Below are 42,920 nucleotides of genomic sequence, written 5' to 3'. Positions count from 1 at the left end.
TCGTCGAACCGGTCCCATCAGCGGCGGAGAGATCCACGTCAAAACGCGAAACCACCTCCGAGGCCGAGGGCACCAAAAACACATCAGCATAGGTCAGGTCGGTGGACGGATCATTGATGAATCGCATTATTTCTCCCGCAATCGAGTACCTACCGAGTTTAGTCGCCCGTGCGGACGCCACCGATTCGACCGCCGGTCAGTGATTCGCCTGTTCCTCGTTCGTGTTACTAGACTGGAAGAAGGTCTAACCACCGTCCAGGACGTCCGCACAGACGGACTTTCCCGCGCTCAGGGCTACTTACGGAAGAGGCGTATACCAAGTGCCAGAACAAACCAGCCACCGTCTACCTGAAGAGTTCGGCGGAAATGAGTGGCTTGTTGACGAACTGTACGAACAGTTTCAGAAAGACCGGAACTCGGTCGACCCGAAGTGGTGGGATCTCTTCGACTCCTTCGATGCGGAAAATCAGCCGAAAGAGAACGGCCAGGGCAATGGCGCCGCTGCCGGTGAAACCAAGGCACCCGCCGCAGCCGCGGCGCCTGCCACCAGCGAAGCGCCGGTCGTGAAGACCGAAGCCGCCGCACCCAAGGCCTCGGGCGAATCGCCCGCCTCGACACAGGAGTCGGGAAAGCCGCCCGTGGCAAAGGAGCCGGCGAAGGAGCCGGCCCCGAAGCCCGCAGCGGAGAAGAAGCCCGAACCCGCCAAGCCAGCCGGCCCGCCCATCCCGGCCCAGCTGCCGGAGACAGCGCGAAACACCCAGATGGACGAGGACACGGTCAGTGTCCTGCGTGGACCGGCGAAAGCCATCGCGACGAACATGGACGCGAGCCTCTCGGTTCCCACCGCCACGAGCGTGCGCACCATCCCAGCGAAGCTTCTGATTGACAACCGCGTCGTAATTAACAACCACCTCGCCCGCGCCCGTGGCGGAAAGGTGTCGTTCACCCACATCATCGGCTACGCCATCGTGCGCGCCCTGGCCCAGTTCCCCTCCCAAAACGTCTACTACGACATCATCGACGGCAAGCCCTCGGCGGTGCAGCCGGCGCACGTGAACTTCGGCCTCGCGATCGACATGCCCAAGCCCGACGGCACGCGGCTGCTTGTCGTGCCGAACATCAAGAAGGCCGAGAACATGAACTTTTCGGAGTTCTGGCGCGCCTACGAAGACCTCGTGAAGAAGGCCCGCGGCGGCAAGCTCGGCGCCGACGACTACGCCGGAACCACCGTGTCGCTCACCAACCCTGGCGGCATCGGCACCGTCCACTCGGTGCCCCGCCTCTCAAAGGGCCAGGCATGCATCATCGGTGCCGGCGCGCTCGAGTACCCGGCCGCGTTCCAGGGCGCCAGCGAGAAGACGCTGGCCCAGCATGCGATCTCCAAGACCATCACGCTGACCTCCACCTACGACCACCGGGTCATCCAGGGTGCCGGCAGCGGCGAGTTCCTGCGCATCATCCACCAGCTCCTGCTGGGCGAGCAGGGCTTCTACGACGAGATCTTCGAATCCCTGCGCATCCCGTACGAGCCGGTGCGCTGGAGCGCCGACATCCAGGTCGACCCAATGGACGAGATCAACAAGGTCGCCCGGATCCAGCAGCTCATCCACGCCTACCGGGTGCGCGGCCACCTCATGGCCGACACCAACCCGCTGGAATACGTCCAGCGCAAGCACGCGGACCTCGATGTGCGCACCCACGGACTGACCCTGTGGGACCTCGACCGCGAATGGCCGACGGGCGGCTTCGGCGGCAAGCCGATGCTCAAGTTCCGCGACATGCTCGGAGTGCTGCGCGACGCCTACTGCCGCACCACGGGCATCGAGTACATGCACATCCAGGACCCGGAAGAGCGCCAGTGGTTCCAGGACGAGCTGGAACACCCCTACTCCAAGCCGAGCCGCGAGGAACAGCTGCGCATCCTGCACAAGCTGAACTCCGCCGAGGCCTTCGAGACCTTCCTGCAGACCAAGTTCGTCGGCCAGAAGCGCTTCTCGCTCGAGGGCGGTGAATCCCTCATCCCACTGCTGGACGCCATCATCTCCGGTGCCGCCGACGACGGGCTCGACGAGGTGGCCGTCGGCATGGCCCACCGCGGCCGGCTGAACGTGCTGACGAACATCGCCGGCAAGACCTACGCCCAGGTGTTCCGCGAGTTCGAAGGAACCCAGGACCCGCGTTCGGTCCAGGGCTCCGGGGACGTGAAGTACCACCTTGGCACCGAGGGGACCTTCACCTCCGACGCCGGCAACACCACCCGGGTCTATCTTGCGGCGAACCCCTCGCACCTTGAGGCGGTCGACCCGGTGCTCGAGGGCATCGTGCGGGCCAAGCAGGACCGCCTCGACCAGGGCGGGGCGTTCCCCGTGCTGCCGATTCTGATCCACGGCGACGCGGCCTTCGCCGGCCAGGGCGTTGTGGCGGAGACGCTGAACCTTTCGCAGCTGCGCGGCTACCGCACCGGCGGCACCATCCACGTCATCGTGAACAACCAGGTCGGCTTCACCACCTCCCCGACGTCGTCGCGGTCCTCGGTGTACTCCACCGACGTCGCCAAGATGGTCCAGGCGCCGATCTTCCACGTCAACGGCGACGACCCCGAGGCCGTGGTGCGGGTGGCGCAGCTCGCCTACCAGTTCCGCCAGCGGTTCAACAAGGACGTCGTCATCGACATGGTCTGCTACCGCCGCCGCGGACACAACGAGGGCGACGACCCGTCGATGACCCAGCCGATGATGTACAACCTGATCGAGGCCAAGCGTTCGGTCCGCAAGCTCTACACCGAGGCACTCATCGGCCGCGGCGACATCACCGAGGAAGAGGCCGAGCAGGCGCTGCGCGACTACCAGGAGCGACTCGAGCGGGTGTTCGCGGAGACCCACGCCGCCCAGACCTCCCCGATGCCGCTGGTCTCCGAGGATCCCGCAGCGGTCTCCAACCTCGAGCGCCCCTCCGCCCAGCAGACCGACGGCGAGGAGGCCGGGCCCAAGCCCACCGCCATCTCGGCCGAGGTCCTCGCCGCCATCGGCAAGGCCCACACGGACGTGCCGGAGGGCTTCACCGTCCACCCCAAGCTCAAGGCGCTCCTGGAGCGCCGCGAGCAGATGTCCCGCGAAGGCGGCATCGACTGGGGCTTCGGCGAAATGGCCGCCCTCGGTTCGCTGCTGATGGAGGGCGTCCCCGTCCGCCTCGCCGGGCAGGACACCCGCCGCGGCACCTTCGTGCAGCGCCACGCGGTGTTCCACGACCGCGCCAACGGCACCGAGTGGCTACCGCTGGAGCGGCTCAGCGAAGACCAGGCAAAGCTGTGGATCTACGATTCGCTGCTTTCGGAATACGCCGCCATGGGCTTCGAATACGGCTACTCGGTGGAGCGGCCGGACGCGCTGGTGATCTGGGAGGCGCAGTTCGGTGACTTCGTCAACGGCGCGCAGACGATCATCGACGAGTTCATCAGCTCCGCCGAGCAGAAGTGGGGCCAGCGCTCCTCGCTCGTGCTCATGCTGCCCCACGGCTACGAGGGACAGGGCCCGGACCACTCCTCGGCACGGATCGAACGGTTCCTCCAGATGTGCGCCGAGGAGAACATGTTCGTGGCCAACCCGAGCAGCGCGGCCTCGCACTTCCACCTGCTGCGCCAGCACGCCTACCGCCGGCCGCGCAAGCCGCTGATCATCTTCACGCCCAAGCAGCTGCTGCGCCTGAAGGCGGCAGCGAGTTCGGTCGAGGACTTCACCTCCGGCAGCTTCCAGCCCGTCATCCCCGACACCCTTGAGACTCCGGGTGCCGAGGTCGAGCGGGTCATCCTGGTCTCCGGCCGGCTCTACTACGACCTGCTGTCGGCCCGGCAAAAGGCCGACGATAAGAAAACCGCCATCGTGCGCGTCGAGCAGCTCTACCCGCTGCCGCTCGATGAGATCAAGGAGGCGCTGGCGGCCTACCCCAACGCCGACGTCGTCTGGGCGCAGGACGAACCGGCCAACCAGGGTCCGTGGCCGTTCATCGGACTGAACCTGCCCCAGCACATCGAGGGCGGCATCGAGCTCGCCTCGCGGCCGGCCTCGGCTGCGACCGCTACGGGCTCCGCCAAGCACCACGCGGTGGAGCAGGAAATCCTCGTGCGCAAGGCATTCGGAAGAAAGTAACGGGCCGATCAGTATGATGTTGGGTGGGGACCTGTGCCCCACCCAACGCATTTAAGGCATTACTCCAGTTCCGCACGGCGCAAATCCGTGCGTGCACCGACACCAATCAGTAACCGAGGGATCCAGTGGAACAACGCAGAATCCGGCTAGCCGCAGTGGGCGACGAACTTCTCGCAGGACTTGGAGATCCGCGCGCGCTGGGCTGGCTAGGACGCGTCATGGCCCGCACCGCTCCCGACGGCGTGCAGGTCGAGGCCTATCCCCTGGCCGCTCCCCGTGAAGGCACCGAGTCCTTGGCCAACCGGTGGCTGCAGGAGACCGGGCGCCGGTTCGACGACGGGTTCGAGAACCGCCTCGTCATCGGCCTCTCCGACCGGGACCTCGATCTCGACCTCTCCACGGCCCGCAGCCGGCTTAACCTCGCGAACATTCTCGACGGTGCCGCCCAGATGAGCGTCAAGGTCCTCGTCGTCGGGCCTCCCCCGGGCCTCGACCCCGAGCGCAACCGCCGGCTGGGGGAACTCTCGGCGGCCTTCGCCGACGTCACCACCCGCCGCAAGCACGTCTACATCGACACCTTCACCCCGCTGGTGGCCCATGAGCAGTGGCGCAATGACCTCGCGGCGAACGGTGGAACTCCCGGCCAGGCCGGCTATGGGCTGATGGCCTGGCTGGTGCTCCACCGGGGCTGGTTCCAGTGGCTTGAGATTCCGGCCTCCTAGCGGGCCCACCCCGCCGAAACAGCAGAAAACCACCCTTTTCCACCGCGAAAGGGTGGTTTTCTGCTGTTTCGGCGTTGTGAAGGCTGTGGCACAGCGCTGTTGAAAATGTGAAACCAAATCTCTCCATGTGTCCGGAAGATAACGAATCAGTTATCACTTATTTACTGGGTGTCCGAGGCAACAAACCTTGGTTATGCTGACGGAAGTGTGATCGCTGTCACTGGAGCTATCCACTTGAACGGGACTGACCAACCGGTCCCGTGCGCCTCTAGCACAGTAAGGATGACGAATGCGTAATAAGCGCACAGCCACTCTCGCGGCTCTTTCCATTGGGGTGCTTCTGCTCAGCGCCTGCGGATCGGCCGGCGGGACGGCGGAGCAGCCCTCCGAGGCTGCAGAGGAAGACCTCGCCACGACCATCAATGTGGCCATCAGCCAGACCCCGGACGCCTACAACAGCTACACCGCCAACGCCAACAGCGTCTACAACACCTATGTGAACAACGTTGTCCACAGTACGTTTGTCGCCTTCAACGCCGACGGCGAGCTGGAGCGCAACGAGGATTTCGGCACCTTCGAAAAGACAAGCGACGACCCGCTGACCGTCAAGTACACCATCAATGAGGATGCCGTGTGGTCCGACGGGACGCCGATCGACTTCGACGACGTCCTCCTGCAGTGGGCCGCCGCCTCCGGCAAGCACCCGAGCGGCGAGAAGGACCCCGACACGGGAGCCGAGACCGACCTGTTCCAGGCCGCCTCGACCAATGGCTTCGCCCAGGTCGAGCTCCCCGAGGGCGAGGCCGGCGACAAGGAGTTCGAGTTCGTCTACTCCGAGCCCTACGCCGACTGGGAATCGCTCCTCTCCGAACCCATGATGCCGGCCCACATCGCGGCGGAGCAGGGCGGAATGTCCCCCGAGGGTGACGGCGCCGAACTGATCGAAGCGATCAAGGGCACCGACATCGAGGCGCTCAAGCCCGTCGCCGAGTTCTGGAACACCGGCTGGAACTACGAAGCCGACCTTCCCAGCCTCCCCGACGAGGCACTGATCCCCTCCTCCGGCCCCTACAAGCTGGACAACGCGGTCAACGGCACGCTGACCCTGGTCAAGAACGAGGAGTACTGGGGCGAGGAGCGCGCAGCCAAGACCGAGACCCTCGTCTACAAGACGGTCGTCGACGAAGAAGCCGTCCAGGCCCTGGAGAACGGCGACGTCGACGTCATCGATCCCTCGAGCCCGACGGTCGACACCAAGTCGGCGCTTGAGCAGATCGGTGAGACCGTCACCGTCGAGACCGGTGAAACCCTCACCTTCTCCCACGTTGACCTCGCCCAGCGGCCCGGCGACGTGTTCGAGGACCTCGAGGTGCGCCAGGCCTTCGCGAAGTGCATGCCGCGCGCGGACATGGTCGAGAAGTTCGTCACGCCCATCGAGCCCGAGGGCAAGGTGATGGACCTGCGCGAGTACCAGCCGGCCCAGCCCGACTACGACACGGTGCTTGAGGGCGCCCCCGCGGCCACCGAGAACGCCGAGCTCGACATCGAGGGCGCCAAGGCCCTGCTCGCCGACGCCGGCAAGACCGAGCCGGTCAAGGTGAGCCTGATGTACGCGTCCACCAGCCAGCTGCGCGCCGACATGGTTGCCCTCATCAAGGCCTCCTGCGACAAGGCCGGCTTTGAGATCATCCCCCAGCCCGAGGAGGAGTGGGCCGCAATGCTCGCCCAGCCCGGCTCCTGGGACGCGGTGCTCTTCGGCTGGGCCGGATCCGGCCTCGTGGCCTCCGCCGAGTCGATCTACGTCTCCGACGGCGAGCAGAACTTCGGCGGCTACAAGGACGAGAAGGTCGACAGCATCTGGAAGGAAATCGTCACGAACACCGACCCCGAAAAGGTCGTCGAGATGAAGACCGAACTGGAGCAGCGGCTTGCCGAAACCCAGTACAACGTGGTGCTCTACGCCAACCCGGGCATCAACGCCTGGAACTCCAAGGTCGAGGGCGTCGAGCCCAACCCGACGCAGACGGGCCTGACCTGGAACGCCTACGAGTGGACGAAGAAGAAGTAACCCGCTGACGCGGGGCTGTGCAGAAGGGCGGGCAGATCCTTGGGTCTGCCCGCCCTTCTGACAGCACCCGGCTCATCTGCAGACCGTCCCTAGGAGCCCCCCAGTGTTGTTTTTCATTGCCAAACGTTTACTCATCTCCTTTTTCATCATGGCGGCGGCCACGACGCTCATGTTCTTCCTCGTCATCTCGTCGGGCGATCCCCTCGGGGACCTTGGTGAAGCCTCGGGCTCGTCGAAGAAGGCGACGATCGCCGCTCGCACCGAGGCGATGAACCTCGACCAGCCACCGCTCATGCGCTACTTCCTGTGGCTCCAGGACCTGGGCCACTGCCTCGTCCCGGGCGGCGTCGACTGCACCCTCGGCTCCGATCGGGCCGGAAACGCCGTCCTCCCCCAACTCGAAAGCGCCATCGGCTCGACCTTCCGCCTCGTCCTGGTGGCCACGGTGATCGCCCTGGTCCTCGGGGTGGTCGTGGGCATCGTCACGGCGATCCGCCAGTACACGACGTTCGACTACTCAATCACTTTCATCTCCTTCGTCCTGTTTTCGCTGCCGCTGTTCTGGCTTTCGACCCTGCTCAAGCAGTACCTGGCGATCGACCTCAATACGTGGCTTGCCAATCCGCAGTTCCCCTACCTGACCATCCTGCTCGTCGGGGTGGTCGCCGGCGTCATCTGGGCCGTCGTCGTCGGTGGCGATAGGAAGCGCAGGCTCGCCGTCTTCGGCATCGCCGCCGCGGCGACCGCCGTCGCCCTGTGGCTGCTGCTGGTGACCGGCTGGTTCGTCACTCCGGGCCTGGGGCCGGTCGGCATGCTGATCTCGGCCGGGGCCGTGGCCCTGCTCTGGACCGCCCTGCTTGCCGGGTTCCGGCGCCGCCGGATCCTCTACGCCGCACTGACGGCCGCCGCGGTGGGCTATGCCGGATACCTCCTCTCCATCCCGCTGCTGGCCGACCCCAACTGGCTCACCGTCCTTGCGCTCCTCGGGCTGACGGTGGCGGTGGCTTACGCCGCCGGCGGGTTCGTCGGCGGCCCCTACCGGGCGCGCGCGGCGCGGATCTCCGCGGTGATCGCCTTCAGCATCGGACTGCTGATCTTCCTCGACCGGTTGCTGCAGGCCTACCCCGAACTCTCGGCGCGGGCCGGCGGGCGGCCCATCCCCACCACCGGCTCCGAGTCCCCGAACCTCTCCGGAGGCTTCTGGCAGACCAACCTCGATTACGCGCTGCACCTGATCCTGCCCACCATCGCCATCACCCTGATCTCCTTCGCCACCTACACGCGGTACACGCGGGCGAGCCAGCTCGATGTGATGAACCAGGACTACATCCGGACGGCGCGGGCCAAGGGGCTCAGCGAGCGGACGGTGCTGGTGAAGCACGCCTTCCGGAACGCGATGATCCCGATCACCACGCTGATGGCGTTCGACTTCGCCGGCGTGCTGGGCGGGGCCGTGATCACCGAGACGGTCTTCGGCTGGAACGGCATGGGCAAGATGTTCGTGGACGGCGTCCACACCGTCGATCCCGCCCCCGTGATGGCCTTCTTCCTCGTCGTGGGAACGGCGGCGGTGCTGTTCAACATGCTCGCCGACATCGCCTACGCCTTCCTCGACCCGCGCATCACCCTGAGCTAGGAGCCGAATCATGAGCAGATCCGACATCGAGCCGGCAGATTCCCGCCCGCAGGTTGAGCTATCCGAAATGACGCTCGCGAGCCAGGACACCGACATCGCCCTCGGCGCGCCCACCCGGCAGCAGACCGAGCGCATCCGCACCACCGAGGCGAAGAGCCAGGGCCGCCTGGTGCGCGAGCGCTTCTTCCGCCACAAGGGCGCCCTCGCGGGCATGGGCCTGCTGGCCCTGATCGTCCTGCTGTCCTTCAGCTCCATCGGGGTGGCCGGCATCCCGGGCTGGTGGAACAAAGAGTACGACGTGCTCGGCGCCCGCTTCAACGAGGGCCGGCCGACCCTGACCCTCTGGCCGTTCAGCCTCGGCGAGCACCCCTTCGGGCAGGATGTGCTGGGCCGTGACTACTTCGCGCTGACCATGCGCGGCATCCAGACCTCCCTGATCATCGCCATGACCGTCGGCCTGGTCGCCACGCTCGTCGGCACCGCTGTCGGGGCCATCGCCGGATATTTCCGGGGCTGGACGGAGGCGGTCCTGATGCGCATCACCGACGTCGTGATCACCATCCCCACGGTGGTCATCGCCGCGGTGATGGCCGGCGTCGTCGCGCGCTTTGGCATCCTTCCCTTCGGCGTCTTCCTCGGCCTGGTCACCTGGACCGGCCTGGCCCGGATCGTGCGCGGTGAGTTCCTCTCGCTGCGGGAGAAGGAATTCGTCGAGTCGGCGAAGTCGGTGGGCGCGAGTTCCGCCCGGATCATCTTCCGGCACATCCTCCCCAACACCGTCGGGGTGATCATCGTCTTCGCGACCCTCGCAATCTCCGGGGCGATCCTGCTCGAGACGGCCCTGAGCTACCTCGGGCTCGGCGTCGTCGCGCCCGACACCTCGCTGGGTAAGGCGATCAACGACAACCGCTCGGCCCTGACAGTACGGCCCTGGCTGTTCCTCTGGCCGGGCGCCTTCATCGTCGGCATCGCCCTCGCCGTGAACTTCATCGGAGACGGCCTGCGCGACGCCTTCGATCCCAAGCAGACAAGGATCAAGCAATGACAGCTGAGCACACCGGGACGCTCTCCGACGACGCCGTGTCCCCCGCCGACGGCCCCATCCTCTCGGTACGCGGCCTCGGCGTCGACTTCAATGTCGACAATGAATGGGTGATGGCCGCCGAGGACGTCTCCTACGACATCCACCCCGGCGAGATCCTCGCCATCGTGGGCGAGTCCGGCTCCGGCAAGAGCATGTCCTCGATGGCGCTGCTCGGGCTGCTGCCCCGCAACGGCAGGTCCAAGGGCAGCGCCCGACTGATGGGCAAGGAGCTGATCGGCGCCCCGCAGAAGACCCTGCGCCGGATCCGCGGCAACGACGTCGCGATGATCTTCCAGGAACCGATGACGGCACTCAACCCGGTGCTGACCGTGGGCGAGCAGATCCGCGAGGCGGTCGAGCAGCACACCGAGGCCTCCCCCGCCGCGGCCAAGGAACGGGCGATCGAACTGCTGCGCATGGTGGAGATCCCCGAGCCCGAGCGGCGCTACGACTCCTATCCGCACCAGTTCTCCGGCGGGCAGCGCCAGCGGGCGATGATCGCCATCGCCCTGGCCAACGACCCGATGCTGCTCGTCGCCGACGAACCCACGACGGCGCTCGACGTCACCGTGCAGGCCGAGGTCCTCGAACTGCTGCGCCGGCTCAACAAGCGCCTGCGCAGCGCCATCCTCCTGATCACCCACGACATGGGGGTGGTGGCGGACCTTGCCGATCACATTGTGGTGATGGAACGCGGCCGGATCGTGGAGTCCGCCCCCTCGCAGCAGCTCTTCCTCACCCCTAAGGAGCCCTACACCCGCCAGCTGCTCGATGCCGTGCCGTACCTGGGCTCGAAGGTCGGAGGGGTCCTCACCGACGTCGAGGTCGTCGACGGCAGCATCCGGATCCACGAGGACTACGCCGAACGCGCCCTGGCGCACCGGCAGCAGCACACCGCCGCCGGCACCGTGCCGGCGCTGGAACTGGCGGGCGTGGACATCGAGTATCCGGGCCGCTTCCGGCAGCCGCCCTTCAAGGCGGTTCACGACGTGTCCTTCACCATCCTGCCCGGGGAGGTCATGGGGCTGGTCGGCGAGTCGGGTTCGGGCAAGTCGACGATCGCCCGGGCGGTCACCGGGCTGATCCGGACCAGCTCGGGTAGCGTGCGGATCGCGGGGACGGACATCACCTCGCTCTCGGCCCGGCAGCTCCTGCCGCTGCGGAAGAAGTTCGCCATCGTCTTCCAGGACCCGGCCGCCTCGCTGAATCCGCGTCTCTCCATCGGGGACAGCATCGGCGAGCCGCTGTACCTGCACGAGAAGCTCTCCCGGGCCGATCTCGACCGGAGGGTGCAGGGCCTGCTCGAGGACGTGCAGCTGCCGGTCTCCTTCCGGAACCGGTACCCGCACGAACTCTCCGGCGGCCAGCGCCAGCGGGTGGGCATCGCCCGCGCCCTGTCGCTCCGGCCGTCCCTCCTCGTCGCCGACGAGCCGACGTCGGCCCTCGATGTGTCGGTGCAGGCCGCGGTGCTGAAGCTGCTGCAGGAGCTGCAGCGCGAGCGGGGCTTCGCCTGCCTGTTCGTCAGCCACGACCTTGCCGTGGTCGAGCTGCTCGCCAGCCACATCGCGGTGCTCAGCAAGGGCCGCCTGGTGGAGCAGGGCACCACCGAGCAGGTGCTGAAGTATCCCCGCGACCCGTACACCCGACGGCTCCTCGCCGCGGCACCCGTGCCGGACCCCACGGAGCAGGCCGTGCGGCGCGAACAGCGCAACGCAATCCTCGCAGCAGGGACGACAGCGTCCTAGAGGTACTGCCCAGGCACACAGCAGGCCCCCGACCTTCCGTCGGGGGCCTGCTGCCTGCCGGGCCCGCTGCATGCCGGGCCTGCCGCACCAGGGCCGGCCGGGCTAGTGCCGGAAGACGATCTTGCCGAACACGTCCCCGGCGGCCATCCGGGCGAAGCCGTCCGCCGCATCCTCGAGGCCGAGCACCGAGTCGATCGGCGGACGGACGCCCGTGGCCGCCAGGAACCGGGTCAGCCGGAGCAGCTCGTCCCGGGTGCCCATGGTGGAGCCGAGGACCCGCAGCTGGAGGAAGAACACCCGGTTCAGCTCCGCCGAGGGCGCCGGCCCGCTGGTGGCGCCGCAGGTCACCACCGCTCCCCCGGGCCGCAGCGCCTTGAGCGAGGAGGACCAGGTCGCCTCGCCGACGGAGTCGAACACGACGTCGACCCGCTCCGGCAGGCGGGCACCGGCCTCAAACGTGTCCGCGGCCCCCAGGGCGCGGGCACGGTCGAGCTTCCCGGCGTTCCTGCCCGTGACCCAGACACGGAAGCCGGCGGCCGACGCGAGGCTGATCAGGGCCGTGGAGACGCCGCCGCCCGAGCCCTGGATCAGGATCGTCGAACCGGGGGCCGCGGGCGAGACGGTGAACAGCATCCGGTAGGCGGTCAGCCACGCCGTCGGAAGGCAGGCGGCCTCCTCGAAGGAAAGGCATTCGGGCTTGGGCACCAGGTTGCGTTCGGGCACCCACACGTAGTCCGCCATGGTGCCCGGGTAGCGTTCGGAGAGCAGGGAGCGCTGCGGGTCGAGGGTCTCGTCGCCCTCCCATCCCGGCGAGGACAGCACCGAGTGCACGATCACGCTGCGCCCGTCGTCGTCGACCCCCGCCGCATCACACCCGAGGACCATGGGGAGGCGCTCATCCGGCAGGCCCACCCCCTGGAGGGAGAACAGGTCGTGACGGTTCAGCGCGGAGGCCACCACCCTCACCCGGCGGAACCCGTCCGGCGGCGCGGGCGGCTCGAACTCCCCCACCCGCAGGGCCCCGAGCGGGTTGTCCTTCGATGTCGCTTCGACGTAGGCGGCGCGCATTGGAAATCTCCCTCGGTAGGTGCTGTGCCCCCATCCTAGGGCGGGCCCGCACGCCGGGCGCCCGGGGGCGCCGCGCGTTTAGGAGGCACCCGCTGGATGTGGGAGACTTGAATGCAGTTCTGTAGGCATATCTAAGGAGGCCAGCCATGAGCAAGCGAGCACGCAAGCGCCGCGACCGTAAGCGCGGAGGCGCTAACCACGGTAAGCGTCCCAACACCTGATCGTTGGAACACAGCAAAAGACCCCCGGCCTTCCGGCACGGGGGTCTTTTTCTGTCTGCGCCCGGGCCTAATGCCCGGCGGTCTTCAGCTGGCCGATCCGCTCGAGGATGCTGTCCTTCAGCGAGGTCGGTGCCTTCTCCCTGCAGGAGCGCTTCACGACCTCCCGGATGACGCACTCGAGGTCGTGCTCCTTGGCGCACACCGCGCAGCTGTCGAGGTGCGCCTTGATCTCCACGAGGTCCTTGTGGGAGAGCTCGCCGTCAAGGTAGTCGTACAGCTTCTCGATCCGCGCATCGGGGCAGTCCCCCAATTCGTCGCAATCCTTCATTTTGCACTCTCCTGTTTCGTGCCCTTAACACCCTCCACCGCGGCCGGGGTGCCCAGCCCCCGCTCCAGCGCGTACTCCGACAGGAGGTCGCGCAGCAGCTTGCGCCCGCGGTGCAACCGGGACATCACCGTCCCGATGGGCGTATTCATGATTTCTGAGATTTCCTTGTATGCAAAGCCCTCGACGTCCGAGAAGTACACCGCGAGGCGGAATTCCTCGGGGATCGACTGCAGCGCATTCTTAATGTCCGAGTCCGGCAGGTGGTCCAGCGCCTCGGCTTCGGCCGACCGCAGACCCGAGGAGGTGTGTTCGGCTGCCTTGGCCAGCTGCCAGTCCTCGATCGTGTCCGAATGCGACTGCAGCGGCTCCCGCTGGCGCTTCCGGTAGAGATTGATATAGGTGTTCGTCAGGATCCGGTACAGCCAGGCCTTGAGGTTCGTTCCCGGCTTGTACTGGTGGAACGCCGAGAACGCCTTGGTGTAGGCCTCCTGCACCAGATCTTCGGCGTCGCTGGGATTGCGGGCCATGCGCATGGCCGCCGAGTACAACTGGTCGACGTACTGCATGGCGTCCCGCTCGAAGCGGGCCTTGCGGTCTGCGTCCGATTCCGTGGATACGTCCAACTGGTCATTTTCGGTCGAGCTGCTGCCCGCCGGAGCTGTTGTATTCATTGGGGGAAAGTCTACGCGCCCGCTGCCGGGCGCCGCCGAGCGGCTCCGCTGCTCCAGCGTAACGTTCAGCTGGAAGTCGGGCGCGAGCTGTTCCGAAACACTTGCCGGTGTACCCAATGTGCCCCCGTCCGTCGATTTCGCTTACTCAGATGGAACCCCGGTGAGGCCGGCCTTATTCCACCGGCTCCCCCGGCACGGCGAGGGATCACCGCAGAGCACATATTTCCGGCGGGATCACCACCTGCCGGTACGGCGGCGGGCGGATCGCCTCCCACGTCCAAAAGTGCAAAACTAGACCCAGCGTGCTTCGTAAGTTCCGAATCATCATGAACACCGGCGCCGGTGCGCCGGCAACCAGGAGGCTCTTGTGACCCTTGTCCGCGTTATCGCCCGACCACTGACCGCCAGCAGCTTCGCCTTCTCGGGGGTGGACCGGCTGCGGAGCGCAGGAAAAAGCGCCGAGCAGCTCGAACCCGTCCTGGCCCGGCTGGGCAAGGCCGTCCCCTCCCTGGCCCCGGTGACCGGTGACGCCAAGCGGGTCGCCCAGGTCCTCGGCGGCGTGCAGCTCGGCGCGGGCATCCTGCTCGGTCTGGGACGGTTCTCCCGGGTCGCCGGAACGCTGCTCGCGGTCTCCGCCGCGGCCAACACGCTTGTCGATTTCAAGTCGGCGGACTCCTCGACGCCGGCAGCCCGCAAGGAACGCCGCGGCCAGCTGCTGCGCAACCTTTCCCTCGTCGGGGCGGCGCTGCTGGCCTCCGTTGACACCAACGGCCGCCCGGGGCTGGCCTGGCGCGCTGAGCACTTCGCCTCGGGTGCCAAGAAGAACGCGGTGGGCCTGAGCAAGGACGCCCGCAAGCAGCTGAAGAAGGCCGATATCGCCGTCCGCCGCACCGCCGCCGACGTTGTGGGTTCCTAACCTCCATGGCCCATCCTTCTGCCGGGACCGCCGTGCCTCAGCAATCTCCAGGCGTCTGGCCGGCCCCCCGGCCCGGCGCGCCCGTCGACGCCGTCGTTGAGGTTCCGGGCTCCAAGTCCCTGACCAACCGGTACCTCGTCCTGGCGGCCCTGGCCGACGGACCGTCGACGCTGCGCAACCCGCTCCACTCCCGCGACTCGGCGCTGATGATCGACGCCCTGCGCGCGCTCGGCGCTACGGTCACCGCGATCGAGGGGACCGGGCGGTTCGGGCCGGACCTCCACGTGGTTCCCTTTCCCCGGGAGCGCCGGGAGCGGCGGATCGACTGCGGGCTGGCCGGAACGGTGATGCGCTTCGTGCCGGTGCTGGCCGCCCTGCAGGAGGGTGCCACCGCGTTCGACGGCGATCCGCACGCCCGTCAACGCCCCATGGGTGCCACGATCGGCGCCCTGCGCGGCCTGGGGGTTCCGGTCGACGACAACGGCGCGGGCGCCCTTCCCTTCACCGTCGACGGCCGCGGCGCCGTCGAGGGCGGGCATCTGGCGATCGACGCCGGCGCGTCCTCGCAGTTCGTCTCAGCGCTGCTCCTGGCCGGGGCGGCGTTCACCCGCGGGCTTCACCTCGAGCACGCCGGCGGCCGGCTGCCCAGCCTGGAGCATATTGCGATGACGGTGAGGGTGCTTCGAAGCGTCGGTGTCGAGGTCGATGACAGTGTCCCGACGTCCTGGCGGGTCAGCCCCGGCCCGATCCGCGCCTTCGACATCGCCATCGAACCGGACCTCTCCAACGCCGGGCCGTTCCTCGCCGCCGCCGTCGTCACCGGCGGCAGGGTGACCATCCCGAACTGGCCGGCGGAGACCACCCAGGTGGGCGACGCGTGGCGGCAGATCCTTCCGCGCCTGGGCGCCTCGGTGGAACTGGCAGGCGGCGCCCTGACGGTCACCGGCGGCCCGCGCATCACCGGCGGGGATTTCGCCGACACCAGCGAACTGGCGCCGACGGTGGCCGCGCTGTGCGCCCTGGCCGAGACCCCGTCGACCCTGAGCGGCATCGCCCACCTGCGGGGGCACGAGACGGACCGGCTGGCGGCCCTGGTGCGTGAGATCAACGCCCTGGGCGGGAACGCCGAGGAAACCGCGGACGGCCTCCTCATCCGGCCCGCCCCGCTTCACGGCGGCGTGTTCTCCACCTACGACGACCACCGCATGGCCACGGCCGGCGCGGTGATCGGCCTCACCGTCGACGGGGTCCTCGTTGAAAACATCGCCACCACGGCCAAGACGCTGCCGCAGTTCCCAGAACTGTGGGCGCAGCTCGTGGCCACAGCGCGCACCGGGGACTCGCCGGGTGACTGAGGCCGGCAACCGGAGGGGCTCCCGGGCCTGGGACGAGTCCGACGTGCGGATCCGCCCCAACAAGAAGGGCTCCCGCCCCCGCACCAAGAACCGCCCGGCCTACGAGGACGCCGTCACCGGCAGGATCGTCACCGTCGACCGCGGCCGCTACACCGCCGTCGTCGATGAGGACACCCCCGACGAGCGGCTCATCGTGGCGGCGCGGGCCCGCGAGCTGCGCCGCAGCGCCGTCGTCGCCGGCGATCTGGTGGCGCTCGTCGGCGACCTCTCCGGCGGCCCGGACTCCCTGGCGCGCCTGGTGCGCGTTGAGGAGCGGCGCACCGTGCTGCGCCGCAGCGCCGACGACACCGACCCGGTGGAGCGCGTCGTGGTCGCCAACGCCGACCAGCTGGTCATCGTGGTCGCCGCCGCCAACCCGGAACCGCGCACCGGATTCATCGACCGCGCGCTGGTGGCCGCCTACGACGCCGGCATCCGCCCCCTGCTGTGCGTCACGAAGGCGGATCTGGTGGACCCGGCGCCGCTGCTTGCCAACTACGAGCACCTCGACCTGCGGGTGGTGATCAGCAGGACCGCCGCCGACCCCGGCGGCATCGAGGCAACCTCCGACGACGGCGCCTCGGCCCGCCTCTCGGGCGGGGCCATCAGCACCCTGCGGGAGGAGCTCGACGGACAGGTCAGCGTGCTGCTTGGCCACTCCGGGGTCGGCAAGTCCACCCTGGTCAACGCCCTCACCGGCTCCACGCGCGCCACCGGAGGCGTCAACGCCGTCACGGGACGGGGCCGCCACACCTCATCCTCGGCCGTTGCGCTCAAGGCCGCCGGGTCCGCCCCCGGCACCTGGATCATCGACACCCCCGGCATCCGGTCCTTCGGCCTGGCCCACGTCGACCCCGACCGGATCCTCCAGGCCTTCCCCGACCTTGAGCCGGGCACCGCCGACTGCGAACGAGGCTGCCTCCACGACTCCAACGCCGTGAACTGCGGCCTCGACGGATGGGTCGCCAGCGGTGCCGCCGGCGAATCCGGGCCGGTGCGCCTGGCCTCCCTCCGGCGCCTGCTCGGCGCCGGGTCCTCGGACTCCCGCCAGGCGGCGCAGGAGGCGAAGGAACTGGGGAGCCAGTAAACCCTGTTAGACTGAAGTCAGTTGTTGTGTTGCGCATTGAATTTCTGGCCTTGAATCCTCCTTTCGGAGTTCGAAAGCTGTTTTGATAAGCGAAAACGAACACCACGACGAGCGCACCGGAGTTCGGGGCGTCTCTCACAAGGTAAGGATCTAAAAATGGCTACAGGTACAGTGAAATGGTTCAACGCTGAAAAGGGCTTTGGTTTCATCGCTCCCGAAGACGGCGGCGCCGACGTGTTCGCACACTTCTCCGCAATCAATTCGAACGGCTTCCGTTCACTCGAAGAGAACCAGAAGGTCAACTTCGAGACCACCCAGGGACCCAAGGGCCCCCAGGCTGAGAACATCACCGTTCTCTAAGGTTTCCCTCCTCCGGGAATGCAACCTCCGGCCGCGCTGAGCGGCCGAACCAAGGGTCACCGCTGCGGCATCCGCCGCCGGTGGCCCTTGGCCGTTAACGGCCCCGGTGGAGGCCGGGGGCCGCTCTGGACCTCCCGCGGCGCCGCCATCCGGTGGTCCTCCTAGGTGTTGTTCGACCGCGGTGCGCCCATGCCGGCGTTCACCTTGTGCGGGCCGGCCGCCGAGGGACGCACATCGAAGTCGAAGATCGCCGTCGGGATGTAGACCGTCGAGCACGAGTTGGGGATGTCCACCACGCCGGACAGCCTGCCCTCGATCGGCGCCGACCCCAGCAGCAGGTAGGCCTGCTCGGGGCTGTAGCCGAACTTCGTCAGGTAGTCGATGGCATGAAGGCACGCGCGCTGATAGGACAGGTGCGAGTCGAGGTAGTGCTGCTTGCCATCAAGGGTCACCGACGTGCCCGAGAAGGCGATCCACTCGCTGTACCGGGGGTCCACGATGCCGGGCATGAAAATGGCGTTCTCGCTCACGCCGTAGGTTTCCATGCCTCCCTTGATCACATCGACTCGAAGGTCGATGAAACCGCCCATCTCGATCGCGCCGCAGAAGGTGATCTCGCCGTCACCCTGGGAGAAGTGAAGATCGCCCAGTGAGAGGTTCGCTCCGTCGACGAACACCGGGTAGAAAATCCGGGTGCCTTTCGAGAGGTTCTTGATGTCCTGATTGCCGCCGTTCTCCCGGGGCGGTGCCGTGCGCGCGGCCTCCCCTGCCACCCGGTCGAACTCCGACGCCGCCAGGCTGCCCAGCACCGCCTCCCGCGGTTCGGGCGGCAGCGCGAGCGGCGGCACGCGGTTGGGGTCGGTGGCGATCAGGTCGCCTTCGCGCTGGTTCCACTTCGCGAGCAGCTGGGCGGAGGGCGCCGTACCCATCAGGCCGGGGTGGATGAGCCCTACATAGGACACCTCCGGAACATGCCTCGAGGTTGCCACCTGCCCGGTGAAGTCCCAGATCGCCTTGTAGGCGTCGGGGAACTGGTCCGTCAGGAACCCGCCGCCGTTGTTCCGCGCAAAAATACCGGTGTAGCCCCACCCCTGCCCGGCCAGAGGCCCCGAGTCCTCCTGCGGAATTGGTCCGACGTCGAGGATATCGACGACGAGGAGGTCACCCGGCCTCGCTCCTTCGACGGCGAAGGGCCCGCTGAGCTTGTGGACGGTGAGCAGCGGGGCGTTGAGGATGTCGTCTGCGGAGTCGTCGTTGACGATGGCGCCGTCGAACCATTCACGGCAGTGGACCCGGAACGAATCTCCGCGCCTCACCGTGGCGACCGGCGGAATTTCCGGATGCCACCGGTTATGTCCGACTTTCTCCTGGTCTTCGAATTTCTTGGACGAATCGAGCGGAAATATGACGTCAGGCATTTGAACTCCTCCAATATCTGGATCTGGCCGCACCCATCAACTAGGGCCGCGGCAGTTTCTGGTGTAGCGGATTGGACGAATAGGGCGAGGTCCTGCGTGCATTCGTCGATGGCAGCGTCCCGGTCACCACCTGAGGTTCCGATGCACTCCGGTGTGTTGAATCGATCAGCGAAAAGGCCGCCGTGCCCGCCCTGGAAAGGTGGGGCGCGCTGATCTTTCGCCGCGCCTCCTGGCCGCAGGTGGGGCAGACCTGTTCGTCCGCTGCTGCTTCCATGGGACGGATCACTTCGAATGCTGCGCACTGAGGACAGGAATACTCATAGATGGGCATAGGGCAGACCTTTCTTTGGGCAATCGACACTCAGGCCGGCGACACAGCCGCCCCCTCCTCCGACGTCTTTCCGCGCGGGATGCCTTTCCGCCCGAGGAAGAGTCCTGCCGCCAGGGCGGCCACCGCCGCAACCGTCACCAGCAGGGCAAGCCCCGCGTTCGTGTCATACCTGCCCACCAGCAGGAAGAACGCCGGAATCGTCCCGGTGATGTGGGCGACGAAGATCGTGAACCAGCCGGTGGCATAGGTCAGGGAGTCCCGCCCCAGTGCCAACAGGAGGAAGAACAGGAACCAGAGAACGGCCCAGGTCAGCCAGATGACACCGAAGACAGGGTCCCCCACGAGGGTGAACTGGAGGGCGCCGATCACGACAGCACAGACGGCAACGAATAGCGAGAACCAGCCAAGGCCCTCACCGCTGACTCCGGTGACCTGGAGTATCCCAACGTAGAGGTAGGTGAAGCCGAAGAGATACAGGCCGGCAGCCCCGAAGATCGTGGGCAGGTCGTTATTGGCCTGAATGAGGATGATGGTTGGGAAGACAACCTGCATCGTCCCGACAAAGAAATTGAGAATGGCCGCGGATTTACCGGGGACTACCCCGATAAGCATTAGCCCGTTGATGAAGAGAACCGCGCCCACGTATAGCAAACCAACGCTGCTCATGGCGCTCCGTCGCAATACCAGGAGTGGAGGGAGATATAAGGCGGCTGTTCCTGGTCGCCCCGGTGGGGATCCGGAAACAGCGGACGACAGCAGAAGAATTACGTTGTGACGGCGAGCCTAGTCCTGCCCACCAGGAGTGTCGACACCGGCCCGGCCGCCCGCGCCCGGCGTGGACTCCTGGAAAGCCGGTGGATATAATATGCAGTCGTCCTGTGCGCTCGAGTGGGGAATGGAGAACGCGGGTCGCCTCCCCGGCTGGGAAGCTGCAATCATTCTCGGTTCCACGGGCATAGTCGGGCCCCGGCGCCTTTTCCGGGTAATGGCCCCGGAAGCGATAAGTTGAAGGCATGAACCTCGTCCAGAGCTACAACGATGACCTGCGCCTCGCCCACGTGATGGCGGACTCGGTCGATGACCAGACCATGTCCCGGTTCCGGGCGCAGGACCTCCGCGTAGAGACCAAGCCCGACCTCACCCCGGTCACCGACGCCGACCGGGCGGCGGAGGAATCCATCCGCAGCCAACTCTCGCGCGTGCGCCCGCGCGACGCCGTGCTGGGCGAGGAGTTCGGGAGCACCGGGTCGGGGTCGCGGCGCTGGATCATCGACCCGATCGACGGAACCAAGAACTTCGTGCGCGGCGTGCCCGTCTGGGCCACCCTGATCGCCCTCGTGGACGAAGGCCGGCCGGTGGTCGGCCTGGTGAGCGCCCCGGCGCTGGGCAAGCGGTGGTGGGCGGCCGAGGGCACCGGCGCGTTCATGGGCAAGTCCCTGGCGGCCGCGACCCGGCTGCGGGTCTCGAACGTGTCCCGCCTCGAGGACGCCTCGCTCTCCTATTCAAGCCTCTCCGGGTGGAAGGCACGCTCTGCCCTGCCGGAGTTCGTCAACCTCACCGAGCGGGTCTGGCGCACCCGCGCCTACGGGGATTTCTGGTCGTACTGCCTGGTGGCGGAGGGCGCCGTCGACATTGCGTGCGAACCCGAGCTCAACCTTCACGACATGGCGGCGCTGGTCCCGATCGTGACCGAGGCCGGCGGACGGTTCACCTCCCTCGACGGGACCGACGGCCCCTACGGCGGCAACGCGCTGGCCACCAACGGCACGCTCCACAGCGACGTGCTCCGGATGCTCAACCCGCAGATGGACGATCTGCTCTGACGGGCGCACACCGGGGAGCTCCCGGCGGCCCGCGCAGGCCCGCACCGGCGCGCAGCGGACCCCGGATGGACCCCGGCCGCCGGCGCTCGCTGGCCGCCGGTTACCTCACCGGCGCCGGCCGCTACGACCGCGTCCGTCCGTCGTACCCCGAGCAGGTCGTGGAATGGGTGGTGCCGCCGGGTGCCGAGTCCGCCGCCGACCTCGGTGCCGGCACCGGGATCTTCACCCGCATGCTGCTCGACCACGGGCTTACGGTGACCGCCCTCGACCCCTCCGCGGACATGCTCTCCGTGCTCGCCTCCCGCCTGCCCGGTGCGGCCGTGCTCACCGGAACCGCCGAGACCACCTGCCTGCCCGGCGCCTCCGTGGACCTTGTCACCCTCGCCCAGGCCTGGCACTGGGTCGACCCTGCGGCCGCCACGGCGGAGGCGGCCCGCGTCCTCGTGCCGGGCGGCACGCTCGGGGTCCTCTGGAACCAGCTCGACGTCGGCCTGCCGTGGGTCCACCGGCTCTCGCGCATCATGCACGCCGGTGACGTCTACTCCCCCGGGTACCGGCCCGACTTCGGGCCGCTCTTCACCCGGCCCGAACCGATGAGGGTGCGCTGGACCCAGGAGCTGGACGCCGCCGGGGTGGTCGACCTGGCGAAATCCCGCAGCTACTACCAGCGCGCCTCGGAGGCCACCCGGGCCCGGCTCGAGGCCAACCTGCGGTGGTACCTCCACGACTACCTGGCGTTTCCACCGGACGCGGTGATCTCCCTGCCGTACTTCACCTACGCCTGGCGGGCCAGGGCCCACACCGCCTCCCCATAGCGTTACGGGCAACCGAAGCCCTATATTTAGGTATGCCGAAATTCCTTGCGGGCCTCCTGCTGTGTACGGGCCTCGCACTCACCGGCTGCGCGGGAGCGCCGGCGCCCGCCGCCGTCTCGGACGACCGCCCCGTCGTCCTCACCACCTTCACCGTGCTCGCCGACCTCGTCGACGAGGTGGGCGGCGGGCACGTCCGGGTGGAGTCGGTCACCAAGGTCGGCGCCGAGATCCACGGCTACGAGCCGACGCCGTCGGACCTCATCCGCGCCCAGGATGCCGACCTCATCCTCGACAACGGGCTCGGCCTCGAGCGCTGGTTCGAGCGTTTCCTGCTTTCAGTCGACGCCCCCCACGTGGTGCTCTCCGACGGCGTCGAACCCGTGGACATCCGCTCCGGCGACTACCGCGGCCTTGCCAATCCGCACGCTTGGATGTCCCCGCTCGCTGCCCAAACCTACGTCGACAACACGGTCCGGGCGCTCTCGGACCTCAGCCCGGAGCACGCGGCGGCCTTCGAGGCCAACGGGGCGGCCCTCAAGGCCGAACTGCAGGCCCTGCTGGAGACCCTGCGGGCCGGCGCCAGCAGCACCGAGGGCGCGGCGCTGGTGACCTGCGAGGGCGCCTTCTCCTACCTGGCGCGCGACGCCGGGCTCAAGGAGGCGTTCATCTGGCCGGTGAACGCCGACGCCGAGGGTACGCCCCGCCAGATCCGCGCGGTCATCGACTTCGTCTCCCGCCACGATGTCCCCGCGGTCTTCTGCGAATCGACGGTGAACCCCTCCGCCCAGGAGCAGGTCGCCGCCGCCACCGGCGTGAGGCTCGAAGGGCCCCTGTATGTCGATTCCCTCTCCGGCCCGGACGGCCCGGTTCCGACCTTCCTTGACCTGCTGCGCTACGACATCTCCCTGATCACCGAAGGACTTTCCGGATGAGCACCCTCTCCGCCGCCCCGCCGGCCCTGCGGGCCACCAACCTCACCGTGAGCTACAACGACGTGCGCGCCCTCGATGGGGTGGGCGTGAGCGTGGAAACGGGCAGCATCTGCGGCCTTGTCGGGGTCAACGGGTCGGGCAAGTCGACGCTCTTCAAGGCCCTCATGGGCCTGCTCGTGCCGGCCGCGGGCACCGTTGAACTGTTCGGGCGCACCAGCCGGGAGGCCCGCCAGCGCGGGCTCGTCGCCTACGTGCCCCAGGCCGAGGACGTCGACTGGGACTTCCCGGTCTCCGTCGCCGACGTCGTCGCCATGGGGCGCTACGGGCTCATGGGCCCTTCCCGGCGCGCCTCGGCCGCCGACCGGGCCGCCGTGGACGCCGCCCTGGAGCGGGTGGGTCTGGCCGGGCTCCGCCGCCGGCAGATCGGCGAACTCTCCGGCGGGCAGCGCAAGCGGGCGTTCGTTGCCCGCAGCATCGCCCAGGACGCGAAGCTGCTGCTGCTCGATGAACCCTTCGCCGGGGTTGACCGCTCCAGCGAGGCAACCCTGACCGCGCTCCTCAAGGAACTGCGCGACGAGGGCCGGTCGGTGCTGATGTCGACCCACGACCTCGCCGGGGTATCCCAGCTGTGCGACTCGGCCGTCCTGCTGCACAACCGGGTCCTCGCCCGGGGCCGGCCCTCGGACGTGCTCACCCCCAGCAACCTCGCGCTTGCCTTCGGCGGCGCCCTCGAAATCCGGGAGCCCTGAGATGGACCTTCTGAACTGGCTCACCGAGCCCCTGCAGTACGGGTTCCTGACCCGGGCCCTGATTGTGACCGTCGCGGCAGCCGTGGTGTCCGCCGTCCTTTCCTGCTGGCTGATCCTGATGGGCTGGTCGCTGATGGGTGATGCCGTCTCGCACGCCGTCCTGCCCGGGGTGGCCCTGGCCTACATCGTCGGGATTCCGTTCTCCATCGGTGCGTTCATCTTCGGAGCCGGCGCCGTCGCGCTGATCGGGGTGGTGCGCTCCACCACGAAGCTCAAACCCGACACGGTGATCGGCGTGGTGTTCACAGCCTTGTTCGCCGCGGGGCTGGCCATCGTCTCCAGCACCCCCTCGCAGATCGACCTGCTTCATATCCTGTTCGGCAATGTGCTCGGGGTGACCGACGGCGAACTGTGGCAGGTGCTCATCCTCGGCGCCGTGACCCTCGCGGTGGTGCTGTTCAAGCGCCGCGACCTGACCCTGCTGGCCTTTGACCGCACCCACGCGCACGTGATCGGGCTGAACACGAAGTTCCTCTCGGCGCTGCTGCTGGGCCTGCTCGCGCTCAGCGTGGTGGTGGGCCTGCAGGCGGTGGGCATCATCCTCGTGGTCGCCATGCTCATCACCCCCGGCGCCACGGCGTTCCTGCTCACCCGCAGCTTCGACCGCATGCTGGTACTGGCCGTCGGCATTACGGTGGCCGCCTCCCTCGCCGGAATCTACGCCAGCTACTACCTCGATATCTCCACCGGCGCCGCCGTCGTCCTCGCCCAGTCCCTCGTCTTCACCGTGGTCTACCTGGTGGCCCGGCCCAACGGCGTGCTCTGGCAGCGCCTGCGCGTGCGCCGCAGCCGCCGGCATTCCCCCTCCGCCGAGGCACACGTGGGAGACGCACCGGCCGGGGCGGTGTCCTGAATGGGGCCGAGGAACATTCCGGCCCTGAGCATCGGTTCGGCGAGCGTCCAAGATTACGTCAAGACCGTCTACGCCTTCACCGAGTGGCAGGACAAGCCCATCACGGCGTCACAACTGGCCGGGCGGCTGTCCATCGCGGCCTCCTCGGTGACCGAGATGGTCGGCAAGCTCGTGGATTTGGGCCTGGCGGAGCGGGAGAGATACGGCCCCATCCGGCTCACCCCCGAGGGACGCCGGCTCGCCCTGGCCATGGTGCGCCGCCACCGGCTCCTTGAAACCTTCCTCGTGCAGGAGCTCGGCTACCGCTGGGACGAGGTGCACGACGAGGCGGAGGTGCTTGAACACACCGTCTCGGACGCCTTCATCGAACGCCTCGATGCCAAGCTCGGGCAGCCGCACCGCGACCCGCACGGCGATCCGATTCCCACAGCCGATGGGCACATCCGCCTTCCGGCGGCCTTTCCCATCGCCACGCTCGACGACGGGCACCGCGCCCGCCTGGCCCGGGTGAGCGACGACGACCCGGAGGTGCTGCGCTACCTCAGCGGCAGGTCCGTGGGCCTTGACGTTCCGCTGACGGTCACCGGCCACCGGCCGTTCGGCGGGGCCCTGGCCGTCGTGTTCGACACCGCGGCGGGGCCGGCCGCGGTGGAGGTCAGCGACGCGCTGGCGCAGGCCCTGTGGGTCGAGACCCTGGAGCCCCACCCCGGCTGCGTCATGCCGGCCGCCGCCGGCTGACCGGTCCGGTTTCTAATTGCGTTTCCGGCTGGTGTGCCCGGTGTCCTTAGACTGGTCAGGAAGTGCCGCGTCACGACCGTACCCCACGACCCCGGAGCCGCCCCATGACCACTCTTGGCCTTGAAGAGGAGTACCTGCTGGTGGACCCGGCCTCGGGCCTGCCCGTCCACCGAGCCACGGACATCCAGGGACGGCTCGAGCTGACCCCGGAGATCGACCCGGACGACATCCAGCGGGAACTGCTCAGCTGCCAGATCGAAACCGCGACGCCGGTGTGCAGCACGCTGACCGAGGCCGAGGAGTCCCTGCTGAACTTCCGGCGGCAGCTCAACGCGGCGGCCCGCGAGTTCGGGGTGCTCGCCGCGGCGACGGCCACCGCCCCGCGCATCGAGCAGGAGTACCCCCAGCTGACCGACAAGCAGCGCTACCACGAGCTGAAGGCCAGCGCCCCCGGGATCGTCGGCGACCAGTTCGTCAACGGGCTGCACGTCCACGTCGGCATTCCCGACAAGGAGACCGGGGTCCAGGCCCTGAACCGGATCCGCCCATGGATCCCCATTGTCACCGCCCTGAGCACAAATTCCCCGTTCTGGCTCGACCGGGACAGCGGATTCGGCAGCTGGCGGCTGGTCCACTACCGCCGGTGGCCGGTGCAGGGTGTTCCGCCGGTCTTCGAGGACGCCGCCGACTACGAGCGGCGCATTGAGCGCCTCGTCGCCACCGGGGTGATCATCGATCGCGGGGTCCTGACCTGGATGGCGCGCCTGTCCGACCGCTACCCGACCCTTGAGGTCCGTGCCGGGGACGTCCAGTTGGAGGCCCAGGACTCAGTGCTGATCGGTGCGCTCATCCGCGCCCTGGTCACCACCGCCGTCGCCGACGCCGACGCCGACACCCGCTTCCTTGACCCGCAACCCGAACTGCTTGACGCCGCCCTGTGGCAGGCCGCCCGGGACGGGCTCACCGGCGGCTCTGTGGACCTGCGCACCGGCACGCTCACACCCGCCCGGGCCCAGATGGAACGCCTGCTGGACTACGTGGGCCCCGCCCTCGACGCCGCCGGGGACACCGCCTGGGTGCAGGCGGGCCTGGCCACGGTCTGGGAGCAGGGCACCGGCGCCGAGCGGCAGCGCCGGGCCATGAAGGAAGGCGGGATGCCCGCCCTGCTCGAGCTTTACTCCTCCACCCTCATCAACGAGCGATAGGGCGCCCGTCAGGACACGTCGAGGATGCGTACCTCCCAGGGGCGCAGGGTGTCCGGCTCGTGCCCAGCGGCGTCCCGGAGGTTGCCGTCCCGGGCGGTGCCGGCGTCGCCGTCCCCGTAGTTGCCAAGCAGCAGCGTGCCGCCGCCGAGCCCGGGCGGAAGCCCGAGGGGCTCCCCCGAGACGTTCCCGAGCACCCGGAGCACGGCGCCGTCCAGGGTCCGGGTGAACGCGTAGAGCACCGGATGGTCGGCCTGCTCGAGTTCGAATTGTCCCAGCTGCACCACCGCGCTGCCGTGCCGCAGAGCGATCAGGCGCTGGTAGAACCGGTAAACCGAGCGCGGGGAGGAGCGGTCGAGTTCGGCGTTGACCGTTGGATAATTTGGGTTGACGGCGATCCAGGGTGTGCCGGTGGTGAAGCCGGCGTTGGCCCCGCCGGTCCACTGGACGGGCGTGCGCGCGTTGTCCCGGCTCGTCCTGCGCAGGGCGGCCAGGACCTCCTGCGGGTCCCGGCCGAGCTTCATCGTCGCCTCTTCGTACCAGTTGAGGGATTCGACGTCCCGGAAGTCCTCGATGGAGGTGAAGGGCACATTGGTCATGCCCAGTTCCTCGCCCTGGTAGATGTACGGGGTGCCGCGGTGAAGGTGCAGCAGGGCCGCCCACAGCGTCGCGGATTCGTAGCGGTAGGCGCCGTCGTCGCCGAAGCGCGACACCAGGCGGGGCTGGTCGTGGTTGTCGAGGTAGAGGCTGTTCCAGCCCGTATCCGCAAGGCCCTTCTGCCACCGGTTCCACGAGGTTTTCAGGTCGCGCAGGTCAAGCCCCCGGTAGTCCCACTTGCCGCCGGGACCCTGGTCGAGGCTGACGTGTTCGAACTGGAAGACCATGTCCACCTCGGCGCGGGCGGGGTCGGTGAACAGCCGAGCCTCATCCACAGTGACCCCGGGCATCTCCCCGACCGTGATCAGCTCGGCCTCCCGGCCGGCGAACACCTCCCGGTGCATCTCGGCGAGGAATTCGTGGATCCGCGGGCCGGACATGAACTGGGGTCCGCCGTCGCCCCACAGGTGCCCGGGCGGGACGGCGCCGTCGGCCAGCGGGAGGGTCTTGGAGACGAAGTTGATGACGTCCATCCGGAAACCGTCGACGCCGCGGTCGAGCCACCAGTTCATCATGTCGTACACGGCGGCGCGGACCTCGGGATTCTCCCAATTGAGGTCCGGCTGCTCCCGGGCGAAGAGGTGGAGGTAGTACTGCCCGCTGGCGGGATCGAGGGTCCAGGTGGGGCCGCTGAAGAAGGACCCCCAGTTGGTGGGCTCGGCGCCGGGTTCCCCCGGCGCGAAGCCTTTCCGGGGGTCCCTCCACCAGTACCAGTCCCGCCGGGGGCTCTGCGGGGAGGACGCGGAGTCAAGGAACCACGGGTGCTCGCTGGAGGTGTGGTTCACCACCAGGTCCATCACCAGCTTCATGCCGCGGGCATGGAGGCCCGCCACGAGGGCGTCGAAGTCGGCGAAGGTTCCGAAGACCGGGTCGATGCGCTGATAGTCGCTGATGTCGTAGCCGTTGTCCTTCTGGGGCGAGGCGTAGACCGGCGAGAGCCAGAGGATGTCGACGCCCAGCTCGGCCAGGTAGTCCAGCCTGCCAAGGATCCCGGCGAGGTCGCCGTTGCCGTCCCCGTCGGCGTCGGCGAAACTGCGCGGGTACACCTGGTACACGACGGCGCGGGTCCACCAGGGCGCGGGTGTTTCGGTCATGGGCGGCTCGCTTTCGGTAGGGGCATGGCGGTGCCGGCGGACACCGGGCCGCTACCGGCCTTCATTGCGCCGCAGCAGCCCGATGATGAGGCAGAGCAGGCCCAGGGCCAGCGGAATCAGGGTGTAGAGGGTGTGGGTTCCTCCCACGTAGCTCATGATGAAGATGTAGATGAAGCTTCCGCCGACAAGCAGCCAGCCCAGGATGATCAGCGGGCGCCCGCGGTGCGGCGGGGGCAGCGGTGGAAGCCATGACGGCCTGTCGGTGGAGCTCATGGCGCCAGTCTAGTGTTGCCGCGCCGGCCGCCGGTGCTTCTCCGGGCGGGGAACGGCAATCCACGCGGGAACCTGCGGCAGGGGTTAAACTGAACGGCCCCAGGCTCTCCGGATTCCGGAAGGCCTGGGGCCGGGGTCCGCCGCCGCCGGAAGGAGGCGGAGGATCAGGTGGAGATGGCGGGAATTGAACCCGCGTCCGATGCAGTGTTGTCAGGGCTTCTCCGGGCGCAGTTTGCGTCGGTTTTTCTCAGCTCCAGCCATCGTGCAAACAAGTGGCTGCCGAGCTCAGTTGTATTAGAGTCCCCCTGGTTCCTACAACAAAAACCAGGAGCAGTGGCCCTCTAAATGACGCCAGGATCCGGGGCGAGAGCAAACCCGGTCTGACGGACTAGCTAGGCTGCTTAGGCAGCGAGAGCGAAGTCAGTGCGCTTAGATTCGGCACTTATTGTTTTACAGAGAGCGTTAACGAGATAACCCTGTATCCTCGGCCCGCTTCCCCTGTCGCGACTAACATCGTCGAAACCTGTCATCCCCGTATTCAGTTACCAATGTCCGGAACCCGCCGCGAGGCGTGTCCCAGACGTTTAGTGTAACGCATGTGCCGCCGCGGTGATTCCCTGCGGCGAATCCCTCAGTGATTCCCTCCGGGGGCTTGACGGACCGGCGTCAGAAGCGGATGCCGAGGATGACCACCTGGGCCTGCCACAGGGCGACGACGACGAAGGACACCGTCACGAAAGCGATCCCGAGAGCCGCCAGGGCCGTGGTGGCTGCCTGCTTACGCCGGAAGCTCCACCAGAACACCGCGGCATTGAGCAGCAGGAGCACCGGTGATATCCACACCAGCACCTGGGCCAGGTAGATGTAGATCAGGAAGAAGAAGGGGATCAGGGAAAGGATCCCCACCGGAACAATGGCGAACAGGAGGAGCAGGTCGACCACGGCGCCGAGGGTGACCCACCACGGGCGCTTATAGCGCAGCTCCGACTCGTCGGGGTGCTCGGATTCCTCCTGCGCCTCCCAGAAGACATCGCTCATCAGGCGCCGAGGTTCTTCTCGCGCATTGCGCGCAGCGCCTCGCGGTTGTCCTGCTTTTCGCGCAGCGTCTGGCGCTTGTCGTAGTCCCGCTTGCCGCGGGCGACGGCGAGTTCGACCTTGGCCCGGCCATTGAGGAAGTACAGCTGCAGGGGCACCAGCGTGAAGCCTGACTCGCGGATCTTCTGGGAGATCTTCGTAAGTTCCTCGCGGTGCAGCAGCAGTTTCCGTCGGCGGCGGGCGGCGTGGTTGGTCCAGCTCCCCTGCGTGTACTCGGGGATGTGGATCGCCTCGAGCCACAGTTCGTCGTTGTAGAACACCGCGAAGCCGTCAACGAGGGAGGCCCGCCCGGCGCGCAGGGACTTCACCTCGGTGCCCATCAGGGCGATGCCGGCCTCGTAGGTGTCGAGGATTTCGTAGTCGTGCCGGGCCTTGCGATTGGTGGCCACTACCTTCCGGCCACTTTCCTTGGGCACGGCAAACTCCTTCAACAGCGGGGCGGGCCGGAGCCCGCGTGGAATAAGTGGGTCCTATTCTACGGCTACAGGAGACCCGAAGGATCCACGAGGCTGCCGTTGAGCACCGCCTCGAAGTGCAGGTGGCAGCCGGTGGAGTTGCCGGTGGTCCCGGTGTAGCCGATGAGCTGCCCGGCGCTTACCCGCTGTCCCGGATATACGTTGAAGCTGGCCAGGTGGTAGTAGTTGGTCGCCAGGGCATTTCCGGCCCGGACCCCGTGGTTGAGCACGATCCGGTTTCCCGCGCCCTTGAGGGCATCGGAGTCGGCGTACCAGACCTCGCCCGACGCCGGAGCGTACAGCGGGGTGCCGCAGCCGACCCCGTAGTCGAGCCCGGTGTGGGTGTACCCGCCGGTGCCGTTGAAGTCGATGGTTCCGATCGGGGTGGGGCGCCAGCCGAAGCCGGAGCTGACCGGGCCGTTGACCGGCGCGATGAGCTTGAAGTCGGAGGGGTTTCCCAGGACCGGCGGCTTGATGACCGGTGCGACCGGGGCGACCGGAGCAGGGGCCACCGGCGGGGCGGGTGCCACTGGGGCGGGGGCCGGACGGTTCTGCGCGGCGGCCTCGGCGGCCCGGCGCTCGTTCTCGGCCCGCTGCTCGGCGGCCCGGCGTTCGTTCTCAACGCGGGCGGCCTCGGCGGCGGCCGCGACGCGGCGTTCGGTTTCGACCCGCGCCCGTTCCTCGGCCTCGGCCTTGAGCCGGGCCTCCTCGGCCTTGCGCGCTTCCTCGAGGAGGCGGCGCTGGCGTTCGGCGATGTCGGCCGTCACCTTCTCATGGGCCTCTTCAACGCTGGCCAGCTGCGCTTCGATGATCGGCTTCTGCTTCTGGAGCTTCGCCGAGAGGGTCGAGGTGTCGGCGATGAGCGTGTCGACCTTGGCCTTCTCGGTGGCGGCGGCGTCCCGCGCCGCCTGTTCGGCCTGGAGGGCGGCCTCGGCCTTGGACTTCAGGTCCTTGATTTCAGCCTCGACGGCGGTGAGGCGGGCCTGGCTGTTGGCGTTGGTCGCGCTCTGCTGGGAGAGCCGGTCCATGGCCGCGTTCTGTCCGCGCAGCGCCTGGTCCACCATGTCCATGGAGTCTGTGAGGCTTTCGGCGCCGTCGGCACCGAGCATGAGGGAGACGTCCGAGGGGACGCCGCCGTTCTTGTAGGCCTGGGTGGCGATCTGTCCGATCACCTTGCGGGTGTCCTCGATGGCCGCCTTGTCCTTGGCGAGCTGGTCGGCGATCTTCGTCTTGGTTTCTTCGGCGAGCTGCACGCGCATCGCCAGCGCGCTGACCTCGTTGGCCGCGGATTCAACCCGTCCCTGCGCATCGGCGAGGGCCTGCTGGGCCGCCGGGAGCTGCCCCTGGTACACCTTCAGCTGTGCGATGGTTTCGGTGATGTCCTCATCGAGGTACTCGATGGACTGCTGCACTTCGCTGATTTCCGACTCGAGGGCCGACTTGCGGTCCTCGAGGTCGTCGGCGAAGACGGGCGTACCGAAGCCCAGGGCAAGGGCGGCCGCAAGCGCGATCGAAACCCCCGCCGTCGTACGGATGAAGAAGGGCCGAGGGCCCCGATGCACCGAGCGTAAATCCATGAATTGTACCTGTCCCCTAGTACTGCCAAATCGGCCCTAAACCTTCACGTAGCGCCGCAGGGTCAGGAGTGATGAGACCCCAGCCAGCAGCGCGCCCAGAAGGATAAGCGCCGGAACCAGCAGGAGAACCTGCTGATCCGAAATGAACGCCGTCTCCGGATACTCGCGGGCGAGCCAGCCGCCGATGACGAAGCGGGACATTCCCCACAACGCACCGGAGGCCAAGAGAGCTCCGACAACAGCGGCGATTACCCCTTCCAGGATGAAGGGCAGCTGAATCACTGCCTTTGAGGCTCCGACCAGCCTCATGATCCCGGTTTCCCGCCGTCGGCTGAATGCCGACAGCCGGATGGTAGTCGCTATGAGGAGTATTGCACACACTGTCATCACCCCCGCAACCAGTAAAGCCCCTAGTGAGGCGCGGTTCATGACGGAAAAGACCTTTTCGAGCAGCTCCCGCTGGTCGCTGACGATGTCGACGCCGGGCAGGGAGGAGAAAGCCTCGTTGATGACCTCGTACTTCTCGGGGTCGACGAGGTTCACCCGGAAGGACTCGGGGAGCTGATCCGCGGTGACCGAATCGACGATCGGGGAGTTGGCGAACTGGTCCTTGAAGTGCCCCAGCGCCTCGTCCTGGGATTCGTATTCGACCGACGCGACGTAGGGGGTGAAGGCCTCCGACTCGAGCATGGCGCGGATGGTGTCCCGCTGCTCCTCGGTGACCGGGCCGGCGGCGCAGCTGGGCGAGGTCGAGTTCTCCACGCACAGGAACACGGCCACCTGCACGCGGTCGTACCAGTAGCCCTTCATCTGGTTGATCTGCAGCTGCAGCAGTCCGGCCGCGCCGACGAAGGTCAGGGAGATAAAGGTGACCAGGATGACGGAGATGACCATCGAGAGGTTCCGGCGGAGCCCGGAGCCGATTTCGGAAAGGATGAACGCGAGCCTCATTCGGCCACCGCCTCCGTCTCGCCGATGTAGATGCCCTGGGCGTCATCGCGCACCACCGCGCCGTTGCGCAGCTCGACGACCCGCTTGCGCATGGTGTTTACGATGTCGTCGTCGTGGGTGGCCATGACCACGGTGGTGCCGTTGGAGTTGATGCGGTCGAGCACCTTCATGATGCCCATTGAGGTGGTGGGGTCGAGGTTTCCGGTCGGCTCGTCCGCGAGGAGAATGCCGGGACGGTTCACGATGGCGCGGGCGATCGCCACGCGCTGCTGCTCACCGCCGGAGAGTTCGTGGGGCATGCGGTTGTTCTTGCCTTCGAGGCCCACGGTCTTGAGCACCTCGGGGACGGTCTCGCGGATGACCGCGCGGCTCTTGCCGATGACCTGCATGGCGAAGGCGACGTTGGCGAAGACCGTCTTGTTGGGCAGCAGGCGGAAGTCCTGGAAGACGACCCCGATGCCGCGCCGGAGCCGGGGCACGCGCCAGCTCGGAATGTTGGCCACGTTCTGGCCGGCGACGTAGACGGCGCCGCGGGAGGCACTGTCCTCCTTGAGCACGAGGCGGATGAAGGTCGACTTACCCGAGCCCGAGGCCCCGACGAGGAACACAAACTCGGACCGGTCCACCTCGAGGGAGACCGAATCGAGTGCGGGGCGCGACTTGGCGTCGTACACCTTGGTGACGTTTTCGAATCGGATCATGACTACTCTGCGCCCATTGTGTCCAGCCGGTTCACGGGCATTTGCTGGAGGAAGGAAGGACCGGCTCCTCGACTATAGCCACGCCTGTTTGCCTTCCGGGAAAGCCGCACCGTGTGTCGGAAGTGAAAGTTGTTGTTTGAACACCACCCGAAACGGGACCGCCGCACCCCGCGAAGCAGCGTTCATGCTGCCTAATATAGGGCACCGCCTGCCCGCCTGTTGAGGAAATTGGCGACTCAGGCAGGAAAGAGGCGCAGGGAACCTGCCCGCGGTTCGGTGGCACTGTGCGGACCCGGCATACGGCGTGCGGCCGCGGGGTGCCTACCCGGTGCGCCTATTGGGCGTCGGCGTTGCGGTTGTTCGTGCGCCAGCGGATGCCGGCGTCGATGAAGTCGTCGATCTCGCCGTCGAACACGGCCGAGGTGTTGCCCACCTCGTGCTCGGTCCGGAGGTCCTTGACCATCTGGTACGGGTTCAGGACGTAGGATCGCATCTGGTCGCCCCACGAGGCCTTGACGTCGCCGGCGAAAGCCTTCTTCTCGGCGTCCTCCTGCTCCTTCTTGAGCAGCAGCAGCCGCGACTGGAGCACGCGCATGGCGGCGGCGCGGTTCTGGATCTGGGACTTCTCGTTCTGCATGGAGACGACAAGCCCGGTGGGAAGGTGGGTCAGGCGCACCGCCGAGTCGGTGGTGTTCACGGACTGGCCGCCGGGCCCGGAGGAGCGGAACACGTCGACGCGGATGTCGTTGTCCGGCACCTCGATGACGTCTGTCTGCTCGATGAGCGGGATGACCTCGACGGCCGCGAAGGAGGTCTGGCGGCGGCCCTGGTTATCAAAGGGGCTGATCCTCACCAGGCGGTGCGTCCCTGCTTCCACCGAGAGCGTCCCGAAGGCGTAGGGGGCCTTCACCTCGAAGGTCGCTGACTTCAGCCCGGCCTCCTCGGCGTAGGAGGTGTCGAGGACCTGGGTGGGGTAGCCGTGGCGTTCGGCCCAGCGCAGGTACATGCGCAGCAGCATCTCGGCGAAGTCTGCGGCGTCCACTCCCCCGGCGCCCGAGCGGATGGTGACGACGGCTTCACGCTCGTCCCACTCACCGGCGAGCAGGGTCACGATCTCGAGCTGGTCAAGGGCCTTCCCCAGCGACACGAGCTCCTTTTCGGCCTCGGCCAGGGTGTCCTCGTCGGCCTCGGCCTGCCCGAGTTCGACCATGATCTCCAGATCGTCGATCCGGGTCTGAAGCGTTTCGAGGCGCTCGAGAGCGGACTGCCGGTGGGAGAGCTTGGAGGTGATCTTCTGCGCCGCGGCCGGGTCGTCCCACAGGTCCGGGGCGCCGGCCTCCTCGCTGAGCTCCGCAATGTCCTTGCGGATCCCTTCGACGTCGGAAACCTGTTCGATCGAGGTGTACTTGGCGCGCAGTGCGCGGATCTCTGCGGAAAAATCGGTGGCTGCCATGGTGAGTCCAGCCTACGTCATCCGCACCGCGGGATCCCGTCCAGGTGCGGGCTGCCCGGGTCCGGGACCGGCCGGTCGCGCCCCGCGGGCGGACCGGCCTCCTGGGGCCGGAAAGCCGGATACCCTCCCTTTAATTGGGTAGGGGCGGGGCCCCAGCTCCCATTGACAGCGCGAAATTCGCGGGCGTAGGTTTGCCGCATTGTGCGCCCGGACTGACGGACTTGGACACCCTTTCCCTCAGCGGACCTGTCGCCGCTTCGGCATCCAATGCATATCCAGGCAGGACGCGCGCCCGCTGCTCTCCTGCAACGCTCAGGAGCCCGAAAATGAAAACCCAGACAAAGGTGTGCCTTCCGCTTCTCACCACGCTCTGCCTCCTCGCCGGATCGGCGTCGGCCGCCGCTCAGGAAGAAGAACCCGCCCCCTGGCCGCCTGCAGACACCGACGGTGAATATCTCCCCGTTCCCAAGGACTACTACGAGCCTTTCAGCGTCAAGGCGTGCGGCAGCACCGTCACCGTGGCATCCGGCGACGTCCGGGAGGTCCACTACAAGTCCCGGGTGAAGGATGACGGAAGAATCAAGCTGAAATACCGCGGAGATGCCACAGTGGACCTGACCCGGGCCTCGGACGGTGCGTTCATTGACGAATTGGACATCTCCGGACCGGTCACCCAGCGCGTTTCTGCCGATGGGTTGTCCATTGAGGACTCACTGAAGGGCGCCTCGCTCATCTTCCCCTTGGGTGACCGGGACGCCAAGGCGCTGGCAGCGGCAGGCTTTCCCGAATTCTTCTTCTACGAGCGCGGGACGCTGACCATCGAAGCCCAGTTGTCCGAGGACCCGGCCGCCGTCGAACCCCTCTCGGTGAGGGTTACGACGAACACCACCACGCTCGTGCGCGATGTGTGCGAGATGCTCGACGAGGCAGGACGGAGCTAGCTGGCACCACCGGGCGCCGGAGTGGAATTTGCCAGAAGAAAGCGCAGGTTTTACGCAGGATTTGCCCCAAGGCCGGTATCGGCAACCGGTATGGTGGAGCGTCCCCCTAGAGTGATGCCGGTCTGATGAGCCGACCACTTTTACCCTGGGGGAGGAGACGTCTTTGTCTCTGCAGAAAAACGTCCGGAATCGGACATCATCCGACCGTGTGCTGAGGGGTACCACCCTGGCCGGAGTAGCGGTCCTGCTCGCGGGCCTTATCACCGGTCCCGCCGCCTACGGCACCTCTCCGGTGCCACCGGAACCGATTTCGACGGAGGCGGCCGAGACGCCCCTCCCACCGGTCGATGAGGCCCCGCCCGCGGAGGTGCCCAGCGAACCGGGTCCAACCGAAACCGTCGATCCCATCGAGGAAACCGACGGCCCCGTGAACGTCATGCTTCCCACGGTCGAAGGTCCGGCCGTCGTGCGCCTGCCGGTCACCGTGTTCACCGGCGAGTGGGCAGGCCTGGAATCGGGCACCCTGGTTCTGCAGTGGCTGGCCGATGGTGAAGTGATCGACGAATCCACCGCGCTGCCCGGCGAGACCTTCCCGTTCTCGATACCGGGAAGCGCCGGCGGAAAGAGCCTCGTTCTTTCGGTACGCCCCGGGTCGGGCGGTGAAGCTGTCACGACGGAGCCGCTGACCGTGGGCGTCGGCACCATCGACGGGGTTGTGTGGAACCCCTCCATCAACGGCAAGCCGGTCGTGGGACAGGAGTTGAGCCTCAACGCACCCACGTGGACGGACGACTCTTCGGTCCAGCCCGCCACGAGCTACCAGTGGTACCGCGGCACCTCCCCGATCCCGGGCGCGGTCTCCCGCAGCTACACGCCCGTCGCTGCCGACCTCGGACAGAAGCTTAGGGCGGAAGCCACCCTCAGCGCGGCGGGATATGCACCGTATGTCGCGCCGTCGAACGAGGTGACCGTCGGACCCGGCGTGCTCACGGCGCCACTGCCGAGCATCACTGGTACCGCCCGCGTAGGCCAGGCCCAGACCGCCAATCCCGGAATCTGGCCGGCAGGCACCGCCCTGTCCTACCAGTGGTACCGGGGCACAACCCCCGTCACCGGGGCGGTCGGGCGCACCTACACGACTGTGCCGGCCGACAACGGGCAGCAAATCAAGGTCCGCGTCCGCGGCACTAGGGCCGGCTATACCAGCATCTCCAGGGATTCCGCTGCGCGCACGATTGCAGCAGGAATCATCACCGCCACCCGGCCGGTCACCGTCCCTGGCACGCACCGCTACGGCCAGACGCTGACCGTCTCGCAGGGCTGGTCCCCCGCACCGGCGACGATTCGGTACCAGTGGTACCGGGACGGTGTTGCCGTGTCCGGAGGAACGAAATCAACACTGTGGCTCAATTCCTCCTACATAGGCCACGTGGTGTCCGTCAAGGTCACCGTTTCCAAACCGGGCTACACCACCGTCTCAACCACCACGGCGCGCAAGACCGTCGGGAAGGCCGTCTTCACCACGACGTCGGCCCCGCGGATCACCGGGACAGCGAAGGTGGGCTACACCCTCACCACCAGCCTGGGCACCTACAGCCCGGCACCGGCCACCTACGGGTTCCAGTGGTACCGCAACGGCACCGCGATTTCCGGGGCTACGGGCCGCTCCTACAAGCTGACCACCACCGACGGCGGCAAGCAGATCACCGCCAAGGTCCATGCCAAGTCCAGCTACTACGAGACCCGCTCAACCCTGAGCGCCGCAGTGGCCATTCCCGCCGTGCCGGTCGTGGTGCTCGGCGGCGACGGAATCTACAAGGTCGGAACCACGTTGAAGCCCGGGCTCTACAAGGCCACCGGAACCGGGGACGACTGCTACTGGGAGCGCCTCAACGGCTTCACCGGAAGCCTCGACGACATCAACGCGAACTACTGGGGGCCAGCGAAGACCTACGTTCAGATCCTTCCAAACGACGTCGGCTTCCTGACGGACGGCTGTGGAAAGTGGACCACCGTCACCACTGCGGGAGCGCGGGCCACGAGCATCACCGCCGACGGCACCTACCGGGTGGGCATCGACATCCTGCCGGGCACGTACTACGGCTACGGCGCGGGTGACGACTGCTACTGGGAGACGCTGTCTGGGTTCAGCTACGACCTGGATGAGTTGATCACCAACTACCTCGGACCGCAGAGGACAATCGTGACCATCCCGGCCGATGTGAAGGGGTTCTCGGTCTACGGTTGCGGAACCCTCACCCGGAAGTAAGGCACTGCCCATCGAGGCCGGGCCTCCCTTATGCAAGGGGGCCCGGCCAACGCGTCAGGGGCAGCACTCGGGGGCCGCCGGCCGCATTTGCGCGGTCAACAGTGCAGCACTTCTCCTGGCTTCCCGCACCGGTGGCCGGAGGAACCCCAGGCGCTGGAGAAGGTCCAACCCCCAGGACTGCGGGCGGAGGGAATGCGCCGGGCGCGGGCGCAGCGGGTCGGCGGTGCCGGCCCTCCTGCGTTCGGCGTTCCGTCGGTGTTCGGCCTGGGCGAGGAACCGGAACTGTTCCGCGGCATGGAGATGGAGGAAGTATTCGGCGGGTTGATTCAGCATCGGAGTTCCTTCGACATTGAGCTTCTCGGATGGGGTCAGACGCCGGCGTCGGGGAAGGCGCCGGCATAGGGAGCGCTGGGCAGCGTGCCGGCCCGCCACGCAGCGTGGCCGGGAGGCGGCGGAACCGAGCGGAAACCGTCGGAATGGATCAGCCGCAGCAGGCCGAGCCCGGAAAGGCCGACGACGACGGCGGCAATGGTTGGGAAAGTGAGAAGAAAGTCCATGCCTTGAGTCTGCGATTCGGGGACCGCCAAAAATAGTGGCAGGAACGCCACTTTTCGTCGAATTTCTGCCATACTGTGACCATGCTCACTTCAGTGGCACTGATCGTCCTTCCCGGCGTCACGCCCTTCGAGTTCGGCGTAATCTGCGAGGTCTTCGGCGTCGACCGTTCGAAGCTCGACGTGGGCCTTCCGGCCTTCGATTTCCGCATCTGCACCCCGGTGCCGGGAACCGTGGAGACCGAGACCGGCTTCTCCATCGTCGTCGAGCGCGACCTGTCGGCCACCATGGACGCGGACCTCGTCGTCATGATTCCTTCCCACTCCGGGGATCCCCTCCCCGACGCCGTCGCTGACGCCCTCCGGGCCGCCGACCGCCGCGGCGCGCGCCTCTTCTCGGTGTGCTCCGGGGCCTTCGCCCTGGCGGAGGCCGGGCTGCTCGACGGCAGGCGGGCGACGACCCACTGGTCGCATTCCCGGCAGCTCGCGGAGCAGTACCCGGCGGTGACGGTCGACGAGAACGTGCTGTACGTCCAGGACGGCAACATCCTGACCAGCGCCGGCACCGCCTCCGGGATCGATGCGAGCCTTCACCTCATCCGCCAGGAGTTTGGGGCTCGGGCCGCGGCCGCCGTCGCCCGGGGCATGGTGGTGCCCCCGCACCGGGACGGCGGGCAGGCCCAGTACATCGAGCGGCCCGTCCCCGCCTCGGGCGGGGATCCGATCGAGGAGCTCCTGGTGTGGCTCAGCGCCAACCTCGAGGAGGAGCTCTCCGTGCCGGTCCTCGCGCGGCGGGTACACATGTCGGAGCGGACGTTCGCACGGCGGTTCCGGGCGGTCACCGGGGCCACCCCGGCGGCGTGGATCACCGCCCAGCGCGTCCAGCGGGCGCAGCTGCTGCTCGAGGAAACCCACCTGGGGATCGACTCCATCGCCCGCAGGAGCGGCTTCGGCCAGGCCGTGCTGCTGCGCCAGCACTTCCACCGGGTGCTGGGCGTCAGCCCCGCCGCCTACCGACGCACCTTCCACGGACCGCCCGAAACCTGCTGCACCCTCGTGGCCCCCGACGCGGCCGAGCAGCCGGCATGAACACCGACGGGGAGGGTACCTCCCTGCTGGCCCGCGCCTGGTTGGCGCTCGCGGAGGATCCCGCGGCTCTGCAGCGCGTGCCCCCCGGCGGCGAGCCGGCCCTCACCTCGGCCCTGAACGTGCCGCGGCTGGCCCGGGACGCCGTCGCCGCTGCCTCGCTCGCCGCCGCCCTCTGGACCGACTCCCTCCTCCCCCGCGGCGGCCCCCGTACCGTCCACCTCGACGCCGGCCGGATCGCCACGGCGTTCACCAGCGAGCGCCACCTGCGGATCCGGGGTGAAAGCCCCGACCTTTGGGCGCCGCTGTCAGGGTTCTGGGAGGCCGCCGACGGGTGGGTGCGGACCCACGCGAACTACCCGCACCACCGCGGCCGCCTCCTCGCCGCACTGGATCTGGCAGCCGGCTCCGGGCCGGACGACCTCGCGGCCCGCATCCGCTCCGGTGCGGCCCGGGACATCGAGGACCGGGTCTACGCGGCGGGCGGGATCGCCGCCGCCGTCCGGCCCGCCGGGCGGGGACTGGCCGACTGGGGCGGCCCGTCCGACGCGCCGCCGCTGTCGTTGACCCGGCTTGGTCCGGCGCCCGCCCGCTTCCGGGGCTCCCCAGACGCCACCGCAGCGGCCCCGTTGAGGGGACTGCGGATCCTGGACCTCACCCGGGTGATCGCCGGCCCCGTCGCCACCCGCACCCTGGCCCTGCTGGGGGCCGACGTCCTGCGGCTTGACAGCCCGGCGCTTCCCGAGATGGCCGTCCAGCACCTCGACACCGGTGCGGGGAAGCACACCGCCCTGCTCGATCTCTCCCTGCCGGCAGACGGCCGCACCTTCCGGCGCCTGCTCGACGGCGCGCACGTCGTCGTCACCGGTTACCGGCCCGGTGCCCTCGACCGGTTCGGGCTCGAGCCTGCGGCCCTGGCCGGGGAGCGCCCCGGGATTCTCCTGGCGCAGCTCAGCGCCTGGGGCGGCACCGGCCCATGGGCGCAGCGGCGCGGTTTCGACAGCATTGTGCAGGCGGTCAGCGGCATCGCGATGCGCGAGTCCCCCGACGGCGTCCGCCCCGGCGTGCTGCCCGCGCAGGCACTTGACCACACAGCCGGCTACCTCCTGGCCGCCGGTGTGCTCTCCGCCCTGCGCCGTCAGCAGGATGACGGCGGCACCTGGCTCTTGGAGTCCTCCCTGGCCGGGATCGCGGCCGGGCTGCTGCAGGACTCCCGGCCGCTGCTGCCCCGTGCGGAAGCCGGGCCGCCGACGGTTGCGGTCAGCGCTGAGGGCATCACCACCGCCCTGCCGGCGGTGGCCTTCGAGGACGGACCAGTGGACTGGCCGTTTCCGGCACGGCCGTGGGGCGCCGACCCGCCCGAGTGGCAGCGGTAGGACCCGCCGCTCAGCCGGAGCCGACCGCGTCCCGGGTGGTGCCGGACGTGCGCAGGCAGGAAAGCAGGACGCCCACCAGAGCCAGCAGCGCGATGATCGACGAACCGCCGTAGGAGATGAAGGGAAGGGGAATCCCCACCACCGGAATCAGACCCGTGACCACGGCGATGTTCACCACCGCCTGGCCCAGCACCCAGACCAGCGCCGAGCCGCAGAGGCAGATGGCGTACGGGTTGCCGGCGAGGCGTGCGATCCGGACGATCGCGACGGCCAGCGTGGCGAACAGGATCAGGACCAGCGTGGCGCCGGCCAGGCCGAGTTCCTCCCCAAGAACGGCGAAGATGAAGTCATTGTGGGCCTCGGGAATCCAGTGGACCTTCTGGCGGCTCTGCCCGAGACCCACCCCGAAGACTCCGCCGCCGGCGAGCGCGTAAACGGCGTGGGTACCCTGGTAGCCCAGCCCCTCGGCGGCCCCGGCGCCGGAGGGGTCAAGCCAGACGAGAATCCGCTTCAGGCGGTTCGGGCTTGAGAGGACCGCGATGATGACGGCGATCACGACCACGCCCGCACCGAGCATCAGGGAGCGGAGCCGGGCGCCGGTGAAGAAGAAGAGGCCGCCGACCACGGGCGCGAGGATCAGCGCCGTTCCGAGGTCCCGGCCCGCCAGCACCAGGCAGAGTGCAATTCCTGACGCCAGGAGGACCGGCACCACTCCGTGCCGTGGGTTGCGCTCGAGGTTCACGCGGTCGGTGAGGACTCCGGCGCCCCAGAGGATCAGGCTGAACTTGAGGAACTCCGAGGGCTGGATGGTCATCGACCCGATGGCGATCCAGTTCCGGTTGCCGTTCACCTCCACGCCGAGCGGCGTGAAGACGAGCACCGCCAGCGCGAAGGATCCCAGCAGCGCCACCCGGGAGAGCCTGCGGTAGAGGCGCAGCGGGATCCGCGCGAACACCAGGAGGGCGATGAGCCCGAGGGCGCACCACAGACCCTGCCGCAGGAACGTTCCGTAGGGCGACTGCCCCTGTGCGGCAAGGGCGAAGGAGGAGGCGGACAGGACCATGATGAGCCCGATGCCCACCAGCGAGAAGGTGGTCGCCAGCAGCAGGGTTGAAGCGCTTCTGGCGGAGCCGGGCCCCCGCGGGCTGAAAAGCCGGACCAGGCGGGAGAAGACCGGGGCCAGGCGGCTGCGGCGCGGTGCATCGATGGACGGGGAGGTCGTGGGTCGTGGTAGTGGTCGAACTGCTGTCATAGCGTCCTGCCATTTCGGTCGACTGATCCGGCGGTGGCGGCGCTTTTTCTTTTCCGATAACCCCCACTAAACCGCGCCGTTCCGGCGACGGTACTTCACGCCATTTGCCGGGCCCGGTTCAAATTCGGTGTCGTCCCTACTCGAATCCCCCGTGCCACTACTTGGTTTTTGGGAGTACGTCCCAGTAGTTTCCCACCTCGCTGAGTTATCGATATTCATTTTGTGAACGGCGAATTCCAGTTCGAGCAGCGGAGTTTCGATTGCGTGTAGCGGTGGCCGGCCGGGAAAGTGCGGCGGCGCGGAACACTTTCCCGGCATTGCGCGGGCCGGGCGAGATGCCGGCGGGTCATGTAGGCGGCGGGACGGCGCATGCCCTTGTAGGGCGGATACAACGCGCCTACCGTTGAGGGACAGTCCACGTCGTCAGGGGCACAGTCATGGCAGAGCTACGCATCGAACAGTGGTGGGTCCTTCTGGACGTCATGCCGAAGGAATGGTTCCGCGAGAACCTCCGGGCGTCGGCGATCGATCCCGACGCCGCCCGTGCCGTGAGTGAGGTCGGCGGACCCGACCTCAGCGGGACGACTCTCTCCCCCGGCGACTGGGACTTCATCGAGACCCAGTCGGAATTCGTGGACTGAGGCGCGCGCACGAGCTTTCCTTGTACCCCTCGGCGCTGTCGGGTTGCGCTGTGAGGGCCGTCAACGCGCCCTGCCCCTCCCGGGCCCAAAAATGGCCGTTACAAAAACCGACTAGTCAGTATAGTGAGGGGCGTCACATCGTTTGCGGCCGACAATGACGTCGGCCAGCCGGACAGCGG

Annotated in this window: 40 protein-coding genes and 1 other RNA gene; 23 read left to right on the top strand and 18 right to left on the bottom strand. The window is 67.8% G+C overall.

The window, feature by feature from the left end; all coding sequences use genetic code 11:
* The first annotated feature begins 320 nt into the window (after window positions 1-320).
* The 6 genes from GVV77_RS10775 to GVV77_RS10750 all read left to right on the top strand — a co-directional run bounded on the left by GVV77_RS10775 (window position 321) and on the right by GVV77_RS10750 (window position 11,400).
* Window positions 321-4,145: a multifunctional oxoglutarate decarboxylase/oxoglutarate dehydrogenase thiamine pyrophosphate-binding subunit/dihydrolipoyllysine-residue succinyltransferase subunit gene (locus GVV77_RS10775; RefSeq protein ID WP_159618170.1), complete on the top strand. Its 3,825-nt coding sequence runs from the start codon at window positions 321-323 to the stop codon at window positions 4,143-4,145.
* Window positions 4,146-4,270: 125 nt separating this feature from the next.
* The gene (locus GVV77_RS10770) at window positions 4,271-4,867 is read left to right on the top strand and encodes a GDSL-type esterase/lipase family protein (protein ID WP_120165161.1); all 597 of its coding nucleotides are present in this window, start codon (window positions 4,271-4,273) and stop codon (window positions 4,865-4,867) included.
* 289 nt (window positions 4,868-5,156) lie between these two features.
* Window positions 5,157-6,935 (top strand): ABC transporter family substrate-binding protein, encoded by a 1,779-nt coding sequence (locus tag GVV77_RS10765; RefSeq protein ID WP_159618168.1) that lies wholly within the window; start codon window positions 5,157-5,159, stop codon window positions 6,933-6,935.
* A 103-nt stretch (window positions 6,936-7,038) separates the two neighbouring features.
* A complete protein-coding gene (locus GVV77_RS10760; RefSeq protein ID WP_159618167.1) occupies window positions 7,039-8,571 on the top strand; it encodes an ABC transporter permease in 1,533 nt (510 codons plus the stop codon).
* A gap of 10 nt (window positions 8,572-8,581) precedes the next feature.
* Window positions 8,582-9,616, top strand: a complete 1,035-nt coding sequence (locus GVV77_RS10755; protein ID WP_246199759.1) for an ABC transporter permease — start codon at window positions 8,582-8,584, stop codon at window positions 9,614-9,616.
* Entirely contained in the window at window positions 9,613-11,400 is a 1,788-nt protein-coding gene (locus tag GVV77_RS10750; protein ID WP_159618166.1) for a dipeptide ABC transporter ATP-binding protein, read from the top strand. The genes GVV77_RS10755 and GVV77_RS10750 overlap by 4 nt, the downstream gene beginning before the upstream one ends.
* 102 nt (window positions 11,401-11,502) lie before the next feature.
* Here GVV77_RS10750 and GVV77_RS10745 read toward each other — a convergent pair whose 3' ends face one another.
* Window positions 11,503-12,468: a zinc-binding dehydrogenase gene (locus GVV77_RS10745; RefSeq protein ID WP_159618165.1), complete on the bottom strand. Its 966-nt coding sequence runs from the start codon at window positions 12,466-12,468 to the stop codon at window positions 11,503-11,505.
* Between the two features lie 146 nt (window positions 12,469-12,614).
* On the opposite strand from GVV77_RS10745, the gene GVV77_RS18570 reads away from it, so the two are divergent.
* Window positions 12,615-12,689 (top strand): 50S ribosomal protein bL37, encoded by a 75-nt coding sequence (locus GVV77_RS18570; RefSeq protein WP_369299106.1) that lies wholly within the window; start codon window positions 12,615-12,617, stop codon window positions 12,687-12,689.
* Window positions 12,690-12,756: 67 nt separating this feature from the next.
* Here the strand turns inward: GVV77_RS18570 and rsrA are convergent, their stop codons facing one another.
* Complete coding sequence (rsrA, locus tag GVV77_RS10740; protein WP_159618164.1) at window positions 12,757-13,017, bottom strand: mycothiol system anti-sigma-R factor; 261 nt, start codon at window positions 13,015-13,017, stop codon at window positions 12,757-12,759.
* Complete coding sequence (locus GVV77_RS10735) at window positions 13,014-13,757, bottom strand: sigma-70 family RNA polymerase sigma factor (RefSeq protein ID WP_159618220.1); 744 nt, start codon at window positions 13,755-13,757, stop codon at window positions 13,014-13,016. Before GVV77_RS10735 ends, rsrA begins: the two co-directional genes overlap by 4 nt.
* Window positions 13,758-14,055: 298 nt before the next feature.
* Between GVV77_RS10735 and GVV77_RS10730 the strand changes: the two genes are divergently transcribed.
* The 4 genes from GVV77_RS10730 (at window position 14,056) to GVV77_RS10715 (ending at window position 17,445) form a co-directional block, all read left to right on the top strand.
* Window positions 14,056-14,604 (top strand): DoxX family membrane protein, encoded by a 549-nt coding sequence (locus GVV77_RS10730; RefSeq protein ID WP_159618163.1) that lies wholly within the window; start codon window positions 14,056-14,058, stop codon window positions 14,602-14,604.
* A gap of 5 nt (window positions 14,605-14,609) precedes the next feature.
* Window positions 14,610-15,959, top strand: coding sequence for a 3-phosphoshikimate 1-carboxyvinyltransferase (gene aroA / locus GVV77_RS10725; protein ID WP_159618162.1), 1,350 nt, complete (start codon window positions 14,610-14,612; stop codon window positions 15,957-15,959).
* The gene (gene rsgA / locus GVV77_RS10720; RefSeq protein WP_159618161.1) at window positions 15,952-17,085 is read left to right on the top strand and encodes a ribosome small subunit-dependent GTPase A; all 1,134 of its coding nucleotides are present in this window, start codon (window positions 15,952-15,954) and stop codon (window positions 17,083-17,085) included. The genes aroA and rsgA overlap by 8 nt, the downstream gene beginning before the upstream one ends.
* A 156-nt stretch (window positions 17,086-17,241) precedes the next feature.
* Window positions 17,242-17,445 (top strand): cold-shock protein, encoded by a 204-nt coding sequence (locus GVV77_RS10715; RefSeq protein WP_026532371.1) that lies wholly within the window; start codon window positions 17,242-17,244, stop codon window positions 17,443-17,445.
* A gap of 161 nt (window positions 17,446-17,606) precedes the next feature.
* Here the strand turns inward: GVV77_RS10715 and fmdA are convergent, their stop codons facing one another.
* The 3 genes from fmdA to GVV77_RS10700 are packed head-to-tail and all read right to left on the bottom strand — an operon-like array spanning window position 17,607 to window position 19,860.
* Window positions 17,607-18,863 carry a formamidase gene (gene fmdA, locus GVV77_RS10710; RefSeq protein ID WP_159618160.1) on the bottom strand — a complete coding sequence of 419 codons (1,257 nt, stop codon included), beginning with the start codon at window positions 18,861-18,863 and terminating at the stop codon, window positions 17,607-17,609.
* A gap of 40 nt (window positions 18,864-18,903) precedes the next feature.
* Entirely contained in the window at window positions 18,904-19,194 is a 291-nt protein-coding gene (locus GVV77_RS10705) for an FmdB family zinc ribbon protein (protein WP_159618158.1), read from the bottom strand.
* Window positions 19,195-19,224: 30 nt separating this feature from the next.
* On the bottom strand, window positions 19,225-19,860 hold the full coding sequence (locus GVV77_RS10700; protein WP_159618156.1) for an AmiS/UreI family transporter: 636 nt from the start codon (window positions 19,858-19,860) through the stop codon (window positions 19,225-19,227).
* Between the two features lie 347 nt (window positions 19,861-20,207).
* Between GVV77_RS10700 and hisN the strand changes: the two genes are divergently transcribed.
* The 7 genes from hisN (at window position 20,208) to GVV77_RS10665 (ending at window position 26,369) form a co-directional block, all read left to right on the top strand.
* Window positions 20,208-21,017 carry a histidinol-phosphatase gene (gene hisN, locus GVV77_RS10695; protein ID WP_159618154.1) on the top strand — a complete coding sequence of 270 codons (810 nt, stop codon included), beginning with the start codon at window positions 20,208-20,210 and terminating at the stop codon, window positions 21,015-21,017.
* A 65-nt stretch (window positions 21,018-21,082) separates the two neighbouring features.
* The gene (locus GVV77_RS10690) at window positions 21,083-21,832 is read left to right on the top strand and encodes a class I SAM-dependent methyltransferase (protein ID WP_159618152.1); all 750 of its coding nucleotides are present in this window, start codon (window positions 21,083-21,085) and stop codon (window positions 21,830-21,832) included.
* A gap of 32 nt (window positions 21,833-21,864) precedes the next feature.
* On the top strand, window positions 21,865-22,764 hold the full coding sequence (locus GVV77_RS10685; RefSeq protein ID WP_159618150.1) for a metal ABC transporter solute-binding protein, Zn/Mn family: 900 nt from the start codon (window positions 21,865-21,867) through the stop codon (window positions 22,762-22,764).
* Entirely contained in the window at window positions 22,761-23,513 is a 753-nt protein-coding gene (locus GVV77_RS10680; RefSeq protein WP_159618148.1) for a metal ABC transporter ATP-binding protein, read from the top strand. The genes GVV77_RS10685 and GVV77_RS10680 overlap by 4 nt, the downstream gene beginning before the upstream one ends.
* Before the next feature lies 1 nt (window position 23,514).
* Window positions 23,515-24,426: a metal ABC transporter permease gene (locus tag GVV77_RS10675; RefSeq protein ID WP_159618146.1), complete on the top strand. Its 912-nt coding sequence runs from the start codon at window positions 23,515-23,517 to the stop codon at window positions 24,424-24,426.
* Window positions 24,427-25,164: a metal-dependent transcriptional regulator gene (locus tag GVV77_RS10670; RefSeq protein ID WP_159618144.1), complete on the top strand. Its 738-nt coding sequence runs from the start codon at window positions 24,427-24,429 to the stop codon at window positions 25,162-25,164.
* Between the two features lie 104 nt (window positions 25,165-25,268).
* Window positions 25,269-26,369, top strand: a complete 1,101-nt coding sequence (locus GVV77_RS10665) for a carboxylate-amine ligase (RefSeq protein WP_159618142.1) — start codon at window positions 25,269-25,271, stop codon at window positions 26,367-26,369.
* A gap of 8 nt (window positions 26,370-26,377) precedes the next feature.
* Here GVV77_RS10665 and GVV77_RS10660 read toward each other — a convergent pair whose 3' ends face one another.
* The 9 genes from GVV77_RS10660 to prfB form a co-directional block, all read right to left on the bottom strand.
* Window positions 26,378-28,117: an alpha-glucosidase gene (locus GVV77_RS10660; RefSeq protein ID WP_159618140.1), complete on the bottom strand. Its 1,740-nt coding sequence runs from the start codon at window positions 28,115-28,117 to the stop codon at window positions 26,378-26,380.
* Window positions 28,118-28,168: 51 nt separating this feature from the next.
* On the bottom strand, window positions 28,169-28,390 hold the full coding sequence (locus GVV77_RS10655) for a hypothetical protein (protein WP_159618138.1): 222 nt from the start codon (window positions 28,388-28,390) through the stop codon (window positions 28,169-28,171).
* Window positions 28,391-28,556: 166 nt separating this feature from the next.
* Window positions 28,557-28,924: a transfer-messenger RNA gene (gene ssrA, locus GVV77_RS10650) on the bottom strand.
* Between the two features lie 132 nt (window positions 28,925-29,056).
* Entirely contained in the window at window positions 29,057-29,428 is a 372-nt protein-coding gene (locus tag GVV77_RS10645; RefSeq protein WP_159618136.1) for a hypothetical protein, read from the bottom strand.
* The gene (gene smpB / locus GVV77_RS10640) at window positions 29,428-29,901 is read right to left on the bottom strand and encodes an SsrA-binding protein SmpB (RefSeq protein ID WP_120165137.1); all 474 of its coding nucleotides are present in this window, start codon (window positions 29,899-29,901) and stop codon (window positions 29,428-29,430) included. Before smpB ends, GVV77_RS10645 begins: the two co-directional genes overlap by 1 nt.
* A 65-nt stretch (window positions 29,902-29,966) precedes the next feature.
* Window positions 29,967-31,517 carry a M23 family metallopeptidase gene (locus tag GVV77_RS10635; protein ID WP_159618134.1) on the bottom strand — a complete coding sequence of 517 codons (1,551 nt, stop codon included), beginning with the start codon at window positions 31,515-31,517 and terminating at the stop codon, window positions 29,967-29,969.
* A 36-nt stretch (window positions 31,518-31,553) separates the two neighbouring features.
* Entirely contained in the window at window positions 31,554-32,468 is a 915-nt protein-coding gene (gene ftsX / locus GVV77_RS10630; RefSeq protein WP_159618132.1) for a permease-like cell division protein FtsX, read from the bottom strand.
* Entirely contained in the window at window positions 32,465-33,169 is a 705-nt protein-coding gene (ftsE, locus tag GVV77_RS10625) for a cell division ATP-binding protein FtsE (RefSeq protein WP_120165134.1), read from the bottom strand. Before ftsE ends, ftsX begins: the two co-directional genes overlap by 4 nt.
* Before the next feature lie 334 nt (window positions 33,170-33,503).
* Window positions 33,504-34,622 (bottom strand): peptide chain release factor 2, encoded by a 1,119-nt coding sequence (prfB, locus tag GVV77_RS10620; RefSeq protein WP_159618130.1) that lies wholly within the window; start codon window positions 34,620-34,622, stop codon window positions 33,504-33,506.
* A gap of 326 nt (window positions 34,623-34,948) precedes the next feature.
* On the opposite strand from prfB, the gene GVV77_RS10615 reads away from it, so the two are divergent.
* A complete protein-coding gene (locus GVV77_RS10615) occupies window positions 34,949-35,563 on the top strand; it encodes a hypothetical protein (RefSeq protein ID WP_159618128.1) in 615 nt (204 codons plus the stop codon).
* 208 nt (window positions 35,564-35,771) lie between these two features.
* Window positions 35,772-37,832 (top strand): Rv1352/Rv1906c domain-containing protein, encoded by a 2,061-nt coding sequence (locus tag GVV77_RS10610; protein ID WP_246199758.1) that lies wholly within the window; start codon window positions 35,772-35,774, stop codon window positions 37,830-37,832.
* A gap of 54 nt (window positions 37,833-37,886) precedes the next feature.
* On the opposite strand, the gene GVV77_RS10605 is transcribed toward GVV77_RS10610, so the two are convergent.
* Window positions 37,887-38,165: a hypothetical protein gene (locus GVV77_RS10605; protein WP_159618127.1), complete on the bottom strand. Its 279-nt coding sequence runs from the start codon at window positions 38,163-38,165 to the stop codon at window positions 37,887-37,889.
* A gap of 35 nt (window positions 38,166-38,200) precedes the next feature.
* Window positions 38,201-38,389, bottom strand: coding sequence for a hypothetical protein (locus tag GVV77_RS10600; protein ID WP_159618125.1), 189 nt, complete (start codon window positions 38,387-38,389; stop codon window positions 38,201-38,203).
* Between the two features lie 81 nt (window positions 38,390-38,470).
* On the opposite strand from GVV77_RS10600, the gene GVV77_RS10595 reads away from it, so the two are divergent.
* The gene (locus GVV77_RS10595; RefSeq protein WP_159618123.1) at window positions 38,471-39,475 is read left to right on the top strand and encodes a GlxA family transcriptional regulator; all 1,005 of its coding nucleotides are present in this window, start codon (window positions 38,471-38,473) and stop codon (window positions 39,473-39,475) included.
* Window positions 39,472-40,848, top strand: coding sequence for a CoA transferase (locus tag GVV77_RS10590; protein WP_159618121.1), 1,377 nt, complete (start codon window positions 39,472-39,474; stop codon window positions 40,846-40,848). The genes GVV77_RS10595 and GVV77_RS10590 overlap by 4 nt, the downstream gene beginning before the upstream one ends.
* Before the next feature lie 10 nt (window positions 40,849-40,858).
* Here the strand turns inward: GVV77_RS10590 and ftsW are convergent, their stop codons facing one another.
* Window positions 40,859-42,100 carry a putative lipid II flippase FtsW gene (gene ftsW / locus GVV77_RS10585; RefSeq protein WP_159618119.1) on the bottom strand — a complete coding sequence of 414 codons (1,242 nt, stop codon included), beginning with the start codon at window positions 42,098-42,100 and terminating at the stop codon, window positions 40,859-40,861.
* Between the two features lie 437 nt (window positions 42,101-42,537).
* Between ftsW and GVV77_RS10580 the strand changes: the two genes are divergently transcribed.
* A complete protein-coding gene (locus GVV77_RS10580) occupies window positions 42,538-42,741 on the top strand; it encodes a hypothetical protein (RefSeq protein WP_159618117.1) in 204 nt (67 codons plus the stop codon).
* The last annotated feature ends 179 nt before the right edge of the window (window positions 42,742-42,920 follow it).

Origin of the sequence: Arthrobacter zhaoguopingii (genome assembly GCF_009828605.1) — a bacterium.
GTDB lineage: Bacteria > Actinomycetota > Actinomycetes > Actinomycetales > Micrococcaceae > Arthrobacter_D > Arthrobacter_D zhaoguopingii.
Note: the sequence above shows the minus strand (reverse complement) of the source record. Positions and strands in the feature narration are given on the sequence as shown.

Coding starts and splice junctions, on each gene's coding strand:
- GVV77_RS10645 (WP_159618136.1), bottom strand. CDS start 29,428: ATGAGCGATGTCTTCTGGGAGGCGCAGGAGGAATCCGAGCACCCCGAC.
- rsrA (WP_159618164.1), bottom strand. CDS start 13,017: ATGAAGGATTGCGACGAATTGGGGGACTGCCCCGATGCGCGGATCGAG.
- prfB (WP_159618130.1), bottom strand. CDS start 34,622: ATGGCAGCCACCGATTTTTCCGCAGAGATCCGCGCACTGCGCGCCAAG.
- ftsW (WP_159618119.1), bottom strand. CDS start 42,100: ATGACAGCAGTTCGACCACTACCACGACCCACGACCTCCCCGTCCATC.
- fmdA (WP_159618160.1), bottom strand. CDS start 18,863: ATGCCTGACGTCATATTTCCGCTCGATTCGTCCAAGAAATTCGAAGAC.
- GVV77_RS10685 (WP_159618150.1), top strand. CDS start 21,865: ATGCCGAAATTCCTTGCGGGCCTCCTGCTGTGTACGGGCCTCGCACTC.
- GVV77_RS10750 (WP_159618166.1), top strand. CDS start 9,613: ATGACAGCTGAGCACACCGGGACGCTCTCCGACGACGCCGTGTCCCCC.
- ftsX (WP_159618132.1), bottom strand. CDS start 32,468: ATGAGGCTCGCGTTCATCCTTTCCGAAATCGGCTCCGGGCTCCGCCGG.
- GVV77_RS10660 (WP_159618140.1), bottom strand. CDS start 28,117: ATGACCGAAACACCCGCGCCCTGGTGGACCCGCGCCGTCGTGTACCAG.
- hisN (WP_159618154.1), top strand. CDS start 20,208: ATGAACCTCGTCCAGAGCTACAACGATGACCTGCGCCTCGCCCACGTG.
- GVV77_RS10615 (WP_159618128.1), top strand. CDS start 34,949: ATGAAAACCCAGACAAAGGTGTGCCTTCCGCTTCTCACCACGCTCTGC.
- GVV77_RS10600 (WP_159618125.1), bottom strand. CDS start 38,389: ATGGACTTTCTTCTCACTTTCCCAACCATTGCCGCCGTCGTCGTCGGC.
- aroA (WP_159618162.1), top strand. CDS start 14,610: ATGGCCCATCCTTCTGCCGGGACCGCCGTGCCTCAGCAATCTCCAGGC.
- GVV77_RS10595 (WP_159618123.1), top strand. CDS start 38,471: ATGCTCACTTCAGTGGCACTGATCGTCCTTCCCGGCGTCACGCCCTTC.
- GVV77_RS10605 (WP_159618127.1), bottom strand. CDS start 38,165: ATGCTGAATCAACCCGCCGAATACTTCCTCCATCTCCATGCCGCGGAA.
- GVV77_RS10680 (WP_159618148.1), top strand. CDS start 22,761: ATGAGCACCCTCTCCGCCGCCCCGCCGGCCCTGCGGGCCACCAACCTC.
- GVV77_RS10715 (WP_026532371.1), top strand. CDS start 17,242: ATGGCTACAGGTACAGTGAAATGGTTCAACGCTGAAAAGGGCTTTGGT.
- GVV77_RS10635 (WP_159618134.1), bottom strand. CDS start 31,517: ATGGATTTACGCTCGGTGCATCGGGGCCCTCGGCCCTTCTTCATCCGT.
- GVV77_RS10705 (WP_159618158.1), bottom strand. CDS start 19,194: ATGCCCATCTATGAGTATTCCTGTCCTCAGTGCGCAGCATTCGAAGTG.
- GVV77_RS10655 (WP_159618138.1), bottom strand. CDS start 28,390: ATGAGCTCCACCGACAGGCCGTCATGGCTTCCACCGCTGCCCCCGCCG.
- GVV77_RS10700 (WP_159618156.1), bottom strand. CDS start 19,860: ATGAGCAGCGTTGGTTTGCTATACGTGGGCGCGGTTCTCTTCATCAAC.
- GVV77_RS10675 (WP_159618146.1), top strand. CDS start 23,515: ATGGACCTTCTGAACTGGCTCACCGAGCCCCTGCAGTACGGGTTCCTG.
- GVV77_RS10590 (WP_159618121.1), top strand. CDS start 39,472: ATGAACACCGACGGGGAGGGTACCTCCCTGCTGGCCCGCGCCTGGTTG.
- GVV77_RS10765 (WP_159618168.1), top strand. CDS start 5,157: ATGCGTAATAAGCGCACAGCCACTCTCGCGGCTCTTTCCATTGGGGTG.
- GVV77_RS10670 (WP_159618144.1), top strand. CDS start 24,427: ATGGGGCCGAGGAACATTCCGGCCCTGAGCATCGGTTCGGCGAGCGTC.
- ftsE (WP_120165134.1), bottom strand. CDS start 33,169: ATGATCCGATTCGAAAACGTCACCAAGGTGTACGACGCCAAGTCGCGC.
- GVV77_RS10580 (WP_159618117.1), top strand. CDS start 42,538: ATGGCAGAGCTACGCATCGAACAGTGGTGGGTCCTTCTGGACGTCATG.
- GVV77_RS10665 (WP_159618142.1), top strand. CDS start 25,269: ATGACCACTCTTGGCCTTGAAGAGGAGTACCTGCTGGTGGACCCGGCC.
- GVV77_RS10690 (WP_159618152.1), top strand. CDS start 21,083: ATGGACCCCGGCCGCCGGCGCTCGCTGGCCGCCGGTTACCTCACCGGC.
- GVV77_RS10745 (WP_159618165.1), bottom strand. CDS start 12,468: ATGCGCGCCGCCTACGTCGAAGCGACATCGAAGGACAACCCGCTCGGG.
- GVV77_RS10755 (WP_246199759.1), top strand. CDS start 8,582: ATGAGCAGATCCGACATCGAGCCGGCAGATTCCCGCCCGCAGGTTGAG.